The organism is Prochlorococcus sp. MIT 0801, assembly GCF_000757865.1.
Classification (GTDB): Bacteria; Cyanobacteriota; Cyanobacteriia; order PCC-6307; family Cyanobiaceae; genus Prochlorococcus_B.
The window spans coordinates 1585002-1640581 of record NZ_CP007754.1 but is presented as its reverse complement, the minus strand read 5'-3'; the positions used below and the strand labels follow the sequence as shown (position 1 = coordinate 1640581).

Below are 55580 nucleotides of genomic sequence, written 5' to 3'. Positions count from 1 at the left end.
AATAAATAAATTTTCATGTCTCCATAAAGAATCCAATGTTGTGGTGACCCCACCTTCTACTGAATTTTCAATTGGTACAACGGCGGCTTCACAAAGATTGTTTGCAAGATTATCCACCACAGACCTTAAACCTTTACATGGCGAGAACTCTGGAGAGTCAAGTTGCTCAAGCTCTGCTAGAGCTTTAGCAGCCTTCTCAGCGTATGTTCCTTTAGGCCCTAAGTAGGCCACTCGAGTTGACATTAGATAAAAAAAAAGGGGTAAAAACCGATAAGATCAAACTGAGCAAGTTTTTGATAATGGCTCTTGCCTTTACAGCACGACAAAAAATTGATCTAGTTGTTCAAGATAATCAGGAGAAACTACCTGATTATCTCTTACAACAGGAAAGAGTTGTAGGGGCAATGCTAGATCCTAAAAAATTGACTCCTTTGGGGCCAGGAAGCTTTAAATACGAAGTCACAAGTTTTAAGGTTTTTCAACTTCAGATAAATCCAGTCGTATCAATAGGTGTGGAAAATTCTGAGAAAAAAATTAGAATGTATGTAACCGATAGCCACTTAGATGGTTTGGGATTAGTTGATGATTTTGATTTGAACTTAGATGCAGTTTTGGAGGCAAAACCATCAGGTCTTGAAGGCGAAGCTCTTTTGGGTGTAACAGTCAGTCAGCCTCAGCTATTAAGATTAATTCCTCCCAAAATGCTTGAGTCAACTGGGCAATCAATATTAAATGGTATTTTGTTAGGAATTAAGGCAAGGGTACAGAAGCAGTTAATTGTTGATTTTAATAATTGGTGTAAAGAAAATTAGTTAAAAAATAAATATCAACCTATTTCCAATCGTGAGATAAAACTTTTTCGGTGGAGTTTTGTTGCACCTGCTTTGATTAAGTTTGTTCTATGGATCTCAGTTCCATACCCCTTGTTTTTTTCTAGTCCATAGGAATTGTATTTGCGAGCTAGTCGTTTAATCAATTCATCCCTGGCTTCTTTTGCGAGTACACTTGCAGCAGCAATTGAAGCGAAATAACTCTCACCTCGAACTTGTGTCTTTTGTTTCCCTGGCCACAAGCGAATGGGTAAAATTCCGTCTACAAGAATTAAGTCTGGTGGAGATGCAAATTTTTCTAATGCTCTTAGCATTGCTTTCTCAGTAGCATTTCGGATGCCGATATCGTCTATTTCTCTTGCTGAAGCTTGGCCAATGGTCCAAGCTATTGAGTTTGTTTTTATCAGAGGTACTAAGTTATGTCTTTGTCGATGGCTTAATTTTTTACTGTCTTTCAAACCTTGATTTAAGAGCTTTGTTTCATTCTCTTGGCTTAAAATAACTGCTGCCGCGAAAACAGGGCCAAATAAACAACCTTTCCCTACTTCATCAACTCCAGCGATAAGAGATTTTTTGTCTCGCATATTTAAGAGGCGGAAGACCTTCTTCTTTTTCGTCTTGGATCCTCACTAACTTCTTTTGACTCGGTTGAAGTTGATTCATCCTTTTCGCTTAATGAATTATAATTAATATTTATTAATTCATTCGTTTCTTGACCTATATCTACATTGATATTTTCTTCTTGAATACTCTCTTTTTCGTCAGAATTTGTTGATTTTTGTTCAATATTATTTTTGTTTTTGAGACGAATAATATCCTTATTATTATTTTGATGGTTGCCAATCGGATTATTAACGATTTTTTGTTGATTATCCTCAGGTATTTGATTTTTTTCTTCTCTTGATTCCTCTTCCCCGGGCCTGATTATATTAACCTTATAGTTTTCAGATAATGGAGGTTTCTCTAAGAGTAAAATAGGATCTAACCCCATTAGGCTGTATAGATTCTCTTCGTTCTGATTCATCTTTACATTTATTATTGTTGTTTCTTTTCTTTTATTATTCTCTTTAGGAATATCTTCTGTGATTGTATCCATAGAGATAGGTTTTGAGTTGTCTGTAGATAATTTATGTTCTTCATTGATTAAGTTTGTTTCTATATCTATTACTTTATTTAGTCGCTTTTTTTTGACATTATTTTCTTCTAAAGCTTGTATATCTTCGCCCGAGATTAAAGTTGAATTGATTACGCCAATTTCAGATGGGCTGCTTGGATTTATGTCCTGAATAGTAATGTTTGGAATATAACTTTGCCCTTGAGAATTAGGAGAAGTCTTTCCAAATAATTCATATATATTTTGACCTTGTCGTTTTCTAGTTAGCTCAACTAGTCCAAGTTCTGTAAGTGAAGCTATTTGTGGCCGAGCCGAGTCTCCATTAATAGCAGATGTGAAATGTTCTAATAATTGAAGTTGATCTCTTTTTGTATCCATATCAATAAAATCAATAATAATAACCCCGCCAATATTCCTTAATTTTAATTGTCTTGCTATCTCAATAGCTGCTTCACAATTAGTCCATAATACTGTCTCCCTGGAATTTGCAGATCGTGTAAATGAGCCTGAGTTGACATCAATTACTGTCAAAGCCTCTGTTGGCTCTATTATTATATATCCACCAGAAGGTAGATCTACTCTGGGTTTTAGTGCATTATTAATTGAAGATATGACTTTATATTTTTCCAATATATTTTCCGAATCGCTATGTAATTCTATTGTTAATTCTTTGCTATCCTTGCCAAGGAAGCTTTCGACTCGACCAATTGCTTCAGTATTATCTACAACAATCTGAGTAATATTTTGACCTGTATGATCTCTAAGGATTCTATGAATAAAATCTTCATCTCTATTTAAAAGAATTGGCGGAGTGCAACTCTCTGATGCTTGTTGAATAAGCTCCCATTGTTTAAGAAGATTTTCAAGATCATCAATTAAAAATTCCTCAGAAATATCTTCTGCTTCTGTCCTTATTAAAAGTCCAGTACTTGGAGGTTTAACTAGTACTCCCAATGCTCTAAGTCGATTTCTTTCACTTTCAGTGCTTATTCTTCTCGAAATATTTACACCTTGTCCATAAGGTTGAAGTACTAAATATCTACCAGGAAGAGCTATGTTCCCAGTTAATCTAGGTCCTTTTGACCCAGTGGGCTCTTTCATTACCTGAACCAAAACCTTTTGCCTCGGTTCGAGCAATTCTGTTATTCCTGCAGTTGCTTTTTTTAATCTAAGCGGACCTAAATCATTTACATGAATAAATCCATTTTTTTCACTTTCACCAATATTGACAAAAGCAGCGTCTATCCCTGGAAGAACATTTTCAACGGTTCCTAAGAAAATATCTCCGATTTGGTAGCTACCTTGAGCCACGATTAATTCATCTATTCTCTCATCAGTGAGCAGAGCGGCAATTCGCAAATGCTCAGCAATGACAATTTGCTGGGGCATATACAATGTTGAGCTTTTTAAGCTATGAAAAAATTGATTAGCAGAAAAACTGCAAATAGAACTTTTGGAAATTTTTAACGTCTAACAAACTTAAAGAGATTTTTGAATACTGTTCGGAATGGGAATTAAATATGATCCGGTTGAAATCGCTGGGGTTGCCAACGTTTAATCTAGGTGTCCCTTTAAGAAAAAATGACGTTAATTAAGAACATAGGGGCTTAAACCCTTTTCTTAGTTCTCAATCCATATTAACACAGAATCACTTTTGGTTAATTGTTTTGAGTTTGAGGTCCTATCAAAGAATCAGTTCTTAATTATGGAATCAGCAATGTTTGCAGATTTAACGGTGTTTAAGGGATTATCCTTAAAAAAAACTTGAAGATTTTTTAAGTGGTACAAGTTAATGCTGATTACCTGAAATTAAAAGCAGGCTATCTTTTTCCAGAAATTTCTCGGAGAATTAAAGAATTTAGTTCTAAGAATCCCAATGCTGATTTGATACGCCTTGGAATCGGTGATGTTACTGAACCTCTACCTTTGGCTTGTCGTGAAGCAATGAAAGCGGCTATTGAGGAAATGGGAACAGAAGATGGCTTTAGAGGCTATGGTCCAGAGCAGGGGTATCAATGGCTTCGCGAGATCATCTCTGAGAATGATTATATATCTCGTGGTTGTGAGATTTCAGCGGAAGAAATCTTTGTTTCAGATGGCTCTAAATGCGATAGTAGTAATATTTTAGATATTCTTGGCAAGGAAAATAAAATAGCCGTAACTGATCCTGTTTATCCTGTATACGTTGACACTAATGTGATGACCGGTAGGACTGGAGGAGTCAATTCACTAGGAGAATATGAAGGTTTAAGTTACATCCCAATTAATTCAGAGAATGGATTTGAGGCATCCATTCCAAAAGAAAAATTTGATTTGATTTATCTTTGTTTTCCTAATAATCCCACTGGTGCAGTAGCAACTAGAGAACAGTTGGTTTCTTGGGTGAAATATGCAAAAGAAAATAATTCTTTGATTCTTTTTGATGCTGCATACGAGGCTTTCATTAAAGATGAATCGATTCCTCATTCGATTTTTGAAATTGAGGGATCTAGAGATTGTGCAATTGAGTTTCGTTCTTTTTCAAAAAATGCAGGCTTCACAGGAACAAGATGTGCCTTTACAGTTATTCCCAAGTCTTTAAAAGGTCAAGCAGGTATAGAAACAGTTGATTTGTGGTCCTTATGGAATAGGCGACAAAGCACTAAATTTAACGGTGTAAGCTATGTTGTCCAGAGAGGGGCTGAAGCTGTTTACTCAAAAGAGGGAAAAAAACAAATCAGAAAATTAGTAAGTTTTTATATGGATAATGCCGAAATAATTAAAGCAAATTTGACTTCTGCAGGATTTGAAGTTTTTGGGGCCATAAATGCCCCTTATGCATGGATAAAAACACCGAAAAATATGAGCTCATGGGATTTCTTCGATTTCTTACTTGAAAAAGCAAATGTTGTTGGCACACCTGGGAGTGGATTTGGGGCCGCGGGAGAGGGCTATTTTAGATTGTCTGCCTTCAATACCAGAGAAAATGTCGAAAAAGCCATGCAAAGGATCGTAAAACTTAAATGAGTAATCTCATGGTAAGTTCCTTGTTGAAAAGTGCTATTCATCTTGGCAGTTTAATTATGGTTGATTCTGCAAATCAAACCGATGGAGATACTGCTGTTATCGATCGGGAAGTTCAGCGAGTTAGAAAAATATCTCCTAAATATAAGGTTTTACTTCATAATGATCCAGTTAATACTATGGATTATGTAGTTGAGACATTAAGACAGGTAGTTCCACAATTAAGTGAACAGGATGCTTTGAATATTATGTTGGAAACGCATAATAATGGTGTTGGACTTGTTATTACTTGTGACTTAGAACCTGCTGAATTTTACTCTGAATCTTTAAAGGCAAAAGGCTTGACAAGTACAATAGAATTAGAAAGCTGAAATTATCAATTAAAAGCTTTTGGAATAGATGGTTGCATCAAGAGATGCAATGGATACCAACGTTTACTCTGTTTTTATTTTTATATCCAGCCGGATGGATTTGTAGTCGTTTTTTTTATCTTTTTGATCGAGATATTAGTTCCAACAATTTAAGTATTATAGGTACCGTAATATCATTCATATTGTTTCTAGCTGTTCTACCAAGTTGGGGACGTATTAGATGGAAAACTAATAATTTATGGCTATCAATTGGTTTGGATACTAATAATAAATTTACAGCATTAAAAAAATTTTTTAGTGGATTTATATTTTCAGTATTTCTAATATTTATTTTAGTTGTATTTTGTTTTATATGCGGCTGGATTGATAGATTTGACTATATAAAATTTACTGAATTTTTAAACGCAATATTATTGATAGTTGGCATTGTTTTTGCTGAAGAGATAGTTTTTCGAGGTTGGTTAATGGAGGAAATGACCCTTTTGTTTGGTTGGAGAAAAGGAGTTATTTTGCAATCTGCAATTTTTAGTCTTGCCCATTACAGATCTGATATTGGTTTACTAGCCTTAATTCCTTTCTTGAGTGGCTTATTTCTTTTTGGAATAGTTTTAACTTTAAGACGAACGATGGATAGAGGATTGTTATGGGGGTGTATAGGTTTGCATGGTGGATTGGTTGGTCTTTGGTATCTATTTGATTCAGGAATGGTTGTTTTTTCCATTGAGACTCCATATTTTTTATTGGGACCAAGCAGGAATATGGTGAATCCAATTGGGAGCGTTATTGGAATAACAATTTTATTAACTATTTTGTTGTTTCAACGAAGGCTTTTCGCAAGAACGGGACGATTTTTAACCTCCACAGTTAATGCATCGTTTAAAGATGATATTCCATAATCTCTCTCTAATAAATTCATAACTGTTCTACCAAAATCACTTGGATTTGTATCAAAAGCCTCCAAGCAAATCCTTCCAAATTCCTTGCCCATAGGCTCTGGATTCCAAAGGAGTTTCCTCGCAGTCCAAGGCATTAAACTCATAGGGTTATACCCAGGTTTTAATAAACCTTTTTTCAGGCCATACTCTTCTAGTAACGTATGAGGTTGAAGTCCAATAAAAAATATAGAAGGCTCAACAATATCAGCCCCAAAAATTTTCTCTAATTCTCTATGGTAAGCAACTGTTTGTCTTATTGTTTCTGGACGTTCGTCTATAACATTGAATGAATAATTAACCGAGACCTGAGCTTTAAAACCTGCTTTTGCTAGAAGTTCGCAATTTTTCAGTACTGTTTTTAAGTTGTACCCCATTCTCATTTTTCTGACAAGTTCTTGGGATCCAGAAGTAATGCCAATTTCGAAATAACTCATACCTGTTCTAACCATTAATTCAGCTAATTCTTCATCTAAATTGTCAGCTCTTATGTAAGCGGCCCAATGAATATCATGTAATCCCTCATCATAGATAGCTTGAAGAATGTCTTTAGCATTTTGAATGTGTCCTCTTGATGGTATGAATTGAGCATCTGTAAACCAAAAGCCACGAACTCCAAGGTTGTATAGTTGTTTGATTTCTTTAATTACCTCACTGACTGGATTTATTCTTACTTTTTTACCTTCAATAACAGTGTAAATACAATAACAACAGTTGTGAGGGCAACCTCTTTTAGTTTGAACTCCAATATAAAAATCTCCTCCATCTAAATACCATTTAAATTCAGGCCAGATAGATTGAATATAGGCATAATTACATGCGGTTTTGATTAAAATATTTGGTTTCTCATGAATTAGTTTTTCTCTAGGAGACTCACCAACTACAAAACATCTTTCATCAATAATTGAGTCATTTCTGATTAATTTTTCTATTAATAATTCTCCTTCCCCTAGTGATATAATAGTACCTTTAGGGAGTGACTTTTTTAATTGATTATAAAAAACACTAACTGCACCACCACCAATAATGACATTAGCATTTGGATTGTATTTCTTTGCATATTTTAACCCCTTTTTTACTAATCTTTGGTTTCTCCATATTTCTCCATAATGACTTTTTAATAGTTGAAAACCACCTAAAGCACCTCGAATTTTTTTGAGGGGATTGCGTGCATAAAAAACTTCAAAAGAATTTTGTAGGGGATTCCCTCCTCTTCCATCTACAGGGGCATAAATTTGTATATCTCTCCAGGAAAAAACTAACAGCGTAGGTTGGAAATTTTTAATACTATTTATTAGTATTCTTTCTACATCTAAAATGGGTAATGAAGCTAAATCTAGAATTAATTGTTGAATCTTTGGAAAACATTTATGAACATGATCAGCTAAATAAATTGGTCCAATTGGAAAAATAGGGTTACAAGGCAGTCTGATGTACAAGATCTTAACCTCTGATTTAGATCCATTCAGTTTTAGTTCAGAAGTCAAATTTGCTTTCATCAGGACATCTATTGACAACAAAAATAATCATTTAGAGATAAACACTAACAATATGTTGACCTTTTTGATTGAAAATTAGACTAATAGTTAAAAGGAAAAAAAATCAATTCTATTCCAAATCTTTTCAAAACTTAGTTGCAGAGGCCTTTTTCATGTTTTTTGAAAGGAGGAATCTAATAATTCAATTAAAAGTCAAAGTTTTTCGAGAGGCTTTTTAAATTGAGATTGACCAATTCGTTTAAAAAAACAAAAAATAGATCAGACTGACAATATAGATTTAATGCTTGGATCATGAATCCTCCGATGACTTTGATCATATACATTTTAAGTGGAACTGCTTTCGGAGGTTTGATGCTGTTAAGCGGCATTCCTGCAGCGCCTCTCCTGGGCTCGATTTTGGCAGCAGGATGCTTAAGCATAAGTGGTCAATTAGAACCTGCACAATGGCCTATGGGTACAAAAACTTTACTTGGTATTGGTGTAGGGACTGTTATTGGTACTGGTATCAATAGAGATACTCTTACAGAGTTACAAGCTCTTTGGAAGCCAGCTATATTGATTACTATCACTTTGATTTTAACTGGTCTAGCTGTCGGATTTTTAGTAGTTCGCATATTTGGACTTGATCCTTTAATAGCCTTGCTAGGATCTGCTCCTGGAGGAACTCTTGGCATGAGCCTAGTTGGTGCAGAACTTGGAGTAGGAGCTGCAGTAGCAGCAATTCATGCATTTAGATTAATAGCGGTTTTATTAATCACTCCAGCTGTTGTTAAGTATTTAGCTCCTATCGTTAATGCAAATTAAAAATAAATTAGTCAATTTAAAAAGAATTACTCGATAAACTTATTAAATTTATAAGATTTTCCAAACTGAGTTTTGGGGTATTGTTGGTCCTTTGTATTTATCAATTGGTTCTGTAGTCATTATGCGCCACTCAGGAACACGACACTTTACGTATGCTGGGTTTTGAATAAGAACACCTGGATTCTCATCTTTTTTGCAAGTAAAACCACCCTTCCAGCACCCCCCTTCTTTGAGTGAACCTTTAAACCAAACCCAACAGTTTTCTCTTTCCATTTGATCAGGTTAATAAGATTCTTGAAATTTGAGTTTTGAACTCATTCTATTTTTATCTTCTTCTGCTTCTGCGCCTTTGTTGCAGTTTACGTTTATATTTTTCGACAGGTGTTTCATGATGACGCAGGCGCTTTAACTCTCCAAAGATGCCGGCTTTGGAAACTTGACGTTTAAAACGGCGAAGTGCTGATTCAATGCCTTCGTTTTCTCCAACAGTAACTTGAGTCAAAAAAATAAAAAAATGGTATGTATATTTTACAGGACGATAAAGCATATTTTTGTTTTAGCCTTTTTGGGGGTAAAAAGATCTAGTATATTTTTTGAATTTTCCAAATAGCTTTCTTCAAGTTTTGCTTATTAGCCAAATCATTGAGGTTTTTCCCTTTTCGGACCATTCACTATTACTTCATAGGTCCGTTATCCAATGACTATTTACATAGGGAATCTCTCGTTTGATGCAGAAGTTGAAGATATTGTTGGTGTGTTTAGCAGCTATGGTGAAGTCACTAATTGTAAGCTGCCATTAGAAAGGGAGACTGGGAGAAAAAGAGGTTTCGCTTTTGTTGATATGGGCGACGATGCTCAAGAACAAAAAGCAATCGATGATCTTCAAGATGTGGAATGGATGGGCAGAGCTATTAGGGTTACAAAAGCTAGACCCAAAAATAATTAATTATTTTTGGAAAGTTTTTAGGCACCATCTAAATTCTGCCCCCCCTCTTGATTAATGGTTGTTGAGAATTTTAATTAATTTTAGATTTCAGTCTATTAGAGATTAAACCATTTCCTCATATTGATGCTGTAATGATTAGAAGTTAAGAGCGATGCTTTTTTAATGCTTTACTCAACAATCCCTTTCTCTACAATCACATTTGGTGGATTTAATCCTTTAGCTGCAATTGCTGGTTTAGTGATCTTTTTTCAGATCTCTCAAATTTATTATTATGGATTGCCTGAGAATGAACCATCAGTTGAGCTTTCTGAAACAGGATCTTATAAGTACCTTCAAAAACAATTTATTGGTGTTCAGCTAGTTACTGCTCTTATTGCTGCTTCAGTAATGCTTGCAGGACCTGATAAGATATTTTTTCCTTTTAAATATTTTTAAGCTCCAAACAATTAAAATTGACTTTATTTAAAAAAGCAGCTCATTGAGCTGCTTTTTTAATGTATTAAAAAATAAACTTCAAATAAAAACTGATTTTTAAAATAATTCAAGATAGTAAATATTCTTTTTGGACTATTTCGTTTTGGAATCATCACTTTGTTCAACATGGACATCAATCCATAAATTAGATGTTTTAAATAGTATATATAGCTTATTCATTATGGAATCAAATCAGAATAATACTGATAATTCAGAAGAAATAGTTGATAGACAACAAAAGGTTATTTCAATTGAAAACCTTAATTACTTGTATCCCAATGGACATCGTATGACTCATCAAATGAGATGGTTCAAAGGTAGTCGTGATAGGTGTTTAAGTTCTGATATCGTGGCATAAATAAAATAATAGGATTGACTTATGTATCTACGAAAAAATACAAATGAGAAAAACTAAAAAAAATCATCAAACTACTCCTGATCCTTATGAAGATATGATTAGATTAAAGAAACTCGATCCTTATGAAGGTTTAATTAAATCAAACAATTTTTTAAAAGAAAATAATAAATAAATTTAATAAAATTAGTTTTTCTTTTTAACTTTAATATTGAAATTAGCTTTTATATTTATCCATTAAAAAACCTCCTATTTTATTAGGAGGCTTTTTATTAGGATTTAGCTTTAAAAGTTTAGAAGCTAAATACAGTTTCAACAACAACACCAGAGTCATCATCACCAGTATTGTCTTCTACAGTGAAGAAACCAGGAGTGATTGTGACGCTGTCGTTCACTGCATAAGTGTAAGAGACTTCAAAGCCTGTTACATCCTTATCGCTACCACCGTCAACATCAGTTTCATTGTAAGCAGCACTTAGTGTTCCAGGACCAACTTCATAGTCGATACCGATGAATAGATCGGTTTCGTCTTTAGCTGTTCCTTCTGGATCTTTTGTGTCGTAAGCAATGCTGATAGTTGCTGGGATTGACTCAGGGGTGTAGTAGATACCACCACCAAATGTGTCATATCCAGTAGTTCCAGCTTCGCCGTCGTTAGAAGCGATCACTAGACCACCGCCAAATCCGTCGCCGTTATAGCCAAGAGTGAATGTTGAAACATCATCACCATTGTCAGCACCGATTCCAACAGTTGAATCGTTACCACCAACAGAAACGAAACTTACAGAAGCAACAACACCGTTGTCATTAGAGTAAGCAACACCAAGTCCAGGACCAGTTTCGCTACCAGCTAGAGAATAAGGCATGCTGCCTAGTCTGAAAGCATCTGAGTAAGCAGAAGTTGTTGCCGCAACAACATCATCTTGGTCAACCAAAGGACCAGCAGTTACTGAAAGATCGCCAACTGGGAATGCATAGTAGAGAGAGTGCAATGTAATAGCACCGGTGCCACTAGTTGCGCTGTCCATGCTTGCCAAAGGTCCACTAGCATTTCCGGTTTCCATGCCCATATAAAGCATGTCTTCGCCAGTGAAACTGGAAGTTACGTCCAGGCCATATGCGTATTGCATATAAAGCTCTTCTTCCTTGTCAGTTGTTCCGCCGTCGGCAACAGAACCAACAGTGAAATAAGCACCACCAGAAAGAGTTGTAGTTGATGAAAATGCAGTATCTGCATTAGCCGCTATTGGAGCCATAAGGCCCAATGCAGCAGGAGCTACCAGCAAACGCTGAAAAAGTTTCATTGTGTCCTCACACAAATTAAAAACACTTTATATTTATCTTAAGTAACTAAATTGGGCGTATTGCTTGTAACATAGTTAGGAATTATTTTGTATTTTTGAATACGTTATGGAATTATTCTAAGTTATTGTTTTGATTGAATATTTTTTGATTAAGGATAGTCTTGATTTGTTTTGAACTATCTCACTGGAACTTGTGCTCCCATGACTGTAATAACTATTCATTGTCTATAGATCTAGCTTCTGCTCCTAATGCAGATACAACACATCCTGATATCAAGGGAGAAATATTGGATAATTTATTAAGGAGAATTCTTTCTTCTAGCGTAACTAATTGATTGCTTTCTATTCGATTTAGTATATTTTTTATTCTTGTTCTTGTTTCTGAGGAGATCATGAATTTTTACATTTTTTATAACTAATTGCTCTTAATGGGGGCGTTCGCGTTGGACATATTAAGAAAAAGTTTATATTTTCACCTATATGTTTTGTATAAAAAATTACAAATACTTTTTTATTTATTTGTTTTAATTTCAACAAATAATTGTGGGTTATGGTCGATTTTTCTTACAGAAACATTGCTTCTAGCATGGTTATACTTAAGTGCATTGGACCGGATAGATTTTTTCTAGAACGAGCTATTTTCCCTCAAGAAGTATTCTCATCTATGGCACCAGAAGGTTCTCAGTTGGAAATTTGGGGCATAGAGTCATATGGACCAAATTTAGAACAACGCCTTCGAATAACGGCTTCTAACAATGAAGATTCGCTAGTGGCTTAAGATCTTTTGAAATTTCATATTAATTAAAGCAATAGATATCTTTGCGCAAGTGGTAGTGATTCAGCTGGTTCACAAGTCAAAAGCTCTCCATTTGCAAAAACTTCATATGTTTGGGGGTCTACTTCGATTTTGGGTCTTGCATCATTTAGTTTCATTGATTGTTTAGATATTTTTCTTGTGTCTTTAACGGGAGCATAGGAGCGTTCCAATTTGAGTCGTTCAGGGACACCAGCGTCTATTGCGCTCTCGCTTAAGAAAGTCAGGCATGTAGGATTTATCGCCTTTCCAAAGGAAGAAAACATTGGACGACCATGGACTGGTTGTGGAGTCGGAATGGAGGCATTTGCATCTCCCATCTGAGCCCATGCGATACATCCTCCTTTAACTACTAAGTCAGGTTTAATTCCAAAAAAGCCAGGCTTCCAAAGTACTAAGTCTGCTAGTTTTCCAACTTCTACCGAGCCAACATGACCACTGATTCCATGAGCTATCGCTGGATTAATAGTTACCTTTGAGATATATCTTTTCAGGCGATGATTATCATTTCTTTGATTATCCTCTGGTAAAGCTCCTCTTTGAACTTTCATTTTATGAGCAGTTTGAAAAGTCCGGCTAATCACCTCCCCGACTCTACCCATAGCCTGGGAGTCACTAGCAATAATAGAAAAGGCTCCTAAATCGTGGAGTATGTCTTCAGCGGCAATAGTTTCCCGACGTATTCTTGACTCAGCAAAAGCAACATCCTCTGGAATTTTGGGATCCAAATGATGACAAACCATCAACATGTCTAAATGTTCTTCAAGAGTATTTAGAGTGAAAGGCCTAGTTGGATTTGTACTACTGGGAATCACATTTGATTCTCCACAAATTTTGATAATGTCGGGAGCGTGACCCCCTCCAGCTCCTTCGGTATGGAATGTATGAATTGTTCTCCCTTTTATTGCCTGAATTGTATCTTCAACAAAACCAGCTTCGTTTAGGGTATCTGTATGAATACAAACTTGAACGTCTAGTTGATCTGCAACACTTAAGCAGGAATCAATACAGGCCGGTGTCGTTCCCCAGTCTTCATGAAGTTTTAACCCACAAGCACCTGCTCTTATTTGTTCATCTAGTGCTGCTTTGTTAGTTGCATTGCCTTTCCCAAAGAATCCCAGATTAACAGGAAATCCCTCTGCAGATTGCAGCATTCTTGAGATGTGAAATTCTCCTGGTGTACATGTTGTTGCATTAGTACCAGTTGCTGGACCTGTCCCTCCTCCGAGCATTGTCGTGACCCCACTAGCTAAAGCAGTTTCTATTTGTTGTGGACAGATAAAATGAATATGACTATCAATTGCTCCAGCAGTAATAATGTTTCCTTCTCCTGCGATTGCTTCTGTACTGGCTCCAACAATAATGTTGACACCTGCTTGAGTATCAGGATTACCAGCTTTCCCTATACCTGAAATCTTCCCGTCTTTAATGCCAATATCAGCTTTAACAATTCCCCACCAATCTAAAATTAGTGCATTGGTGATAACTGTATCTACTACTCCATTGTCTCTACTTTGTTGTGATTGTCCCATCCCATCACGAATAACCTTGCCTCCACCAAATTTAACTTCGTCTCCATAGTGAGTATGATCCTGTTCAACTTCGAGTATTAAGTCTGTATCTGCAAGTCTAATGCGATCGCCTTTAGTAGGACCATAAGTCTCTGCATAGGCTTGGCGAGAAATTTTGAAAGGCATTTTATTGTTGAAGTGAATCGTTTATAAGTCCGTTAAACCCAAAAATTTTACGGTCTCCTGCATAAGGAACAAGATTAACTTCTCTTTGGTCACCTGGCTCAAATCTGATAGCAGTACCAGCTGGGATGTCTAATCTTTTGCCGAGAGCTTCTTGACGATTAAATTCTAGACCTTTATTTGACTCAAAGAAATGATAATGAGAGCCAATTTGTATTGGTCTATCTGAAGTGTTCGCCACTTTTAGAGTTGTGATTTCTCTTCCTTTGTTGAGTTCAATAAAACCATCTTCGGGAATGAGTTCTCCAGGGATTAAATAAGACATGATTGTAGTTAGCTAATTGGATTGTGAAGTGTTACCAGCTTCGTTCCATCGGGAAAAACAGCTTCTATTTGAACTTCATGGATGAGTTCGGGCACACCCTCCATGACTTGTTCTTTTGTTAGCCATGTAGTTCCCTCGTTCATTAAGGTTGAGACACTCTTGCCATCTCTAGCACCCTCTAGTACTTGAAAACTAAGCCAAGCAACAGCCTCAGGATGATTTAATTTCAAACCTCTATTTAATCTTCGCTCTGCTAAAAGAGCTGCGGTAACTACAAGTAATTTGTCTTTTTCTTGAGGACTTAAGTACATTTTTGAATAGTTAGAATTTTATTTTACTAGCAAAGAAATGCTGAAAAGTTCATGATGGACATTTTGTATCTGTTGATGGATTTTCTTGCATTGGCCAAATCCTCATGTATTCAGGCAAGCTTAATTTTCTTAAAATTCTAGTAAGACTCCAAATCCTATAAAACCAAAATCGAGCTGATTGTGTTGACATGCCTGTGTATCTTGCTGATATGCCATTTTCAAGAAGGCTGCAAGTCATAAAACCCTCAAGTCCAGCTCTTTGTTGTCGGCAGTTGACTAATAAATCAGACAAATCCTTTTGCTTGATTTCTTTAGGTGTTATCCAAGTTAAAGATCCAAATACTGGTCTCTGCTCTAAGCCATGAATTGACTTTAGAGCTTCTCCAGATAGTTCTAATCGATCACTAAATTCATAATGTTTCCTTTGAGAATTCTTCCTGAAGACTTTCAAAGATGATCTCCACACTCCATTACCAAGTTCTTCTCCTGCAGCAGTCCTTCCCAAGCGAACCAAATCAACACACAAAAAGCTTGATGAAGGATCAAGATTAACAGTCATATTTTGTTCGAAAAGACCTCCCTGATAGACAATTAACTCTTGAGGGATCCACTCAAAGTCAGAATTTTTTTCAATTTGAAAAAAACATTTTTGATTTGCCCATCTCCCTTGTGGATTTAGTTTTGACCTGCCTCTACTTCCATAAACTTTCTGAGCTGCTACCGAAGAACATATAGCACTGCTATCTTCTTCAGCGTTTATATTTATTGTGAGTTGATCACCTCCAACGATTCCACCAGCACTATGGAGAATTGGTATTTCACATCTCCCATCTTTTTTATCATTGAATACTCTCATTAATTTTAATGGAGCAGTGCATTTTGCTTGATGAATTGTTTTAACAATATCTTTGTTATTTGATTTTGGCCTCTTGTACAGCCTTAGATCACAAGTTCCATGCCATTGAGATGTCATTGAAAAGCTTTATGGTTTTTGTTCAGTTGGTTTTGAGAAAATAATAAATGTCTGATCTGGTAGACATAATCTATAAAATTGAAATCTATAAAGAATTGAAGCTTGTCTCACGAATTAATCTATCTTACCAAGAGAATTAGTGCTCAAGTGATAGGACATGGCCTTTTACTTCCCTTGTCTGCAAAAGAGAGGACTCAGCTTCGTGGTAAGCGATCAACTGTTGATGGAACTGATGTGATTTTAAATTTGCCTAGAGGAGGAGGTCGGTTGATTCCTGGAGAGGTATTGAAAAGTGAGAATTCACAAGTCTTTGTAATCATAGAGGCCGCTGATGAAGATGTAATAAGAATTAGCTCAGAAAATAGATTGAAATTGTTAAAAGCTGCTTATCATTTAGGTAATAGACATGTTGAAATTGAGTTATATGAGAAAGAGTTATATTTACTTAATGATGTGATTATGAAAAAGATGTTAGAAGGCCAAGGCTTTGAAATAGAAAATTTCCAAAGAGCTTTTTCTCCCGAGTTAGGTGCTTATGAGTAGGAGGTTTGATTAATTCCGTTTATGAAACTTGAGCTTTTACAATTAATGAGCCCATCATTACCAGTTGGCGCTTTTAGTTACTCCGAAGGATTGGAGTGGCTTGTTCAAAACAATAAAGTATATGATGAGACAACACTGTTCAATTGGATTGAAAATGAACTTTCTCGAGGTCAGATAACAATTGAGGCAAGCTCAATTGCTCACATAATGAGAGATTTAGTTAATTGGAAAGATCATAAAGATGTTCAATTTAAGTATGTTATTGAAGAGTGGAATTCTTGGTTGAGTTCACTTAGAGATTCTCCAGAGGTTAGATCTCAACAAATACAAATGGGCGAATCTCTATTGCAGCTTCTCATTGATCTAGAGCATCCTCTTCCTGATTATGAAAAGAAATTTATATGGCCGATAGCTTGGGCTTGGGCTGGAGTATGCTGGGATATATCTCAAATTGATTTGGTGGAGGGTTTTTTATATAGTTGGGTAGCTAATCAATTAAGTGCGGCATTAAGACTATTGTCATTAGGGCCAACAAAAGCTCAACAGCTTCAAAAAAAATCCTTATTACTTATTAAGTCTCAATCAAGTTACTTGTTGCAACAGAATCCGAAAGAAATTTGGATTAGCGATGTTGGCGCCATTATGGCGCAACAATCGCATATAGAACTTTATTCAAGATTATTTAGAAGCTAATGGAAAGTAAATTGAGAGTCGGAATAGCTGGACCAGTAGGGTCTGGGAAAACGGCTATTATTCAGAGACTATGTGAAAACCTAAAAGATAAATTAGAAATTGCAGTAGTCACAAACGATATTTATACGCAAGAAGATGCAAAATTTTTAACTAATTCAAAGGCGTTAGAACCCGAACGTATTAAGGGAGTTGAAACGGGAGGATGCCCACATACAGCGATAAGGGAAGATTGTTCTATAAATCGCATTGCGGTTGAAGAGCTAGAGCATAAATTTACAACTTTAGATTTAGTATTTGTTGAGAGTGGTGGAGATAATCTTGCTGCAAGTTTTAGCCCTGAGTTGGTTGATATATGTATCTATATAATTGATGTCGCAGCCGGGGATAAGATACCCAGGAAAGGTGGACCAGGAATAACACGTTCAGATTTATTAGTAATCAATAAGATTGATCTTGCTGAAATGGTTGGAGCAAGCTTGAAAATAATGGAGAGAGATACTCTATTGATGAGAAAAAATCTTCCTTGGTGCTTTACTAATACCAAAACAGGGGATGGCATAAAAGTAATCGAAGAATTTTTGTGTAATCTGATACCTTCTAAAGGTTAGAAGGTATCAGATTACACAAAAACCTATCTTCGTTTACTGAAATAGCTAGAACTGTCTCATTGGTTACAAAAATAGGGGTGTTCAGTTGGATACTTTCCCTAAACCCCAAGGTGGGCAAACAACTAAATTTAGTTCGTATTTCATGAAGCTTTCAAAGCGCATTTTCGCAGGTTTGGCTACTGCCTCATTAGCAGTAACTGTGACTGCTTGTGGTGGATCAGATTCCTCAGGCAACTTTGATGACACCGTAACTGTTGGAATTCTCCATTCTCTTTCAGGGACAATGGCAATCTCTGAGTCAACTCTTGTTGATACAGAGAAAATGGCTATTGAGGAAATCAATGCAGCTGGCGGTGTAACAGTCGATGGTAAAAGCTATAAAATTGAATACATCGTCGAAGATGGAGCCTCAGATTGGCCTACCTTTGCTGAGAAATCTAAGAAGTTAATCGACCAAGATGGAGTACCAGTTGTCTTTGGTGGCTGGACATCTGCAAGTCGTAAGGCAATGCTTCCAGTTTATGAATCTAAAGATGCATTCCTTTATTACCCAATTCAATATGAAGCACAAGAGTGCTCCAATAATATTTTCTATACAGGAGCAACTCCTAATCAGCAGTCTGAGCCAGCTACGGATTTCATGTATAAGCGCTCACCAGCTGCTGGAGGGGATTTCTTCTTAGTTGGGTCTGATTATGTTTTCCCGAGAACTTCTAATACGATTACTAAAGCTCAAGTTAAACAACTTGGCGGTAAAGTTGTTGGAGAAGACTATCTTCCTTTAGGTAATACAGAAGTTGCTCCTATTATCTCAAAGATAAAAGTTGCTCTTCCTGATGGTGGAATCATCGTTAACACTTTGAATGGTGACCAAAACGTTGCTTTCTTCAAACAAATCCAGGATGCAGGAATCACTCCTTCTAATGGCTATTACGTAATGAACTACTCCATTGCGGAAGAAGAGATTAGTACGATTGGACCTGAGTTCCTTGAGGGGCATTATGGTGCTTGGAACTACATGATGTCTATTGATACTCCAGCCTCAAAGAAATTTGCTAAGAGCTTTAAGAAGAGATGGGGTAGCGACCGTGTTGTAGCTGATCCTCAAGAATCTGCTTACAATATGGTTTACCTTTGGAAGCAGGCAGTTGAAGATGCAGGTACATTTGATGACAATGCTGTTAGAGAAGCATTGGTTGGCCAGACATTCGATGCTCCACAAGGACCAGTAGAAGTTATGCCAAATCATCATCTATCTCAAACAGTGAGAATCGGTGAAATCAACTCTGAAGGTGGATTTACAATCCTTGAAGAAACTGGAGTAGTTGAGCCACAAGCATGGAACCAAAAACATCCAAGTTCAAAAGGTTATGCTTGTGATTGGACTGATCCTAAGAAAGGTGAAAAATATAGGATGTAATTCAATTTTTGACTTATAAATAGATTCTAATAAGGAGCCTTCGGGCTCCTTATTTCTTTAAAAAAACAACCAAGCTAGTGCAACTTTTTCTTGAAAGCCTCTTTAATGGCGTTGCTATTGGCTCAGTTTTGCTTGTCGCAGCACTGGGACTAGCAATTGTCTTCGGTTTAATGGGTGTCATCAATCTTGCTCATGGCGAATTGATGATGCTTGGTGCTTATTCAACATACATAACTCAATTAATTTTTAAACAAGTTTCTTTTTTAAAACCTTTTTATGATTCGTATGTCATAGTAGCTATTTTTATTGCTTTTTTAGTTAGTGGAACAGTTGGGATTCTTTTAGAACGAACAGTTATTAGACGTCTCTATGGAAGTCCTCTTGAAACACTTTTAGCTACATGGGGAGTTAGCCTAATACTTCAACAATTTGTTAGAAGTGTTCCTCTGGCTTATGGAAGTGGTTTGGTTGTAGCACTTTTCTTTGGATTGTTTTCGCCATTATTTATTTCTGATGACTTACTTTCTGGCGCAAAAGGTAAATTAATAAGGGCATGTACCTGGGGCTTTTCTGCCTTGCTAGGTGTCACAACAGGAGGTATTTTATCTTCTTTAGTAAGTAAACTCAGTCGCGCAAGTGCAAGAAATGTTGATGTTACTGCCCCTTCTTGGATGAGAGGTGGAATAGATTTTGTTGGAATTACTTTTCCTAAAACACGTTTATTAATAATCCTTATCACCGTAATATCTGTTTTAGTAGTGATTTTCTTTCTTGATAAAACAGCGTGGGGAATGAGAATTAGAGCAGTAACTCAAAATAGACCTATGAGTGATTGTTTAGGTATATCAACAGAAACAGTAGATATTATTACTTTTGGAATTGGCTCTGGTCTTGCTGGTGTCGCTGGTGTTGCCGTTTCACTTCTTGGTTCAGTAGGCCCAAATGTTGGCGGAAATTATATTGTTGGATGTTTTATGGTTGTCGTTCTTGGTGGAGTAGGTAATTTGCTAGGCACAATTCTTGCTTCTTTCTCTATAGGAATTATGACTGATTTAATTGGAGCAGGGAGACTCCTTACCATTTGGCCAGATATGCCTTCACCTCTGGCATCAACAATAGATTTTTTTGCGACAACAAGTATGGCTAGAGTGATGATATTTGCACTAATAGTCATATTCTTGCAATTCCGACCAACTGGGATGTTCCCTCAAAAAGGAAGAATGGTGGAGTCTTAACTTATGAGTATTTTTTCTACAAAAAAAAGTTGGATTCACTTAACTATTTGGGTGATAATCATTGCATTAATTATTGCTGCTCCTACATTACTTCCTGTTTTTAGATTAAATCTCTTAGGTAGATATCTATCTCTTGCAATAGTGGCTCTAGGAGTTGATTTGATTTGGGGATTTACAGGAATGTTGAGCTTAGGCCAAGGAATTTTCTTTGCTCTTGGTGGATATTGCGCTGCAATGTTCCTCCAATTGAATAGTTCAGGACAATTTCCAAATGGTATCCCCGAGTTTTTTGGTTTATATGGAGTCGAAAAACTTCCATTTTTCTGGGAACCTTTTAAAAGTTCAATTTTTACTCTTATTTCCATTTGGTTGCTTCCAGCAATAATTGCTGGTCTTCTAGGTTATTTAGTTTTTAGAAATAGAATTAAAGGTGTTTATTTTTCAATCCTTACACAAGCGGCTCTTTTGGTTTTTTTCAATTTCTTTAATGGTCAACAGAAATTGATAAATGGAACAAATGGTTTAAAAACAGACGTAACTCAACTTTTTGGACAAATGGTAGGTTCTGAAATAATGCAAAGATGGTTCTTTTGGATATCAGCTATTTTAGTAATATTTGCATGGGTTTTTGCGAGGTGGATTGTTCGAGATAGATTTGGAAATATCCTTATCGGAATTAGAGATGATGAAGCTCGAGTTCGTTTCACTGGATATAATCCAGTAATTTTTAAAACAATAATTTTCTCAATAGCAGGAGGCTTAGCTGGAATTTCAGGGGCTTTGTACACAGTTCAATCTGGAATAGTTTCTCCTCAATTTATGACTGTCCCGTTCTCTATCGAAATGGTCGTTTGGGTTGCGGTTGGGGGTAGAGGAACTTTGCTAGGCGCAATTCTTGGAGCTGTTTTTATCAATTATGCAAAAAGTTTAGTGAGTGAAGCATTACCAGCAAGCTGGATGTTTATTCAAGGTGGATTATTTATTCTTGTTGTAACAGCTCTTCCAGAAGGGGTACTTGGATGGATCCGAAAAGGAGGTCTAAAGAAATTACTCTTTTTAATTGGAATTACTAAAAAACTGGAGACATATCCAAGTCTTGAAGTTAATGAACAAGGTGAGGTGAAATCATGAGTTCTCCATTGCTAGAGCTAAAAAAAATCTCAGTTAGCTTTGAAGGATTTCTTGCACTTAGAGATCTTGATCTGGTTTTGAATAAAGGCGATCTTAGAGCAGTTATTGGTCCCAATGGCGCTGGTAAAACTACATTTTTAGATGTAATTACTGGCAAAGTATTACCGACAAAAGGTGATGTGATTTTTAAAGAAAAATCGTTGCTTGGTCAAAAGGAGTTTCGTATAGCGCGTAAAGGGATCGGAAGAAAATTTCAAAGTCCTAGGATATTTGAAAATCTATCTGTTCGAGAAAATCTAGCTCTATCAGTTAGCAGGCCTAAAACTCCTTTTTCATTATTGATTGATAATTTAAAGGTTAAGCAATTAGATCAAATGCAACATTTGATGAGCATTGTGAACCTTCAATCAAAAGCCAATATCAGGGCAGGAGCTCTCTCTCATGGTCAAAAACAATGGCTTGAGATCGCTATGCTAGTTGGACAAGACCCTGACCTGTTACTAGTTGATGAACCTGTGGCTGGCTTGACTGATGAAGAAACAGATTTAACTGCTGATCTTCTTAAATCTCTAGCGGGTGATCATACTGTTTTAGTTATTGATCATGATATGGAATTTATTCGTAGACTTGATTGCCCTGTGAGTGTTTTACACCAAGGACATGTATTGAAGGAAGGCTCTATGAGCGAAATACAAAAAGATCCTTTGGTGATAGAGGTTTATCTAGGACAATCTGAGGAGGAAGAATAATGACTATGCTACAGATAAAAGGCTTGAATACATATTATGGCGAGAGTCATATCCTTCGAGATGTTGATATGAATATCAATCAAGGTGAGATGATTTGTCTTATAGGTCGAAATGGAGTAGGTAAAACAACTTTGCTTAAATCCTTAATAGGTTTATTAACTCCACGGCGTGGAGAGATTATTTTTAATGGAGATTTAGTAAATAGAAAGCTACCTCATCAAAGAGCTCGTTCAGGAATTGGATATGTTCCTCAAGGACGAGAAATAATACCTTATTTAACTGTCGAGGAAAATCTTCAACTTGGACTGGAAGCTTTGCCTGGAGGTTTAGCAAAACATAAAAAGATTGATGAACTTGTATATGAACTATTCCCTGTCTTAAAACAATTTCTAGATCGTAAAGGGGGTGACTTAAGCGGTGGACAACAGCAACAACTTGCCATTGCGCGAGCACTACTGGGAAAACCAAAGTTGCTTTTACTTGATGAACCAACTGAAGGAATACAACCGAATATCGTTCAAGATATTGAGTCAGCAGTCAAAAGGATTATTAGTGAGACTGGTGTTGGAGTTTTATTAGTAGAGCAACATCTGCATTTTGTGAGGCAAGCTGATCGTTATTATGCAATGCAACGTGGAGGAATAGTGGCAAATGGCCCAACTAGTGAATTAAGTAAAGCGGTGGTAGAGAAATTCCTTAGTGTTTAAGTCTATTTTGTTTGAGAGAAAGCAGTCTCTTTCTCTATTCTGTCTTGGCAAGTAGAGCAAAGAATATGGCCTTTCTTTTTCCAAAAAGTCTTTGTTGACCTTTCGATATTTTGTCCACAGCCAAGGCATTTAAAGAGTGGACTCATTTATTACTTAATATTTTTTGTATGATTAATTATCATACTATTTTAGTCTGTCATAAAAGATACAATATCTTTTGGGTAGTAGTCTTTTTTTTATAAATAAAATTGAATAATTTAATTAACCTGAAAAAAGCATTTTTGGATACTTGTTCGATTTATTTACTTTGTTATAACCTGACTAGCTTGTTTTTAGTTCATGTCTTTCGAGAGACTAAGCAAAACTGAAATAGTTCATGGCAGGATTGCAATGACAACTGTATTATTTGTTTTATTCCTAGAAATAGTATTTAAAATAAATATTTCTTAGATACTATATCTATTTAATTAATTTTTTTAAGGAATACTCAAGTTAAGCTACTTTCAGGAATAGAGAATCTTTTATTCGCTTAATTTCTCCATCTTTCCATAACCAGATAATAGGTTCTTTAGACTTTGCTATTTGTAGATCAATTCTATTTTCAATACTTATAGGATTAAATTCTGTTTTCGCCTCAAATTGTTTATCTCTGATTGCCTGATTGATAACAATACTTCCATCCTTTCCAGATATTGATCTATGAAAAGTACCTATAGGTATTTGTAGTGCACCCATGAATCTATTGAGATAAATTATATGATGAGGTTCATCCCAAAGAGGATTTAATAGCGTGAAAATCCTATCTCCCTCAAGTACCAGATTATTATCTGTTTGATGATAGTGTACATAATATTGCTCGAAGCTATTTAAATCAGGTGGTGAAGTTGCTCCTCCTCTATGAATAACAACGTCACTACCATTTGAATCTTGAACACTGGCATCTAAAAAAGTTACTTCAGGAGTCTCTCGAAAAATATTAACCGGTACAAAATTGAGTTTCATTAAAAATTTTATTTGTACCGAATATTACGTGAATAAATGTATCTAACTGTATTAATTGATTCACTTTGATCGAATTAATTATCTTTGAGGCAAGAGTAATAGTATTTAAATATACTAAAAGCCATCAAATATGATTTGTTTTATTTAGCTCACAAAGCAATTAATGATACACAAGATTATAAAAAATATTTATAAATTTAACCATAATAAGCTATTAGGTTATGACTAAATCAGGCATTAAAAATAAAAAACTCTTGGTTGACTTGATGGTCAAAACCTTTAAATCTCTTCCCGAAACAGCGATCACTTTTTCGAACATAAAAAAAAATTAAACGCATAACCTACGATACCTTTTTGAGATACTTTGCGAGCGGATTATTTTTATTATCTCATGGTCTTCTGGTTTTAGATCATCTAGGAATAGGAGCAGCTCTTCATGGCCTTGGTGAAGTATTTTTTGCTCCTTGGGCTATTAAACAGAAAGCATGGGACTTGGTTTTTATAGCTTTTTTGTTTGGCGCCTTTGATCTTTGGGGAACTTTGAAATTAGGATTTAATTAGTAAATTTATTAAATTAATAACTTTTTTCTTTAAAAATAGAGGGAGGTCAAAACCCTTCCCAGTAGTTGTGACCTCCCTACAGAAAACTTTGGAACGGGTTTTCTGATAAAACAGTTATAGTTAATTTACTTAAATAAGTTAAGACATAATTGATACAGAATTAAAAATCTATAAAAAATTAAAGTAAGTTTTGAATTTATTTGCTTAAAGCTTAATTAGTATAAATTTTTTTTCGTTTAACTTTCTTTAACTCATGCATACCTTCTATTTGTTGGTAAACAGATTGAAGTTGGTTGCAAATGTGCTCAGTATTCTCTACTTTGTCTAATCTAAGTAGCATCTTCTCTATTTGCTCTTTGCAGTCTAGGAAGACATGGCAATCTATCGTCCCCGGCTCATATTGCATGTTAAATTTGAATAATGTTTACTTTTAAGGCATTAATTAAATTATATCTGTAGTGATTGATTCAATATGTTTGTAAGCTATTTCATTATTTAGTTTGTAAATAATAAAATTCAAATATATAATTAAAAACTATATTTAACTAATGGAAAGACTTTTTTTAATTCTTTCTCAACCCATTTCAGCTTTCATGGCTTCATGGATTCTCTTACTCATGATTTCATGACCACAATATTGCAAGTGCAATTCTTGAGAGCTTTTAGCAGATTTATTTTGAGAGTACTTAAGTCCTCTGTAAGTTAGTTCAGCCATTAGAAAAAATTGTCATTGTTCAAGTCCCCGTTCCATGGCTTGAATCTAACTGCGACTCGGATAGAGCTGAACGTTTGTAGATAATACACAATTCATTCTCAATCTGTTGAAGTTTCTTCAAAAATTATTATCAATTTAGATCAGAAACTTTTTGTCTTTTCAAGCATAAAGTCTGATTGGGTAAAAATTATTGCTTATGGACTCTATGGAGAGATGGAACAATCTTGTCTATATCTTGAAAAATAACTGTGTAAGAATATTTTTCTATTAATTAACTTGCCAGTCTGGAAATGTATGAGTCTCTTGAACCTGCATTTATCCAACCAGTTGCAATTGTTTTGGAATGAATTTTGTTAACTCTGCCTCTATGTATATGTGTCAATCCCGCAGGGAAAATAACTAATTTTCCTCTTTCAGCTGTCTCATGATGTTCCTGCCAGTGGAATTCTGTACCTCCAGATTCGACATCATTGCAATAGAGAATCCAAGCTAAAACTCTATGAACCGGTTCAGTTGCTTCTTCGCTAATCGTCCAGTCACAGTGCCATTTCTTAAATCCTTCTCCAGGGGCGTATCGTTGTATGTTGAAAATTGGATTGACAAATAGTGATTGTTCTGGGGAGCATTTACTTAAAAGAGGACGATCTTGGAGGTATTTTTGAAGCCCAGCATCGACTCCTCTTATAATGACCTCAGAGAGTGCAAATGCTTCTGGGTCAGTACGATCTATGGATACAAGGCTGATATCAGTTGAAATTTTTGCAGGTTCTGAATCATTATTTGATCCATTACTGAAGGCGATTCCATTGCGATGCAAGTCTGTGCGACGATCAAAAAATGACATCACACCATCAGCAACAGATTCAAAACCTTTATTCCTATAACTAGCTATTAAATTCATAGAATTTTTAAGGGTTTTTCGGGCTCTGGATACTTTAAATCCCTTGAAAGTACCATTTCAATAAAAATCCTATATGGACTTCTGCCCTCTTTTGGTTGGCTAGCGGTCTGTTTGATTTAGATGAAGTTGTTTTATTAAAAGGCTATAAATTAAGCTACAGCCTTATCTTTAAGAGATCTTAAGTATCTCTTCCTTTGACCGCTACCTTCAACTTCAAAATGCCAAGTAGGTTGTTTGTTGTCGGTTTTTTTTAAGTTAACGCCAGAATTGCTTGTGCTTAACTTCTTCTTAATCTGTGTATTCATGGGCTTATTAAAGCACATTCTCTAATTTTTTATGGTTCGGTCGTTACTTTCTCTTCTTGTAAATGGATACTAAAAAAGAGGCCCAGTTGAACCTCTCTTTGAAATTTAAAACAATTTTGACCTTAACCTATGCAATTCCTCGGTTCTTATAAGGGTCATCTCTGAAAGGCTGTGCCTCAAAACTTGGAGGTGAGTTATCTTTATAAGGATGAAATAGAGCATTTCCCATTGAAATGAGTAATTCTTGAAGCCAAAGAATTGTTTTTTTCATTGATTCCTCTGGGGGACATAACCATATATATAAGTTACGTGGAATATTTATACATCAGTAAAAACTCCTCTTGTTGGATTTTTAATTTTCTAGGCAATAGCAATCGAGCAGCTCTCGCGAATCTATTGGAAATAAGAAATTTTGATCTTATCCGATTCCTTGAGGTGAGGTTTTCGTCCGAACCTTAAACTCCCAAACCGTAATTCCTCCGTTTGCATTTATTGCAGCCAAGGCAGTGTCATCAGGATGCCAAGCGATTTGGCTTACAAGGTCACCTGCAAATGCACCACCAACTGGATCACCCTGACCATCTTTTTGGAGAAACCAAGAAAAAACTGAACCATCTCTCGCGCCAGAAGCTAAAAGCATCCCGCTATGTGAGAAAGAAAGGCATGAAATGGGTTCCGTATGAAGCATTAACTCTCCTGGTACAGTGCCCTCAGGACCATCGCCTTGAAAACTCCAAACCGTCACTCGATCACTACCCCCAGTAGCAAGGACTGTGCCGGTTTGATCAAAAGCTAGGTGGCTTGGTTTACCTGGGTAGCCTGTCATCTCTGAATCTTGATCAGTTGAACGACGCCAGAAATGAACAGAATTATCTTGGCTGCCGCATGCCACTATGTCACCATCTGGACTAAGCACCATAGATACTAGTGAGCCTCTCCATTCCAACTTTTGATTGATCTTGTCGTTTACGACATCAAAAAAAGTTACTTGGCCATAGCATGCTGTTGCTAATTCATTTGAATTAGACCAAGCAATCGCGCTGACAGTGCTGGGATGCTCCTCTGATCGCCAATGTTCTTGACCTTGATCATCAAAAACATAGACGTATTTAGTAAAAACTACAGCTAAAAATTTTCCGTCTGGGGACCACTTGATGTGCTCAACCCAACCTTTCCCAAGTTCTATAGTTTTAGTTGACGTACCCTCTTGGCTTTCCCATATATTTACATGTCCATCTTGGCCAGCAGTTGCAAAAGTCTTTCCATTTGGATGTATAGACATTGCGAGTAAGCCGCCTTTATGTATGTCTTTTATTTGCCAAATGAGCTTTCCAGATATTCCCTCAAATGCATAAAGCCCACCAGCGACGTCACCTACTAAAAAAGTTTTACCTTGTAGTGCCCAGCCGCAGACAATCGCGTAGTCGCTAGCTTGAGCAGACCAACTTTCATGAAGCATTCCCTTTGGACTAAATGCTTCTATACCAGACATTTATCAAACTCCTTTCTCATTTCTACTTCATCAAGATTTCTACCGATAAAGACGAGTTGGTTACGGCGAGGTTCATTGCCCCATTCTTTATCAGGTTGTGCTGTGAAGAGCATGTGTACTCCTTGAAAAACTATTCGCTTAGATTCACCCGCATAACTAATGAAACCTTTAGTGCGAAATATATCCACACCTTTCTCAGACAAAAGTCGACTTAGCCATCTATTGAGTTTTTCTGGATCTACGTTACCGTCTCGCTCGATAGCGAATGAACCTACTTCGTCATCATGTTCGTGTTCAGCTACCCAAACCCTCTCAGCTATTGGAGAAATTGTAGAGATGTTCTGATCATTATCTATATGGTCTGTAGAAGGAGTATTTACTTTCGTTAATTTCATATTAAATTCTTCAGCTGTATGTTGCGTGAATAGACCTATATCCCTTGCCTTATCAACATCTATGAAGAAGGACTTAGTCCCTTCGGATTGAAGTTGAAGGCTCACATGCTTGCCGATTGGAACCAAATCCCCTGGATTTATAAGTTGTTCTTGTTCTGCGTAGAGTCTCACGCATGATTCAGCACCTGTGTTAAGAGCTGTCTCGTCTTTACCTTGATCTAATAACTGGACGAGAGACATTGTGGGGTCTGGACCTTCTTCGAGCGTAAGTTCATAGCGACCTTTTTCAAGTGAAAAAACACCTGTCCACTCAAATGGGTATTCTGGTTCAAGAAAAGTTGGACGACGCTGAAGTACTTGATCTAAATCAAAAGCACTTAGATTTAGCACAGTATCAATTGAGACGTCTGCTTGTTTACTGCGTATGACACGAGCCATACGATTCATATCGCGTAGCCGTGATTCTAAGTTGTCGAGTGATTCATCTGAAACTAGATCGGTTTTATTTAGGACAAGGACGTCAGCAAAGGCAACTTGCTCCGAACTCTCATCACTTCGACCAAGTTGTTGCTCTATATGGGCTGCATCAACAAGTGTGACTATTCCATCAAGTGAAAACTCCTCACGGATTTCATCGTCCATAAAGAATGTCTGAGCGACAGGACCAGGATCAGCAAGGCCAGTAGTTTCAACTAATACATAGTCAAATTTGTCTCGCCTCTTCATGAGGTTTCCAAGTACACGAATAAGATCACCCCGAACGGTGCAGCAAATGCAACCATTCGACATCTCGAAGACCTCTTCATCAGCATTGATGACTAATCCTTGATCAATACCAACTTCACCATATTCATTTTCAATAACAGCTATTTTTTTACCGTGTTCTTCGCTCAAGATTCGATTAAGTAGAGTAGTTTTTCCAGATCCTAGGAAACCAGTCAATATGGTAACCGGTACTTTTTGCTTAATGCTCATTTCTTTAACTAATAATGTGAACAATGAGAGTTGTCAAAAGAAATATCAGTTAGCCAATTCTCTTGTATTCCCAATAAATCTAGGGACTTTGATTCAAAATCATCTAGCTCAAAATAATTGTATGGAACTTTTAATCTTACTGTATTTTTTCCATTTTCTTTCTTAAGCGAATGATTTGAAAATTGAAGTTCTTTTAAATTGTCATCGAAGTCAGTTGAGATAGTAAGTTTTAAGATTTTATCTCTATCCCATGGCGCTTTATCCATAAAACTTGCCTGATCTTCCCAGTGTTGTCTATAGGCGTTAAACCCTTTAGTTGGAAACATTTTTGTGTCAATACTGTCTGCATTTTATCAATGTAGACAGGATTGTATTTGTAAAAGTTAAGGGTTAGTTAAATCATTCCATTTACTCTCAAGTTCATCACCCTCTTTCTCGTCACATTCTCCACCAAGTGAATCCACAATTGTACATGTGTTGTGTACTGCTACTGAAACAGTATTCCCCTCTAGCATTAGACCATCAACAAAGATCTGATTTCTTGCAATAGGGGTGGAAGTTTGTCTGCTCAGATTTTTCAATAGCTTGGAAGGAGGCTTTTGCTCAGCGAATAATACGTTCACGTTTTCTTCTTTCAACTCAGCTATTACCGTTGAAATAGTCTCTGGTCTAAGGCTGGAAGAATCACCAAGGAAATCTAATAGACTCAAAGTCTTCAAGCCAAATGCATCTCCGTAATATTCCATCGCTTTGTGCTTAGAAACGATTGTCCTTCGATCAGTAGGAATTGTGGCAACTTGTTTTTGAGTCCATAAATCGAGATCTTCCAAAATAGAATTAACGGCTTCAGTCCTCTCTTTTAAAACTTTTTTTGTTTCTCTGTCAAAGAAGGAAATTTTCTTATTGATATTTTTAGAAATGACATTTCCCATCTTGATGATGTTATGAGGGTCATGCCAGATATGAGGATCTAGCCCACCATGGTCATGGTGATGATGGTGATCGCCTTCATCTGGGACTTGAGCAATCGGTTCAACATCGTCGCCTGAAATATCCTTAAAGAAATGTTCGTCGGCTTCAAATTCAAAAGGCATATGCTCAGTAAAGAATGCATATTTACCAGCTTTTTTGATTTCTACAGTAAATGTTGTGGTATCTCTCTTTTCATTGAATGAAAGAAAATAAGCTTTTTCCTGCGCAACAAGTTTGTCATTATTGCGTTTGGTTTCTGAATTCTTAGAACCTAATAATTCTTTAGCAAGCTCTTCTGATGCTTCAATATCACCAGAGTTGAGAATAACCATTTTCATTGCAGGATCAGCATAGTCTCCATCAACTTTGGCAAAAGACCATTTGTATGTTCCTGCTGAAAGATCAAAAACACCAGCCCATTCAAAATCTCCTTCTCCGTGGCTATCGCTATGATCATCATGGTCATCATGATCGTCATGTTTAGCAGCTGAATGATCATCGTGGTCATCATCCTTAGAAGCTGAATGATCATCGTGATCGTCATGATGATCGTCTATTTCTATTGCACTTACGCCGACAACAACAGTTAAAGGATTATCTAACCATTTTTTCATTGCAGGGGTCATCTCTGAACCAAGAGTAAATACTTGGTTTGCACTCTTTAGTGTTTGAGCTTGCCTTGGAGTGATTTTGACATCATGAACATCTTGTTTTCTATCAATTAAGCAGGTTACAGGTGTTGAAGGTGGTGCAATCGCAGAAACGACATCGCAGACTAATGGCTCTACGGCAACAATTGGTTTTGAATTTGCCTGTGCACTTTGATTAATTCCAGAAAATAAAAATGCTCCAGCAACAAGAGAACTTTTGAGAAATGTTTTATTGATTATGGGTTTAGCCTTTTTGGACTGATTAGAAAAATTCGACATCAAGAATATTTAGCGTATCTAAAACGATAATCATTTTCATTTGGTCTTGGCAAGTATATTATGTTTCTTGTCAGCAAATCCTCTAATTGATGTCTAGTTTGATTGCTGAAAATGTGACATATTCCTATTCGAGTAAAATCAAACCTGCTTTAAGCAAGGTTTCTCTTAAGCTTGAGCAAGGTACTTTGACTGCTCTTGTTGGTCCCAATGGTGCTGGTAAGTCCACATTATTAAGCTTGCTGCAAGGAAGTAGTAAGCCGGATCAAGGAGAAATTACTGTTGACGGAAAACCACTTAGAAATAATCGATCTCAAGTGGCTTTAATGCCTCAGAGGGGGAAGCTTAATTGGAATTTTCCAATTACTGTTGAAGGATTAGTTTCTTTAGGTCGAGTCAATCATTCGAAATCAACTTGTTGTGAATTAGAAGCGGCTCTTCAACGTGTTGGAATATCTCATTTAGCAAAAAGGCGACTTGATTCTTTATCCGGTGGTCAGCAACAAAGAGCATTACTCGCAAAAACCTTGATGAATCCTGCCGAAATATTTCTACTTGATGAACCTTGTGCCGCATTTGATCCCCCCGCAAAGGAAGATTTCCTATTAATCATCCGTCAGTTAGCTGATTCTGGATTGACAGTGTTCGTCAGTAGTCACGATTGGGGAACATCATTAAATGCTTATGACAAGGTTGTTGTTCTAGATAAGATTATTTTGGCTTCTGGTAACCCTGAAGAGGTGCAGGAAAAACTTAGTTCAATTAATTATCTGAGATGGAAAATATAGTTGTGTATTGATATTTATGCAATTCGATCAAGCATTCAATCCTTGGGAACAATTTTGGCAGAGGCCAAAGTATTCAAGAGTATGAAACAACAGCTCAAATTTTTTAGAGGCTTTCTGGGGTATGTGCATTGTTTTGACGGGGCATCCCTGCAATCGAGTAGTTTCCCCGCAGCTTACGCAAGTTAAATGATGAATATCTCTTTCAACTGGGGCATAAAGGACCTCGCCGTTAGGGAGGTGTCTCGAGCGGATCAAACCTTGCTTTACTAACACTTGCAAGTTCCTATATACAGTCGTCAGACCCATTGCCTTTTGACCATTATGAAATTTTCTATGCAGTTCTTGTCCACTCAACTCATCAGGACATCTCTTGAGTTCATTGAGAAGTTGTTGCTGTCTCTTAGTTATGTCAGGCTTGCTTGTATTCATTAGCAAGATCTTAATTTGATCTGTCTAACTGACCATACTAAATCATTTGCTTAATGTCTTTTATCAATACAAATTGGTGGATCATTCCTCTTCTGATAACTTCTTTTTCAGGAGTGCTTTGCCCTGCCATGGGAACTGTATTGATAACTCATAAAAGGCTTCTTCAAGTAAATTTAATTTCACACTGTGTTTTGCCAGGACTTGCCTTGGCTATGGCGCTTGGGATTGACCCATCTATTGGAGGTGTCTTAAGCGGATTAGTGGGAGCTATTGCAGCAGAGAGTTTGACAAATAAAAAAAATCAAAATTATGAAGCTGTAATGAATACAATTCTTGCTGGTTCGATGGGACTTGGTGTTTTGCTTATACCTCTACTTGGAATCAGGATTGATTTGGAGGCTGTTTTGTTTGGAGATTTATTAACTTCAAATTTGAGCGATTTGTTAAGAACTTTGATTGCGTTCTCGGCATTCATTTGCTTAATGCTTTTTGGTTACGACAAGCTTGTTCATATTGGTTTAGACCCAGAAGGAGCTGCTTCAAGTGGCGTTAATGTGTCTTTTTTAAATTTAGCTCTGGGATTTACCACTGCACTTGTCATTGTGAGCTCAATGTCAGCAGTTGGGGTCATCCTTGTGATTGCGTTACTCTCAACACCAACTTTGTTGGGTTTACAGAAAGCTAGATCTCTGAGGGTTGCTATGGTTCGATCTTCCATATTTGGATTAGCTTTATCGATCATTGGTTTTTCGCTTGCTATGGTTATGAATTTGCCTCCTGGCCCTCTTATTAGTGTTCTTTGTGTAATTTCATTGATTTTGCTACCAAACAATAGATAGATTTATTTTTACTCTTAATTGCTTCTAAGAGTTGCTTTGTGGATGGATGAAAAGAGATAGTTTCTTAAAGATCAAGAAATCTAAAAATGGTAACGATATGTTTTTGAATTCAATAAAATATTAATTACTTGGATATTTTCCACCCTTTCATTGATTAACTCATGAAGAGAACGCAACTCAATGTAAGTATTGACCCAAAACTTTTAGAAAAGATTAAAGAGAGTGCGAGGATTTCGGGAAAATCATTGGTTAGTTATGTCTCTGATTGTTTTGTTAATCAAATAGATAATATACCTGTTGAATCGATAGATTCTCGATTTCACACGATTGAACAAAGACTGCAATCAATAGAGAAGAAACTTGACTTTCCTAATTATGCAAGCCATGTCACACCATCTTTTACACCTCATGAATTGCAGAATTTCAATGAATTCATTAAAGCTGTTTTCAGCAAAGAGTTAAAAAGGAAGGGATATAGATCAATGAAAGAAGCATGGAATGATTTTATAAACCATATAAATTGTTTTGAACAATGGAATGAGACATGTTCTTTTAGGCTTAAAGAGTCTCTTTTTATTGAACATGCTGATCCTTTAACAAGCGAAGAAATTAATCACCTCAAAGAAGGAGACGTATGTCCTCAACCAATTCGAACAGGAATTATTAATTGGATCAACAATTCAGATAAAGGAGAATGTTGTTGCTCCGATAAAGAGTTCCCTTCACAGGAGCAAATTTGCGAAAAGGGTTCAAAGTTAGTTGAAGATATATATTCTTAGACCAATTAAGATCACTTTTTGAAAGTTAATTAAATCCTGATTTGTTACAAAACAGGGGGATGAATTTATTCTTTTTTAGATATATTGCCAAGAACTTTATACCACAACTTTAAATTCTTAATTACTTCAAGATTAGTTAGGGTTTATATGGATTGCACAAGGCATCCATAATTTACCCATCTTATGGACACCATTGCATCCGATCTTTTTGGCTTCGATCTCTGCCTGAGCTTTGGTTGGATATGCATATATATTTTTTGAAGACGAAGAATTAGAACGATTGATTGACTCCTGAAGAGCATTGTTTTCTGGACTCCATACCTTTAGACCCATGGTTGTTATTCCGGCAGAAAATATTCCCATACCGATTATTGATGCATTCAATACTCCCATGGCTACAGCGCCAATAGAAACGACACCCATGGGAACAATTCCAATGCTAACAATCCCCATGGGAACAATTCCAATGGAAATGAATCCAAGTGGTGCTATGCCAAATGCAATTTTTTTTGGTTTGCTTCCACAATGCGAAGGACCTTCGATCTCTTTTTGATTAGTACTATTGTTGGTTGTCATTTATTGTTCGAAAATCTAGTGATGATGGTGATGTTCATTTCTTGAGTTGTTATTCTCTTTATCTTCATGAGCAGAATGACTTTTACAAGGCATCCATTTGTCACCCATTTTATGAGCTCCAGTGCAATTGAAATCCTTGGCTGCTTTTTCGGCTTCTATTTTTGTCTCAAAAAGAGAGGGAGTACCTTGTGTTTGACTATTATCTGAACATCCTATTAGTGAAAATGATAAAGAAAGAATAATTGTGGAGAGAATAGGCTTAAGTTTGTCCATTTATCTAGTTTTAGCTAGTAAATCTAGTCTTTAGCTTAATCAAGCCTAGAACTTTGTCATTGAGTATTTCAGAAAAATTAGAACAGAAAAGTAATTAAATCATCCAACTATCCTTTATTTCTTCTTTGTGAGACTATATTTTGATGGAAATTGATTTTCAGCTTTTTTCTGGCAAAGACTAAAAAAAATTCTTTGTATCTAAAGACACATATTTAATGCCTTTAACAAGCCTGAGAAGTTATCTTCATGACACATGAATAGTTTTGCTAGTTTTGCTAGTTTTGCTAGTTCTTTAGACCTATGAGGCTCTTTGCTCAATTACTTTCAATCCCTACTGCCTTAGGTTTCATGGCTCCAATGGCTGTTGAAGCAGGAAGTGAAAAGAACAAAGGTCATCATGATCACCATGGTGGTCACATGAATATGGGAGATTCATATCCTTCAACTATGTTTATGGGAAAAACAACTTTTGTTTTGGGTGGAATAGATGGCGTAAGTGATTCTGGAATGGGTGGAATGGGTGGAATGGGTGGAATGGGTGGAATGTCTACTTCTGAGGACAAGGATGGGACAGTTTTTCACTACGATACAAAGTTAATGTTTATGACCAGTTTCACAGGTCAAGACATGCTTAAAACTGCTGTTCGGATAGGTAATTTTGGCATGATGGAACCCTTCGGAATGATGGGTGAGGCAAGATTAGATACTGCTTTTAGTAGTAGTGATTCGTTGGAACTTCACAAGGCTTATTATCAGTTTCCTTGGGAGATGATATTCAAGTAACTTTTGGTCCCAAGCTTCGTCAAGATGATTTACTTGGTGTGTGGCCAAGTGATTACCCAAGCGATGGAGTTTTATTTGTACTAAACCAGGCAGGGGCCAATGATACTTATTCCAAAAAAATGGGAGCGGGTGCTGGTATTACTTGGTCTCATGACAAATTAGTTGCTTCTGCTCTCTTCGTTTCAGAAGACGCATCAAATTCTTCGATTGGTTTTTTAACTGATGAAGGTAAAGATCACATAACGACTCAGTTGGCATGGGTTGATGATAAATTTACTCTTGCAGCGGCCTATACCCAAGCGGATAACGGGAATACTGATAATTCTCCTGATGTGAATGATTACTCGTCTTATGGAATTAGTGGTAGCTATCAATTCGGAGACGACTACAGCTTGAGTGCTGGTATTGGTTGGAAGAATCCTGAAAACGAGGATAATCCTGATACTGCAATGAATAAGGTGGAGGATGGCAATACATGGTCTGTTGGCTTCCTATGGAATGATGCGTTTATTGAGGGAAATAAGTTTGGATTTGGTATTGGAACAGCCGAAACTCATAGAGATGACAGTGGTTATGATGATCCTTTGGCTTGGGAAGCTTTTTATGATTTTACGGTGAACGATAGCGTCACAGTTACTCCAGCTATTTTTGTTATTGAACAAGATGGTAAAGAGGACGTTAATGGAGCTTTGGTGAAAACCACTTTCGAGTTCTGATGCTAATGTTTGCTTATACTTTGATTAAGCTAATTGCGTAGATAATATAAAAGATATTATCTCTATAGTGGAGATCTAATGTCTGAAGAGTGACAATAATGACTATTTATATTTAAAGATCTATTATCAAGATTAATAAGGGTTCAATTCAACTATGAATAAGGCTTCTAAATATATTTTGATTATAGTTTTTGCTTTTCTTATTCAGATTTGTTCTCAGCCAGTATTTGCATGTGTTGAGGGTTTGACGTGGGGAATGGACCTTCAAAAGATAGAGAGCCATCTTGGTATATCTTTCAGTCCCATCAAAGAAGAAATAACCCGGAATCTTTTCGAGGTTAAAGATATTCAGATCAGTGGATTACCTGTAGAGGTTCTTCGAGTTCGAATTGAAAATGAGGACGGATTAAAGCAACTGGCTTATGAAATAGACAATGAAAACATGACTGAAGTCTTGGCAGGATTAAGGTATCGCTTTGGTCCTCCAGTTGGTACAAGTGTTAATGTTGAAGGTGGCTCTCCTCAGCAACAATGGATTTGGCATACGGGAGAAGATGTGATTGTGGCAGTTAAAAGTGAGCATCGTCCATTTGTGCTTTCTTATCGACCATCACTTTTAGATCCCTCTTTTCTATAACAGAAGTTTTTAAAAATTTAATTACCCAAATCCCCTTGCAGTTGATTTAGGCTGATCAAGAACATTAAGAAAGTGAGTTTTATCACTTCCAACATCATAAAGAGTGTAATAAGCGCCAGCACCAATTCCTATAACTCCTCTCTTAGGCATTCTCTGTTCTTGCTTACGATTACCACCTAAATCTTTGACGTATGAGTTAACTACAGCGTCAGTCAATTCAAGATGAAATTGTTGAGCACTTCTTGCTGTAAACAATCTATTCACACCAAGTCGAGTAAGACGGTCCAAAAGGATAAGAGGAGGTGTGTCCTTTGTTAGAGAATCTCCAACGTCTTTAGAACTTCCATGAATCAATCCGCAATCCAATTCGACAAATCCAAATTCAAGAGAAGCCAACCAATTTAAATAATACGGATCAACCGCATTTACAAGAGCTTTAACTACGCTTTCTCCTTCATTTAGTCTTAAAGCATCTGCCTTTTGTTCTCCACGATAACCCCGTTCTGCAAGTAGCTGATCTTCCCACCAACCATAAATACATTGGGGCTTGAAATCGCCAGGGAGAGGATTGATTAGACGGTCGATCAATGCATCGCAATTTCTTGCTGCTCCTACCATGTCACCCAAAACAAATAATTTTATATCTCCTTGAATTTTTTTTAAATTCTTTTGAATAAGTGCATAAGTCTCAAGGTCGCCCTTTAAACCACTTATTAATGCCCAGCGTTCAATCATCTTTCACACACATGACTAGCATCCTCGGCCAGTTCTGCAAATTCAAAGCCATGACTCAGGCGCCATGCAAATATATGAGGTAGCCCAACTTCTATGATAGCTTTGCAGGTTCGATTAATATCATATGAAACTTCTTTTATATCAATATTGTTTGTTTCATCGTCGTAAATCACATAGGTAGCATTAATCCCTCCATGACGCGGTTCGCCAACAGACCCTGCATTGACTATCCTTCTCATAGGTAAATTCATTTCTTTATTTTCTAATTTATTCTTAGGACTGTTTTTAAGACTTACTCGAATTGTTCCATTTCCTAATTCACGAAGATAAGGTAAGTGTGTATGACCACAAAATAAAGTTTCAGCTCCAGCCATTTCTACTCTTTCTAACGCTGCAAATGCATCCATATCTGGAAGGAGATATTCATGTTGACTATTAGGGCTGCCATGAACAAAAAGCAATTTATTTCTACGTATAGATTTTGGAAGGCTAGCTAGAAAACTCTTATTTTTATTCGACAACTTTGTAGTAGTCCATTTGTGAGCTTCGTGTCCACGTCTTTCGGCAAGTTGGGAGGGATAGCTACAATCACAGGCATCAAGTCCATCGACAACATCTTCGTCCCAACAACCCTGACAGGTGGCAATATTACGCTCTCTTATTAACTCCACAACCTCATTTGGATGCGGTCCATAGCCCACCAAGTCACCAAGGCAAGTAATGATATCAATTCCTTGACGATCGATGTCGTTAAGTACAGCCTCTACAGCAGGGAGGTTGGCATGTAAACATGAGATAACTGCTTGTTTCATAAGTAAACTTTATTAAGTTGCTGCTAATTGTTGATTGCCAAGAGAAGCTTGATGGAACTGCAATACAGCATCATTTACAAGACAAAGATTGACAGTAGATTTAATGCTTACAAAATCAAGATTTCTTCCTTGAATAATTAGTTGCGATATTCGCTGAGGTCTCCCTTTGGGTGGCGCAAAATTATTTAGTTGCAAAAACTGCGAACCATTTCGACTAACAATCCAGTTGAACAACATAAATCGTCCATCAATGATATTCATCAGGGCTTTTGCTCGATATACATCTCCATATGCACCATTAACTAATTCAAACCAAAAAGTATTTAGGCTTGGCGGATCCCAAACAGTTTCATTGAGGTTGATACTTAAGGATTCGATCTTTTCAAAGTTTAATGTGTCAACAATTGGCAATTCATTGTCACGGCCAAAATGGAGATATTTATCAGGTATAAGTTTTAAATTCTCAAGCTGGTTAATAACACGTCGATCAATGCCAGCCAATCCAGATTCCTTAGGAAGATAAAACTGTGGAAGCTCAATGAATAACAACAAACCATCTTGATCAGTACAGAGTTGATCAGAGGATTTAGATAAATCTATTAGCTGTGGTATTTGATCTTTAAGAAATACATAATCAATCTCATTAGAGTTTGCCTGTTCCAAAGAGTTCTCTGAGAATCCTGAAAGGCGAAGAAAACCACAAGAACTATTATGTTTTTTTAATCTATCAAGGATCCAACTGGTTTTACCACAACCTGGAGGACCTGAAATTAACCAGACCTGACGCATTCAAAAGATATGGAATAACGTAAAAGAATATACATCCATTTTGAAAATGATTTCCATTTTCATTTGCATGTTAAAACATTCAAGCTGAAGTCTTAGTAGGATTACCTTATATTTTGCTCCTCCGGTTGGGCACAATGATTATGTTAAAGATAGATCATTTCATCAATAATTGATTAGACATACAGTTGATAATGTAACTGTCTGAGTTGATAGCTATTAAAGCAATTTTGCTTACTTATCCTCCCTTGTTATTAGAACACTTTTTTCGCTATTAGAGATTTATTCAAAAGTTGAAGTAACCACGCAAAATGCCACTTGATTTAGTAATTTTTACCGAAATTGGATTGTTGCTTAACAAGTTCAAAGAACTCCTGCTTCAAACTTGCATCATGGCGAAAATCACCCCTAACGATTGAGTTGATCATGCTGGTTTCAGGCTCTTTGACTCCTCGCCATTTCATACAATAATGTTGTGCTTTAACAAGGATTGCAAGACCTTTGGGTTCACATAATCTCTCTATTTCATCAGCAAGAATCATGACAGCTTCTTCTTGAATATGTGGCCTAGAAAAGACCCAATCAGCTACTCTTGCAAACTTCGATATTCCAATAACTTTTTCTCCAGGTTTTATTCCTATCCAGCAATCTCCAAGAATTGGAACAAAGTGATGAGAACATGCTGATCGAACAGTGATTGGTCCAAGTGTATAGATCTCATCTAAATTTCTATCGTTAGGAAAATTAGTAACCTTAGGTTGAGGGTGATATCTGCCTTTAAATACTTCATTTAGATACATTCTGGAAACTCGTTCTGCAGTTTCTTGAGTGTTGTGGTCATTATCAACATCAATCAATAAAGTTTTCAGCAAATCTCTAACTCTGGTTGCAACTTCTCTCTCAAGAGTTTCTAGTTCTCCAGGCTGAATGAAATCAGAAATATTATCATTTGCATGGAATCTAGCTCCATTGGCTTTTATACGTTCACGAATTATTTCTGAGACTAATTTGCAAGAAATTTTATCTTTTAAATTATCCTTAACATTCTCATTAGGAGCAGTAGAAGTCATAACCTTTATTTGTAAGGGTAAAAACCGATGACATACATTTACAGCGCTAAGACCCTAACATATCGAGATGACTTTCGTTATGAACAGAATAACTAGACGCTTTTACTAGAATCATTGGACACAGTTGATTTTTGAGAAAGGATCTTAGTCTTCTATAAGTTTTTATAAAAGAAGAAAAATTTTAATAAAAACTTTAATTAAGGTCACCTTCTCTGAAGCAAATTCCTTCTAAAGCCCTTTAATAACTATATGCCGATGAGTGGAATTGAACCACCGACCTACTGGTTACGAATCAGTTGCTCTACCCCTGAGCTACACCGGCACTAGAATAAAGTTATCATCTTTGAATTTATTTTTGAGTAATTCTAATAAGCCTGATTCCAATTTGGATCCAAATTTAAAAGCTCGACTGTTGAAGGAGACTAAAAATCCTTATCGGGGATTAAGAAGAACTGTCTGGATTGCACTCTTCGGGTCAGCGGCCCTAGGCTTGTTTATTATGGTTACCAACGTAATTGCGGGAGATAATGTATCCATTAATGACCTTGCAATCCAAACTTCAGCATTAGTAATTATCGGCTTTTTGTTATTTAAAGACAGAAGCAAAGAAGATGCAGATAAGTAATCTAGCTTTAATTAATGAGATATATTAGAGGTGAGTTTGGATTGATTAGCTAAATTAAGTTGTTAACTTTCTTCTTTGGGTTACAAGCTTGAATGCTTCAATTTGATCACCTTCTTCCCAGTTTGCAAAGCGATCACAACCTATTCCACATTCGAACCCTGTTGATACATCCTTGACGTCATCTTTATTCCTTTTCAATGAGTCTAGATCGCCTTCGAAAACTACTTGTTTTCCTCTTTTAACTCTGGCTCGGCAATTACGTTGTATCTTTCCATTTATTACGTAGCAACCAGCAACGGCACTTTTACCAATGGAGAATATTGCTCTAACCTCAGCCACCCCAAGAGCTTCTTCTATCATTTCTGGTTCTAGAAGACCCTCCATCGCTAATTGGATATCTTCTAAAAGCTTATAAATAACCTCGTAGTCTCTTACGTCAACGCCATTTGCATCAGCGGCTCGTTTGGCGCCTGATGCCATTGAAGTATTGAATCCAACTATTACAGCACCAGAGGCCGCTGCTAAGTCAACATCAGTCTCTGTGATTTCACCTGGAGCTGAGAGCAATACTCTGACTTGGACTTCGTCTTTAGGAAGCTGCTCTAGAGAACCAAGTATTGCTTCTAAGCTTCCTTGAACATCAGCTTTGAGGATAATATTTAATTCTTTAAGTTCACCCTCACTTGCTTGCCCAGACATCGACGAAAGTGAAACTCGTCTTGAAGCCATTTGCTGAGCAAGTCGCGCTGCACGAGCATCGTTTGCTCGTTCTCCAACCACTGCTCTCGCGGCTTTTTCATCTGGATAAACTTCGAACTCATCACCAGCTGTTGGTACTTCGCTAAAGCCAAGGGCTTCGACTGGAAAAGATGGACCTGCTTCTTTAATCCTGGATCCATTTTCATCCACCATCGCTCTTACTTTTCCAAGTATTGGCCCAGCTGCGACTACATCTCCTGATTTGAGGGTACCATTTTGAACTAATAATGTTGCAACAGGCCCTTTTGCTTTGTCTAAGTGGGCTTCGATAACGGTACCTTTAGCCAATCTGTCTGGGTTTGCTTGTAAATCCTCTACTTCAGTTACGAGCAAAACCATCTCTAAAAGTTTATCGATGTTTTCGCCTTTAATTGCACTAACGGGAACCATTACCACGTCTCCTCCCCATTCTTCTGACAATAAATCCTGCTCTGATAACTCTTGTTTTACACGATCGGGAGAAGATCCTTCTTTATCAATTTTGTTTATTGCTACGACAATGGGGACTTTTGCTGCTCTTGCATGGCTAATAGCTTCTAGGGTTTGAGGCCTAACCCCATCATCAGCAGCTACAACTAAAATCGCTACATCTGTGACCCTAGTGCCTCTAGCTCTCATCGCTGTAAAAGCTTCATGCCCAGGGGTGTCCAGAAAAGTTAGTTTTTTAGTTGATCCATCATGTTCAGTCTCAATTTGATAAGCACCGATGTGTTGAGTAATTCCTCCAGCTTCCCCTGCTGCAACTCTTGCTTTTCTAATAGCGTCTAGTAAAGATGTTTTTCCATGATCAACGTGCCCCATCACTGTAACGACGGGAGGTCTTCTAATTAAGTATTTTAAATCTCCCTCCTCAATCATTTCAACTGTCTTCTTCGCTGCTTCTTCAACATCATCTTGAAGAACTGGTACTCCGAATTCCTCAGCAACTGTCTCGATTGTCGCTAGATCTAGTGATTGAGTAACGGTTGCAGTAATTCCTTTGAAAAATAATGATTTAATGATTTCGGAACTTTCAACACTCAACATGTCAGCAAGCTCTTGAACTGTGAGATTGTCTTCTGGGACAACAATCATTTCCGGTCTTACAAGTTTTGCTTCTCTAGCTGCTCTTAATTCCATCGCACGTCTTCTTTGCCTTTGGCGAGTTGTTTCTTTTTTACGTTTTTTTAGAGCAGTTAAAGGCTTCCCATTGTTTCTCTTTCCAGCCTTGGGCTTTGATGGTCGAGCCAAGCTCTCTGAGAGAACAACTGCTTGTTGTTCCCCTGCGAATCCACCTCTTTCTGCAGTTAGTGCATCATCATTTTCTCCAATAATATGGACTTTTTGACGCTGTTTTTGAGGAGATTTATTTCTTAAAGCATCAAGCTTTGCACTGTCATCCCAATCAGGTCTTCCTGTCCTTCTTGGTGCTGCAGCGGTACCACCAGGTCTATAAGTTGGCTTTTTAGGAGCTGCTGGAGTTGGCCTGTTTACCGGTGGCCTTGCTCCAGTTGAGTTTTCTCTTTTAGGCCTAGGGCTAGTTGGAGAATCAGTTTTTCTTTGTGGAGCCTTTGGTCTGGCTTGTGGCTTTTGCAGTTGCATCAATTCACTAGGTGCAACTGGTTTCCTCATACCAGATGGAACGCCTGGTCGATTATTAGCACGGTTTGGCCCACCAATGGACCTGGTAGGAACTCCAGGTCTGTTTTGTATAGCCCCTCGAGCTGGAGCCCCAGTACGCACTGGCGCTCCAGCTCGATTATTAGCACCTGGACGGTTTTGACCTTGAGTAGGTCGATTTGCTACTCCACCTCGATTGAGACCTTGACGATTTGGCGAACCTGGTCGACCTGCCCCTCCCATTCTGTTATTAGGACTAGGTCGATTTGATAATCCTTGACGATTTGCAGAGGTTGGTTTTTTTGGCGCGCCTGGCCTTAATGGCATTACGGGCTTAGTTCTTACTTCGTTCGTCTGAGGTTTATTTACAGGCTTTTCTCTTCGTATTGGTGCACCTACAAGTTCAAGAGTATTTTCTTTGGTTGGAGGCTGAGTTGTCCTCGACGGTGGATTCTGTTTGTTTTGACTTTTACTTCTTTGGATATTCCCTTGACCAACTTTCTGAGGAGAAATATCATCCTGATTCGTTCTTGTTTTTGTTTTTTGGATATTAGGTTGTAAGTTTTTTTTATCTTGAATATTTATTTTTGGTCTGCTTGGTGGTGCTAATGTTCTCTTTGGTTCCTGACGATTAATTTGCTGTGGTTGACCAATTGGTTTTTTAGTTAATTCAGATCTTTTTGGTTGGTTGATGAATTGTTCATCTTTTTTTTGTTCGGGATGTGGAATCTTTCGCTCAGTTTGAGTTAAAGGCTTGGAAATAGTTGGTTTTACTTCTTCTCTAGGCTTTGGAGGTAATGGTTTATTTGGTTTAGGGGGTGCGGTTATTTGTTGTTGTGCAGGAAATTTATTTTTTAAAGTTTTTTGGTTATTTGCTTGTGAAGCTCCTTGGTTTGTAACTAAAATTTGACTTGGCTTTAAAGGGGTATTTAACTTTACCTGTGAAAGTTCTGATTGATCGGGGGTATTTTTAGATTCGTTCTTCTGATTCTTTTGAGTTTTGACAGGACTTTTTTTAACAGAAAGAATTTGTTTGTCTAATTTCTTACTGGCTTTAATAGTGGTTTTTTCAGTATTGCTAGTTTTTAGAAAATCTTTGATTTGATTTGCCTCAAGACTGCTTATCGAGCTGCTGTGGCTCTTTGCTGCTATTGCAAGTTTTCGAGCTGCGTCTAGCACATCTTTATTGTCAAGGTTTAAATCCTTGGACAATTCATAAATTCTGATTTTACCGCTGCTGGTCATTAATTAATGTTGTGCTTGAACTTTAGATTTGGTTTTTGAGTTGACTGAGTTCTCTTAATGAACATCATGCCTCAGTATCTGAATAAATGCAGGTATTGAGTTGTTTTTGGAGCATATTGAAAACGCTTGAGTGTACATCACATCTCAAAGCTTTTTGTAATCTTTTACGCTTCAAAGCTTCTTCAAAACATGACTCAGTTGGACAGAGATAGGCTGATCTTCCCATCCCGCCTGAGAAAACTACTCCATTCTGAAAATCTCTAGTAACTTTTAAAAAATACTTGCGATCAAGAACTTTTTTGCAAGCTACACACCTTCGCAGAATGGGGTTTTGACTCACCGGGTTCCTTCCTCTTCTGTAATTATTTTATCTTCAGAAGCAACCCCTTCTTCGATTGTTTCTTCAATATCACTTTCTTCAGATTCAGATTCTGTTTCATTATTATCGATGTCTGACAACTGCTCATCTTGAAACTCTTCTTCGTCTTCTGGAAGGGGGTAAAGCTCTCTTAAACGTGCATCTTCTTCAGCTCTAGCTGCTTGTTCTGCTTCTAATCTCTTCTCAGCTTCTCTCTGTAAAGATTCTTCTTCTTCTCTTTGAGAAATTAATTCTGCAACCTCGGAATCTTCAGTGGCTTGATCATATTCTTGTGAATTTTTGATATCTATTTTCCATCCTGTGAGCCTTGCAGCAAGTCTTACATTTTGCCCTTCTCTTCCGATTGCGAGGCTAAGTTGATCTGGTGGAACCAAGACATGAGCATGCTGACCTTCAGGATCAACAAGTCTAACTACTTCAACTCTTGCAGGACTTAATGAGTTACAGATGTATTGAACAGGGTCTGAAGACCAACGAATTACATCTATTTTTTCTCCACGAAGTTCATTTACCACTTGTTGAATGCGAGCCCCTCTAGCACCAATGCATGCTCCAACAGGGTCCACCTCTCTTTCGATACTGTCAACAGCTACTTTTGTTCTGGGACCTACTGCTCTTGAAGGTGGATTTGCTTCACGAGCAACAGCAACAATACGTACTGAACCTTCTTGAATTTCAGGAACTTCATTCTCAAATAAATATACAACCAATCCGGCGTTTGACCTGCTGACAAAAAGTTGAGGCCCTCTCCTAGGAATTTCACTAACTTCTTTGAGAAATACTTTAAATGTTGCGTTTGCTCGATAATTATCATTTGGCAATTGATCTCGTCTTGGAAGCTCTGCTTCTACTTCTGGTCTACCTAAACCAGAGCTAACTGCCATAATAACTGACTGCCTTTCAAATCTAATGACCCTGGCAGTTAGAACTGGATCTTCTAGGTCAGCAAACTCCTCTTGAATCATTCTTCTCTGCTGATCTCTCAATTTTTGAGCTAAAACTTGCTTGGTTGTAGATGCAGCCATTCTTCCAAAATCTTCTTTCTCTGGAGTCACATCTAGTACAACGGTATCGCCAACTTGAGCGTCATCAGCAACTTGCTTAACCTCAACAATTGCTATTTGATGATCATCACTCTCAACCTCCTCAACTATTATTTTACTTGCTAAAACTCTGTAACCCTCCTCTTCTAGATCCAATCCAACATCAAAGTTACTAAAATAATCTTCTTCAAAAGGATCTTCACTGATACCTAAATAAAGAGTTCTTCGATATCGTTCATAACCTTTTAAAAGTGCTTCTCTCAAAGCAGCTTCGACGACTTGTGATGGAAGCTTTTTTTCCTCACTAATGTCTTCAATTAAGTTATTTAAGCCTGGGAGTAGAACAAGAGCCATCGATGATGGGATGTAGAGATGAGAATGATTGGGTTAGATAATTACTATCTAGATTTTAACCGGAGGGTGTTGTGAGTCGGACTTGGATAACGTCTTCAACCGGAATTCGTTGAGTTTTCCCCTTTTGATTTATATGAAGTTGATTATCTGTCCTTTTTAGAAGCAAACCGTTTGTTTGTTGTTCAATTTTTTTTAAATCCTGATAAGTAACTTCAATAGGAAAACCTTTGAATGTTTTAAAATCTTTTTCATCTGTTAAAAAATCACCAATTCCCTCGCTGCTGATTTCAAGATTAAAAGGTTGATCAATTATTGAAGAACCTTGGATAGCTTCATCAATATGTTGACTAAGCATAGAACAGTCATCAATAGAGACTTTCTTGTCAGGATTTTTGTGTCGGATATTTAGCTGAATTGATAAGGGGTTTAGATGAGTTAACATCTTAAAATCAGTTACATCAAAGCCATAATTAGTCGCTGATTTCGCTGTAAGAACCTTCAATTCTGAAACGGTTTGATTAGACAAAAGGCAGTGTCGAAGTCGGGCAGGAAGCCCGAGCGGTTTAAGTTTTGACCCGCCCCTATTCAAAGAGGTACCGTCAGGCTTCTAAATATTACTAGATAGAGGTTTCGGTTACCTCTAAAATCAACTTCTTTTTATTTTGCATTGTTCTACTTTATTCTTTGTTTAAGAAAATTCTAGTTATGGTGAGTTTTAGAAAGTTAGAAATCATTAGGATATTTAAGAGTAAATTGTTCCTTTTCTCAGTCCTTTTTTGCTTTTTGTTGGGGCCAAAATCAGTATTTGCTTTAGAAGATTTTCAAGCAAGTGAATCTCATAGTTTTGTTGCTAACGTTGCCAGTATGGTGTCCCCATCGGTTGTAAGGATTGATATTGAAAGAGAGATTCCAACAGATGAATTTGAATCTGATTTGTTAGACCCATTGTTAAGAGATCTTTTAGGCGATTTGGGGACTTTCCCAAAAAAAGAAAGGGGGCAAGGTTCAGGAGTGATAATTGATAGTTCTGGATTAATTCTTACCAACGCTCATGTAGTGGAAAAAGTTGATCGTGTGATAATCACTCTTCAAAATGGAAATCAAGTGGATGGAACAGTTGTTGGAACCGATCAAGTTACTGACTTAGCTTTGGTCAAAATCAAAGAATTTCCTGGCCTAGTCAGCGCAAAATTGGGAGATTCGGAAGATATTCATGTTGGAGACTGGGCAATTGCTCTTGGGACACCTTATGGACTTGAAAGCACTGTCACGCTTGGCATTGTCAGCAGTCTTCATAGAGACATTAATACTCTTGGCTTTTCTGACAAGAGATTGGATTTAATTCAAACTGACGCTGCAATTAATCCAGGTAATTCTGGCGGACCATTAATAAGTTCAAATGGAGAAGTTATTGGAATAAATACTTTGGTCAGATCAGGCCCAGGGGCTGGACTGGGATTCGCAATTCCAATCAATCTTGCATCAAAAGTTACTAATCAATTGCTCGCTAATGGAGAAGTTATTCATCCTTATCTGGGTGCCCAGTTGGTTTTATTAAATGAAAGAATAGCAAAAGAGCATAATCAAGATCCAAACGCATTGATTTTTTTGCCTGAGCGATCAGGAGCACTTGTGCAATCTGTTATCCCTCAAAGTCCAGCAGAGGAGGGAGGCTTAAGACGTGGTGATCTTGTTATTAATGCAGGTGGAACTGAAATTAATGATCCTGGGTCTTTACTTATGGAAGTTGAGAATGCTCAAATAGGGAAGCCATTCGAATTGGAAGTCGTTCGAAATAATAAAGAGATTAATCTTTCTATTAAGCCCGCTCCATTACCTGGAATCAGCTAAAAAACTTGCTACTGTCTTTCGAAAAGGTACGACTAAATGGATCTCCAAAATCAAATGAAACAAGCAGTTGCTCTAGCTGCTGTAGATCAAATTGAAAACGGGATGATTCTTGGCCTTGGCTCTGGTTCTACAGCAGCTTTAATGATTGAAGCATTGGCTGTGAAAATAAAATCAGGAGAAATAAAAGATGTTGTTGGAGTCACTACATCTTTTCAGGGTGAAGTTCTTGCTTCGGAATTAGGCATACCACTGAAATCTCTTTCCTCGGTTTCAGAAATTGACCTTGCAATTGATGGCGCAGATGAAGTGGATCCCAAATTTCAATTAATTAAAGGGGGAGGAGCTTGTCATGTTCAGGAAAAACTAGTGGCTGCTTTGGCCAGAAAATTTATAGTTGTGGTTGACTCCACAAAACTTGTTGACAAATTAAACCTTGATTTCAAATTGCCAGTAGAGGTTCTTCCTTCTGCTTGGAAACAAGTCCAAAAAACATTAGAAGATCTTGGAGGAGAAGGGTATCTAAGAATGGCCCAGAAGAAAGCTGGACCTATAGTTACTGATCAGGGAAACTTGATACTTGATTTATCTTTTAGTAATGGTATTGACCAACCTGAACTATTGGAGAGTCAAATTAACAACATTCCAGGTGTTCTTGAAAATGGACTTTTTGTTAACCTGACAGATCAAGTATTAGTTGGGAAAGTAGAAAATGACGCAGTGGGTGTTGAATCACTTAACAAGATTTAGAATCTCTAATTCGTATCGATTCTGCGTGACTATGCAATCCCTCGCTATTAGCTAAATGCACAACTGCATTTTTATTTTCATTAAAAGCTTCTCTTGAAAAATCAATAATTGAAGTATTTTTCATAAAAGTTTCTACTCCAAGAGCACCAGCAAACCTTGCAGTCCCTGAGGTAGGAAGAGTGTGATTTGGCCCCCCAAGATAATCTCCAATAGCTTCTGGGCTCCATGGTCCCATGAATATTGCTCCAGCATTATTGATGCTTTTAGATAATTCTTTTGGGTCCTCTACAAGTAATTCAAGATGTTCTGGAGCAAATGTATTGCTTAATTTTGCGCAAGTCTCTAAACTATCACAAATGACTATTAAACCCCACTTAGAGATTGATTCTTGGCATATTTTTAATCTTGGATGATTAATTAATTGGCGTTCAATTTCTGAAGGTAATTTTTCTGCTAATTCTTTATTAGTAGTGATTAGTATTGCCGAAGCTAAAGGGTCATGTTCAGATTGAGCTAACATATCAGAAGCAACATGTTCCAATTTGGCTGATTGGTCAGCGATTATTAGGATCTCACTTGGACCAGCCAGTGAATCAATTCCTACCTTTCCATAAACTTTTTTCTTTGCCAAAGTTACATAAATATTACCTGGTCCAGTAATTACATCTACTTTTGGAATTGATTGAGTCCCACTAGCAAGCGCTCCAATGGCCTGAGCGCCTCCAATACGAAAAACTTTGTTTATTCCAGTAATATGAGCCGCAGCTAGAACGGTTTGGTTTAAGTCCCCTTTTGAGTTAGCTGGCGAGACCATGATGATTTGATTTACTCCTGCAACAAAAGCAGGAATCGCATTCATTAAAACAGTGCTTGGATAGGCGGCCCTTCCGCCAGGAATATATATTCCCGCTTTTTCAACAGGACTCCATCTCCGTCCTAATGATTCACCATGGGGACCAGTATAACTGATATTTCTTGGTAATTGAAGACTATGAAATTTTTCAATTCTTTTTTTTGCCAATAAAAGTGAATCTTGTAAATCCTTGGGAGTCTCTTCCCAAGCTTTCAGTATTAATTTTGATGGAACTTGAAATTTTTCAGCTAGAAATCCATCAAAGCGAGAGGTGTATTCTTTAAGAGCTTCATCCCCTCTTTCACTAATGTTTTTAAGAATATCGTCAACTACTTTTATTGCTTTATCTTGAACTTTGCCAGATGTTCTATCAGTAATTATCTTGAGCTCAAGCTGAGCCTGATCAATATTATTAGCCGTTTTTATAGTCAATCTTTTTGAAGGGGTCTCTTGAATCTCATCTTTATTAATTATTTGTGTCATGAACTTTTGGCTATTGGTTCAATTTGATTATCTTATGCCGTAATTTTGATTTATGTAGATCTTCTTCATGGTCTTGAGGTAGTGTGGATTAACATAAGACTAAAACATTAAGCCTCCGTGGCAAATACCAACTCAGCTAAAAAGCGAATTCAAATTGCGGAACGCAACCGCCTTGAAAACAAAAATTACAAATCTACAGTGCGCACGTTAATGAAGCGATGCTTTGTGGCTTGTGGAATATTTGAAAAAGAGCCTGGCGATGAATCCAAAGCAGATCTTCAAAAAACATTTAATTTAGCCTTTAGCAAAATCGATAAAGCTGTTAAAAAAGGTGTTTTGCATAAAAACACTGGAGCTAATCAGAAATCCAGACTTAGCGTTGCGCTTAAGAAAGTTTTGAAAGAAGTTGTTTGAGAATAAATAATCTAAGATTTATTATCGTAATAACATTTTTTTTTCATCTTGAGCGATTCCAAAAGTTCAATAATTGATAGCCACTGTCATATCGTATTTTCTAACTTCAATGAAGATAGAGAAAAAGTTGCCGAAAGATGGAGAAAACAAGGAGTTAAAGCCTTATTACACGCCTGTGTAGAGCCCTCTGAAATCCCTGCTATTAGATCAATGGCTGATCAATTTCAGGAAATGAGATATTCCGTAGGAGTACATCCTTTAGATGTACATCATTGGGGACCAGATACCGCAAGTGTTTTAAAAAAAGCAGCTCTTGATGACAGTCGAGTTGTTGCAATAGGAGAATTGGGACTTGATCTTTTCAAGGCAGAGAACTTGAGCGAGCAACTTTCAGTTTTAATGCCGCAATTAAACTTAGCTTTTGAATTAGATTTGCCAGTCATTGTTCATTGCAGAGATGCCTCAAAAGCAATGTTAGAAGTTTTTTCTAAGCTTTCTAAAGCTGACCGCTGTCCAAAAGGTGTAATGCATTGTTGGAGCGGCAATGTTAAAGAGATGAGAGAGTTCCTTGATCTTGGCTTTTACATAAGTTTCAGTGGAAATGTAACTTTCAAAAACGCTTTTGATATTCATGAATGCGCCAAAGAAGTTCCGCAAAGTAGATTTCTAGTAGAAACAGATAGTCCTTTCTTGTCACCTGTCCCTCATAGAGGAAAAAGGAATGAGCCGTCTTTCGTAAAGCATGTGGTAGATAAAATATCAGAGATTAGGGGTGAAAGCTTTTCTGAAATTGCTGAAAAGACCACTCAAAACGCAAGGGAATTGTTTGCGTTGCCTTAAATATCATTGTTTCCTGTAGTTTAATAACTGATTTAAGTGTAAGATTAACTATTGTCTTGATTAGGCGTGTTATTTGCGCTTAAACCTTTAAGGTTCTACCTTTTGAGTCAGTTGTTCGTTGATTAAGTAAATTCAATTACAAAACTCGGTCTTCCAGTGGATTGTTTTTTGTTTTTTTCTTACTAAAGATCATTTTTCGACCTAAAGGACAAGACATAAACCCCGTCCTCTACATATAAACCCAGGTTCTCGAATGAGCAGAAGCGCGATTCAGGTGGCCAAAGCAGCTACATATCTGCCTGATCTGGTTGAGGTGCAAAGATCAAGTTTTAAGTGGTTTTTGGATAAAGGCTTGATAGAAGAATTGGACAATTTCTCTCCCATTACGGACTATACAGGCAAACTTGAGTTGCATTTTATAGGGGCAGAATATAAGCTTAAGCGTCCTAGACATGATGTAGAGGAAGCAAAAAGAAGAGATGCAACATTTGCTTCACAAATGTATGTCACCTGTCGTTTAGTTAATAAAGAAACCGGAGAGATTAAAGAACAAGAAGTTTTTATAGGTGAATTACCTTTAATGACTGAACGTGGAACTTTTATTATTAATGGCGCTGAAAGAGTAATAGTTAATCAAATAGTTCGAAGTCCAGGAGTTTATTTCAAAGATGAGCAAGATAAAAATGGTAGAAGAACTTACAATGCAAGCGTTATTCCTAATCGTGGAGCATGGTTAAAGTTTGAAACAGATAAAAACGATTTGCTGCATGTTCGCGTAGATAAAACACGAAAAATCAATGCTCATGTCTTAATGAGGGCAATGGGTTTATCAGATAATGATGTCATAGATAAATTAAGACATCCTGAATTTTATAAAAAGTCAATAGATGCAGCAAATGAGGAAGGTATAAGTTCAGAAGACCAAGCATTGCTAGAGCTTTATAAAAAGTTAAGGCCAGGCGAGCCACCTTCTGTAAGTGGTGGTCAACAGCTACTTCAGACAAGATTTTTTGATCCAAAAAGATATGATTTAGGAAGAGTTGGTAGATATAAAATAAATAAGAAATTACGCTTAACTATTCCTGACAATATAAGAACACTTACAAACGAAGATGTTCTTTCTACTTTAGATTATTTAATCAATTTAGAATTAGATGTTGGTGGAGCAACTTTAGATGATATTGATCATTTGGGTAATAGAAGAGTTAGGTCAGTCGGTGAACTTCTACAAAATCAAGTTCGAGTTGGTTTGAATAGACTTGAAAGGATAATTAAAGAGAGGATGACCGTTGGGGAAACAGATTCACTAACACCTGCGCAATTGGTAAATCCAAAACCTTTAGTGGCAGCAATAAAAGAATTTTTTGGTTCAAGTCAATTAAGCCAATTTATGGATCAAACCAATCCATTAGCTGAATTAACGCATAAAAGACGTATCTCTGCTCTGGGGCCAGGAGGTTTAACTCGTGAAAGAGCTGGCTTTGCCGTTCGGGATATTCATCCATCTCACTACGGAAGACTTTGCCCGATTGAAACACCTGAAGGACCAAATGCAGGTTTGATTAATTCGTTAGCAACTCACGCACGAGTAAATGAATACGGTTTTATTGAGACACCATTTTGGAAGGTAGAAAATGGTCGATTAATCAAGGAAGGTGACCCTATTTATCTTTCTGCAGATTTAGAAGATGAATGTAGGGTTGCTCCAGGTGATGTGGCTACAAACGAAGATGGAAAAATAATGGCAGAACTTGTTCCAGTTAGGTACCGACAAGATTTTGAAACGGTTTCTCCTGAACAAGTTGATTATGTCCAATTATCTCCTGTACAGGTTATTTCTGTAGCGGCATCCTTAATACCATTTTTGGAACACGATGATGCTAATAGAGCTTTAATGGGTTCAAATATGCAAAGACAAGCAGTTCCTCTTTTGCGTCCAGAAAGGCCTTTGGTTGGGACTGGTTTAGAGACTCAAGTTGCTAGAGACTCTGGAATGGTTCCAATTTCAAAAGTAAATGGATCTGTGACTTATGTTGACGCGAATGCAATTGTCGTTACTGATGACGAAGGAAATGATCACACTCATTACTTGCAAAAATATCAGAGATCTAATCAAGATACTTGTTTAAACCATAGGCCTATAGTTTTTAATGGTGACCCAGTGATTGTGGGGCAAGTTTTGGCTGATGGTTCGGCATGTGAGGGAGGGGAAATAGCTCTTGGTCAAAATGTATTAATTGCATACATGCCATGGGAAGGTTACAACTATGAAGATGCAATTCTTGTTAGTGAAAGGTTAGTTAAAGATGATCTATATACTTCTGTCCATATAGAAAAATACGAAATAGAAGCTCGTCAAACCAAGCTAGGTCCAGAAGAAATAACAAGAGAAATCCCAAATGTCTCAGAAGAAAGTCTTGGGAATTTGGATGAAATGGGAATAATACGAATAGGGGCTTTCGTTGAGAGTGGTGACATACTTGTTGGAAAAGTAACCCCTAAAGGAGAATCAGATCAGCCGCCTGAGGAAAAACTTTTAAGAGCTATTTTTGGAGAAAAAGCTAGAGATGTAAGAGATAACTCTCTACGAGTTCCCTCAACTGAAAGAGGACGAGTAGTTGATGTGAGAATTTATACAAGAGAGCAAGGTGATGAGCTGCCACCTGGCGCAAATATGGTTGTAAGAGTCTATGTGGCGCAACGCAGAAAAATCCAAGTTGGCGATAAAATGGCAGGCAGGCATGGCAACAAGGGCATTATAAGCAGAATACTGCCAAGAGAAGATATGCCTTATCTTCCTGATGGCACACCTGTAGACATATGCCTCAATCCTCTTGGCGTCCCAAGCAGAATGAATGTTGGTCAAGTCTTTGAGCTCCTTATGGGTTGGGCTGCCTCGAACTTGGATTGCAGAGTTAAAATTGTCCCATTTGATGAGATGTATGGACCAGAAATGTCTAATCAGACTGTACAAGCCTATTTAAAAGAGGCTGCAAAGCAGCCAGGCAAATCATGGGTATATAACCCTAAGGACCCTGGCAAATTACTCCTTAAGGATGGTCGAACCGGTGAGCCTTTTGATCAACCAGTTGCCGTTGGCTACGCTCACTTCCTAAAACTTGTGCACCTAGTCGATGATAAAATTCATGCTCGATCTACAGGTCCATATTCTTTAGTTACTCAACAACCTCTTGGTGGAAAGGCTCAACAAGGTGGACAGAGGCTTGGGGAAATGGAGGTGTGGGCACTTGAAGCTTATGGGGCAGCATATACTTTGCAAGAACTGTTAACTGTAAAATCTGATGACATGCAAGGTCGGAATGAGGCTCTCAATTCGATTGTTAAAGGCAAGCCAATTCCAAGGCCTGGGACTCCAGAGTCTTTCAAAGTTTTAATGAGAGAACTTCAGTCCTTGGGATTAGATATTGGAGTTTATACAGATGATGGAAAAGAAGTTGATCTAATGCAAGATGTCAATCCTCGTAGAAGCACGCCAAGTAGACCTACTTATGAATCATTAGGGAAAGAATATGAGGAGTAATCGACTCAACCTAAACAAATCATTCAAACACACCAATCTCTCATGACTAATAGCAATCTACGTACGGAAAATCATTTTGATTATGTAAAAATAAAATTAGCCTCGCCTGAAAGAGTAATGGAGTGGGGACAAAGAACTTTGCCTAATGGTCAGGTCGTAGGGGAAGTAACTAAGCCAGAAACAATAAATTATCGAACACTTAAGCCTGAAATGGATGGATTGTTTTGTGAAAAGATTTTTGGTCCGTCAAAGGACTGGGAATGTCATTGTGGGAAATATAAGAGGGTTAGACATCGTGGAATTGTTTGTGAGAGGTGCGGTGTTGAAGTAACAGAAAGTCGGGTAAGGAGACATAGAATGGGATTTATTAAATTAGCGGCTCCAGTATCACATGTTTGGTATTTAAAAGGCATTCCTAGCTATGTAGCTATTTTGTTAGATATGCCTCTCAGAGATGTTGAGCAAATTGTTTACTTTAATTGTTATGTCGTGTTAGATATTGGAGATAGTAAAGATCTAAAATATAAGCAGCTACTTACAGAAGA

At 37.1% G+C, this 55580-nt stretch carries 67 protein-coding genes and 1 tRNA gene (2 of these 68 cut by a window edge); 33 read left to right on the top strand and 35 right to left on the bottom strand.

Annotation, left to right across the window (positions count from 1 at the left end):
• Window positions 1–243: the beginning of a prephenate dehydratase gene (gene pheA / locus EW15_RS08895; protein ID WP_038654254.1), read on the bottom strand. The gene continues 588 nt to the left of window position 1, outside the view; the window shows 243 of its 831 coding nt (coding positions 1–243); the start codon lies at window positions 241–243; its stop codon lies off the left edge, out of view.
• A gap of 56 nt (window positions 244–299) precedes the next feature.
• On the opposite strand from pheA, the gene EW15_RS08890 reads away from it, so the two are divergent.
• Complete coding sequence (locus EW15_RS08890; protein ID WP_038655484.1) at window positions 300–812, top strand: DUF1997 domain-containing protein; 513 nt, start codon at window positions 300–302, stop codon at window positions 810–812.
• A gap of 14 nt (window positions 813–826) precedes the next feature.
• Here the strand turns inward: EW15_RS08890 and EW15_RS08885 are convergent, their stop codons facing one another.
• Both EW15_RS08885 and EW15_RS08880 read right to left on the bottom strand, forming a co-directional pair.
• Window positions 827–1414 carry a ribonuclease HII gene (locus EW15_RS08885; RefSeq protein ID WP_038654252.1) on the bottom strand — a complete coding sequence of 196 codons (588 nt, stop codon included), beginning with the start codon at window positions 1412–1414 and terminating at the stop codon, window positions 827–829.
• A 2-nt stretch (window positions 1415–1416) separates the two neighbouring features.
• The gene (locus EW15_RS08880) at window positions 1417–3333 is read right to left on the bottom strand and encodes an Rne/Rng family ribonuclease (protein WP_038654250.1); all 1917 of its coding nucleotides are present in this window, start codon (window positions 3331–3333) and stop codon (window positions 1417–1419) included.
• 390 nt (window positions 3334–3723) lie between these two features.
• Between EW15_RS08880 and EW15_RS08875 the strand changes: the two genes are divergently transcribed.
• From EW15_RS08875 to EW15_RS08865, 3 genes are read left to right on the top strand one after another with little or no spacing between them, the layout of a single operon-like run.
• Window positions 3724–4950 (top strand): LL-diaminopimelate aminotransferase, encoded by a 1227-nt coding sequence (locus EW15_RS08875; RefSeq protein WP_038654248.1) that lies wholly within the window; start codon window positions 3724–3726, stop codon window positions 4948–4950.
• Window positions 4951–5006: 56 nt separating this feature from the next.
• Window positions 5007–5318 (top strand): ATP-dependent Clp protease adapter ClpS, encoded by a 312-nt coding sequence (gene clpS / locus EW15_RS08870; protein WP_156095791.1) that lies wholly within the window; start codon window positions 5007–5009, stop codon window positions 5316–5318.
• Between the two features lie 44 nt (window positions 5319–5362).
• Window positions 5363–6214: a CPBP family intramembrane glutamic endopeptidase gene (locus tag EW15_RS08865; protein ID WP_038654244.1), complete on the top strand. Its 852-nt coding sequence runs from the start codon at window positions 5363–5365 to the stop codon at window positions 6212–6214.
• Here the strand turns inward: EW15_RS08865 and EW15_RS08860 are convergent.
• The gene (locus EW15_RS08860) at window positions 6136–7749 is read right to left on the bottom strand and encodes a photosystem II high light acclimation radical SAM protein (protein ID WP_038654242.1); all 1614 of its coding nucleotides are present in this window, start codon (window positions 7747–7749) and stop codon (window positions 6136–6138) included. The genes EW15_RS08865 and EW15_RS08860 overlap by 79 nt on opposite strands.
• Before the next feature lie 291 nt (window positions 7750–8040).
• Between EW15_RS08860 and EW15_RS08855 the strand changes: the two genes are divergently transcribed.
• Window positions 8041–8553, top strand: a complete 513-nt coding sequence (locus tag EW15_RS08855) for an AbrB family transcriptional regulator (RefSeq protein ID WP_038654240.1) — start codon at window positions 8041–8043, stop codon at window positions 8551–8553.
• 48 nt (window positions 8554–8601) lie between these two features.
• On the opposite strand, the gene EW15_RS08850 is transcribed toward EW15_RS08855, so the two are convergent.
• Together EW15_RS08850 and rpsU are read right to left on the bottom strand one after the other, a co-directional pair.
• On the bottom strand, window positions 8602–8826 hold the full coding sequence (locus EW15_RS08850; protein ID WP_038654238.1) for a hypothetical protein: 225 nt from the start codon (window positions 8824–8826) through the stop codon (window positions 8602–8604).
• Window positions 8827–8878: 52 nt separating this feature from the next.
• A complete protein-coding gene (gene rpsU / locus EW15_RS08845) occupies window positions 8879–9055 on the bottom strand; it encodes a 30S ribosomal protein S21 (protein WP_011295405.1) in 177 nt (58 codons plus the stop codon).
• A 195-nt stretch (window positions 9056–9250) separates the two neighbouring features.
• On the opposite strand from rpsU, the gene EW15_RS08840 reads away from it, so the two are divergent.
• The 4 genes from EW15_RS08840 (at window position 9251) to EW15_RS11645 (ending at window position 10503) form a co-directional block, all read left to right on the top strand.
• Window positions 9251–9499 carry an RNA-binding protein gene (locus tag EW15_RS08840; RefSeq protein WP_011295404.1) on the top strand — a complete coding sequence of 83 codons (249 nt, stop codon included), beginning with the start codon at window positions 9251–9253 and terminating at the stop codon, window positions 9497–9499.
• A 162-nt stretch (window positions 9500–9661) separates the two neighbouring features.
• Window positions 9662–9934, top strand: coding sequence for a hypothetical protein (locus EW15_RS08835; protein ID WP_038654236.1), 273 nt, complete (start codon window positions 9662–9664; stop codon window positions 9932–9934).
• Window positions 9935–10154: 220 nt separating this feature from the next.
• Window positions 10155–10331 (top strand): hypothetical protein, encoded by a 177-nt coding sequence (locus EW15_RS08830; RefSeq protein WP_156095780.1) that lies wholly within the window; start codon window positions 10155–10157, stop codon window positions 10329–10331.
• Window positions 10332–10374: 43 nt separating this feature from the next.
• On the top strand, window positions 10375–10503 hold the full coding sequence (locus EW15_RS11645) for a hypothetical protein (RefSeq protein WP_255327224.1): 129 nt from the start codon (window positions 10375–10377) through the stop codon (window positions 10501–10503).
• A 118-nt stretch (window positions 10504–10621) separates the two neighbouring features.
• Here the strand turns inward: EW15_RS11645 and EW15_RS08825 are convergent, their stop codons facing one another.
• Window positions 10622–11647, bottom strand: a complete 1026-nt coding sequence (locus tag EW15_RS08825) for a porin (RefSeq protein ID WP_225866561.1) — start codon at window positions 11645–11647, stop codon at window positions 10622–10624.
• 199 nt (window positions 11648–11846) lie between these two features.
• Entirely contained in the window at window positions 11847–12026 is a 180-nt protein-coding gene (locus EW15_RS08820) for a hypothetical protein (protein ID WP_038654230.1), read from the bottom strand.
• A 156-nt stretch (window positions 12027–12182) separates the two neighbouring features.
• Here EW15_RS08820 and EW15_RS08815 point away from each other — a divergent pair, with 156 nt between their 5' ends.
• Window positions 12183–12410 carry a DUF1830 domain-containing protein gene (locus tag EW15_RS08815; protein WP_038654228.1) on the top strand — a complete coding sequence of 76 codons (228 nt, stop codon included), beginning with the start codon at window positions 12183–12185 and terminating at the stop codon, window positions 12408–12410.
• A 23-nt stretch (window positions 12411–12433) separates the two neighbouring features.
• Here EW15_RS08815 and ureC read toward each other — a convergent pair whose 3' ends face one another.
• From ureC to EW15_RS08795, 4 genes are read right to left on the bottom strand one after another with little or no spacing between them, the layout of a single operon-like run.
• Entirely contained in the window at window positions 12434–14143 is a 1710-nt protein-coding gene (gene ureC / locus EW15_RS08810) for an urease subunit alpha (protein ID WP_038654226.1), read from the bottom strand.
• 1 nt (window position 14144) lies between these two features.
• Window positions 14145–14465 (bottom strand): urease subunit beta, encoded by a 321-nt coding sequence (locus EW15_RS08805; RefSeq protein ID WP_038654224.1) that lies wholly within the window; start codon window positions 14463–14465, stop codon window positions 14145–14147.
• Window positions 14466–14473: 8 nt separating this feature from the next.
• Entirely contained in the window at window positions 14474–14776 is a 303-nt protein-coding gene (locus tag EW15_RS08800; RefSeq protein WP_011295398.1) for an urease subunit gamma, read from the bottom strand.
• Window positions 14777–14825: 49 nt separating this feature from the next.
• On the bottom strand, window positions 14826–15749 hold the full coding sequence (locus EW15_RS08795; RefSeq protein ID WP_038654222.1) for an urease accessory protein UreD: 924 nt from the start codon (window positions 15747–15749) through the stop codon (window positions 14826–14828).
• Between the two features lie 102 nt (window positions 15750–15851).
• Here EW15_RS08795 and ureE point away from each other — a divergent pair, with 102 nt between their 5' ends.
• The 8 genes from ureE (at window position 15852) to urtE (ending at window position 22835) form a co-directional block, all read left to right on the top strand.
• A complete protein-coding gene (gene ureE, locus EW15_RS08790; protein WP_038654221.1) occupies window positions 15852–16292 on the top strand; it encodes an urease accessory protein UreE in 441 nt (146 codons plus the stop codon).
• A gap of 21 nt (window positions 16293–16313) precedes the next feature.
• The gene (locus EW15_RS08785) at window positions 16314–16985 is read left to right on the top strand and encodes an urease accessory protein UreF (protein WP_038654219.1); all 672 of its coding nucleotides are present in this window, start codon (window positions 16314–16316) and stop codon (window positions 16983–16985) included.
• Window positions 16985–17593 (top strand): urease accessory protein UreG, encoded by a 609-nt coding sequence (ureG, locus tag EW15_RS08780; RefSeq protein WP_038654218.1) that lies wholly within the window; start codon window positions 16985–16987, stop codon window positions 17591–17593. Before EW15_RS08785 ends, ureG begins: the two co-directional genes overlap by 1 nt.
• A 142-nt stretch (window positions 17594–17735) precedes the next feature.
• The gene (urtA, locus tag EW15_RS08775; protein WP_038654216.1) at window positions 17736–19013 is read left to right on the top strand and encodes an urea ABC transporter substrate-binding protein; all 1278 of its coding nucleotides are present in this window, start codon (window positions 17736–17738) and stop codon (window positions 19011–19013) included.
• 77 nt (window positions 19014–19090) lie between these two features.
• Complete coding sequence (urtB, locus tag EW15_RS08770) at window positions 19091–20248, top strand: urea ABC transporter permease subunit UrtB (protein ID WP_038654213.1); 1158 nt, start codon at window positions 19091–19093, stop codon at window positions 20246–20248.
• Between the two features lie 3 nt (window positions 20249–20251).
• Window positions 20252–21379, top strand: coding sequence for an urea ABC transporter permease subunit UrtC (gene urtC / locus EW15_RS08765; RefSeq protein ID WP_038654211.1), 1128 nt, complete (start codon window positions 20252–20254; stop codon window positions 21377–21379).
• On the top strand, window positions 21376–22128 hold the full coding sequence (gene urtD, locus EW15_RS08760) for an urea ABC transporter ATP-binding protein UrtD (protein ID WP_038654209.1): 753 nt from the start codon (window positions 21376–21378) through the stop codon (window positions 22126–22128). Before urtC ends, urtD begins: the two co-directional genes overlap by 4 nt.
• The gene (gene urtE / locus EW15_RS08755) at window positions 22128–22835 is read left to right on the top strand and encodes an urea ABC transporter ATP-binding subunit UrtE (RefSeq protein ID WP_038654207.1); all 708 of its coding nucleotides are present in this window, start codon (window positions 22128–22130) and stop codon (window positions 22833–22835) included. Before urtD ends, urtE begins: the two co-directional genes overlap by 1 nt.
• A gap of 2 nt (window positions 22836–22837) precedes the next feature.
• Here urtE and EW15_RS11395 read toward each other — a convergent pair whose 3' ends face one another.
• The gene (locus tag EW15_RS11395) at window positions 22838–22981 is read right to left on the bottom strand and encodes a hypothetical protein (RefSeq protein WP_197049678.1); all 144 of its coding nucleotides are present in this window, start codon (window positions 22979–22981) and stop codon (window positions 22838–22840) included.
• A gap of 193 nt (window positions 22982–23174) precedes the next feature.
• Between EW15_RS11395 and EW15_RS11705 the strand changes: the two genes are divergently transcribed.
• Window positions 23175–23285, top strand: coding sequence for a chlorophyll a/b-binding protein (locus tag EW15_RS11705; RefSeq protein ID WP_156095779.1), 111 nt, complete (start codon window positions 23175–23177; stop codon window positions 23283–23285).
• 42 nt (window positions 23286–23327) lie between these two features.
• Here EW15_RS11705 and EW15_RS08750 read toward each other — a convergent pair whose 3' ends face one another.
• Window positions 23328–23837: a hypothetical protein gene (locus EW15_RS08750; RefSeq protein WP_038654205.1), complete on the bottom strand. Its 510-nt coding sequence runs from the start codon at window positions 23835–23837 to the stop codon at window positions 23328–23330.
• 354 nt (window positions 23838–24191) lie between these two features.
• On the opposite strand from EW15_RS08750, the gene EW15_RS08745 reads away from it, so the two are divergent.
• Entirely contained in the window at window positions 24192–24398 is a 207-nt protein-coding gene (locus EW15_RS08745) for a hypothetical protein (RefSeq protein ID WP_011295386.1), read from the top strand.
• A gap of 574 nt (window positions 24399–24972) precedes the next feature.
• On the opposite strand, the gene EW15_RS10950 is transcribed toward EW15_RS08745, so the two are convergent.
• From EW15_RS10950 to EW15_RS08715, 8 genes are all read right to left on the bottom strand, one after another.
• The gene (locus tag EW15_RS10950; RefSeq protein WP_156095778.1) at window positions 24973–25113 is read right to left on the bottom strand and encodes a hypothetical protein; all 141 of its coding nucleotides are present in this window, start codon (window positions 25111–25113) and stop codon (window positions 24973–24975) included.
• A gap of 271 nt (window positions 25114–25384) precedes the next feature.
• The gene (locus EW15_RS08735; protein WP_038654200.1) at window positions 25385–26014 is read right to left on the bottom strand and encodes a 2OG-Fe(II) oxygenase; all 630 of its coding nucleotides are present in this window, start codon (window positions 26012–26014) and stop codon (window positions 25385–25387) included.
• Between the two features lie 149 nt (window positions 26015–26163).
• Window positions 26164–26319, bottom strand: coding sequence for a hypothetical protein (locus EW15_RS11390; protein ID WP_197049677.1), 156 nt, complete (start codon window positions 26317–26319; stop codon window positions 26164–26166).
• A 127-nt stretch (window positions 26320–26446) separates the two neighbouring features.
• On the bottom strand, window positions 26447–26590 hold the full coding sequence (locus EW15_RS11385; protein ID WP_011295192.1) for a hypothetical protein: 144 nt from the start codon (window positions 26588–26590) through the stop codon (window positions 26447–26449).
• Between the two features lie 147 nt (window positions 26591–26737).
• Entirely contained in the window at window positions 26738–27811 is a 1074-nt protein-coding gene (locus tag EW15_RS08730) for a WD40 repeat domain-containing protein (protein ID WP_038654198.1), read from the bottom strand.
• Window positions 27799–29181 carry a GTP-binding protein gene (locus tag EW15_RS08725; RefSeq protein ID WP_038655481.1) on the bottom strand — a complete coding sequence of 461 codons (1383 nt, stop codon included), beginning with the start codon at window positions 29179–29181 and terminating at the stop codon, window positions 27799–27801. Before EW15_RS08725 ends, EW15_RS08730 begins: the two co-directional genes overlap by 13 nt.
• An 8-nt stretch (window positions 29182–29189) precedes the next feature.
• A complete protein-coding gene (locus tag EW15_RS08720) occupies window positions 29190–29507 on the bottom strand; it encodes a hypothetical protein (protein WP_038654196.1) in 318 nt (105 codons plus the stop codon).
• A gap of 57 nt (window positions 29508–29564) precedes the next feature.
• Window positions 29565–31082 (bottom strand): metal ABC transporter solute-binding protein, Zn/Mn family, encoded by a 1518-nt coding sequence (locus EW15_RS08715; protein WP_038654194.1) that lies wholly within the window; start codon window positions 31080–31082, stop codon window positions 29565–29567.
• Between the two features lie 89 nt (window positions 31083–31171).
• On the opposite strand from EW15_RS08715, the gene EW15_RS08710 reads away from it, so the two are divergent.
• A complete protein-coding gene (locus tag EW15_RS08710) occupies window positions 31172–31867 on the top strand; it encodes an ABC transporter ATP-binding protein (protein ID WP_038654192.1) in 696 nt (231 codons plus the stop codon).
• A gap of 27 nt (window positions 31868–31894) precedes the next feature.
• On the opposite strand, the gene EW15_RS08705 is transcribed toward EW15_RS08710, so the two are convergent.
• A complete protein-coding gene (locus EW15_RS08705; RefSeq protein ID WP_038654190.1) occupies window positions 31895–32296 on the bottom strand; it encodes a Fur family transcriptional regulator in 402 nt (133 codons plus the stop codon).
• A gap of 53 nt (window positions 32297–32349) precedes the next feature.
• Between EW15_RS08705 and EW15_RS08700 the strand changes: the two genes are divergently transcribed.
• Together EW15_RS08700 and EW15_RS08695 are read left to right on the top strand one after the other, a co-directional pair.
• Window positions 32350–33135, top strand: coding sequence for a metal ABC transporter permease (locus tag EW15_RS08700; protein ID WP_038654188.1), 786 nt, complete (start codon window positions 32350–32352; stop codon window positions 33133–33135).
• Window positions 33136–33296: 161 nt separating this feature from the next.
• Entirely contained in the window at window positions 33297–33914 is a 618-nt protein-coding gene (locus tag EW15_RS08695; protein ID WP_038654186.1) for a hypothetical protein, read from the top strand.
• Between the two features lie 132 nt (window positions 33915–34046).
• Here EW15_RS08695 and EW15_RS08690 read toward each other — a convergent pair whose 3' ends face one another.
• Together EW15_RS08690 and EW15_RS08685 are read right to left on the bottom strand one after the other, a co-directional pair.
• Complete coding sequence (locus tag EW15_RS08690; protein WP_038654184.1) at window positions 34047–34490, bottom strand: GLTT repeat protein; 444 nt, start codon at window positions 34488–34490, stop codon at window positions 34047–34049.
• A gap of 15 nt (window positions 34491–34505) precedes the next feature.
• The gene (locus EW15_RS08685; protein ID WP_038654182.1) at window positions 34506–34763 is read right to left on the bottom strand and encodes a DUF3721 domain-containing protein; all 258 of its coding nucleotides are present in this window, start codon (window positions 34761–34763) and stop codon (window positions 34506–34508) included.
• Window positions 34764–35063: 300 nt separating this feature from the next.
• On the opposite strand from EW15_RS08685, the gene EW15_RS11510 reads away from it, so the two are divergent.
• From EW15_RS11510 to EW15_RS08675, 3 genes are all read left to right on the top strand, one after another.
• On the top strand, window positions 35064–35546 hold the full coding sequence (locus EW15_RS11510) for a hypothetical protein (protein WP_225866560.1): 483 nt from the start codon (window positions 35064–35066) through the stop codon (window positions 35544–35546).
• Complete coding sequence (locus tag EW15_RS11505) at window positions 35525–36262, top strand: hypothetical protein (protein ID WP_225866559.1); 738 nt, start codon at window positions 35525–35527, stop codon at window positions 36260–36262. The genes EW15_RS11510 and EW15_RS11505 overlap by 22 nt, the downstream gene beginning before the upstream one ends.
• 154 nt (window positions 36263–36416) lie before the next feature.
• Window positions 36417–36899, top strand: a complete 483-nt coding sequence (locus tag EW15_RS08675) for a hypothetical protein (protein ID WP_038654180.1) — start codon at window positions 36417–36419, stop codon at window positions 36897–36899.
• A gap of 21 nt (window positions 36900–36920) precedes the next feature.
• Here the strand turns inward: EW15_RS08675 and EW15_RS08670 are convergent, their stop codons facing one another.
• The 5 genes from EW15_RS08670 to EW15_RS08650 form a co-directional block, all read right to left on the bottom strand.
• Window positions 36921–37634 (bottom strand): phosphoesterase, encoded by a 714-nt coding sequence (locus EW15_RS08670; RefSeq protein ID WP_156095776.1) that lies wholly within the window; start codon window positions 37632–37634, stop codon window positions 36921–36923.
• The gene (locus EW15_RS08665) at window positions 37631–38446 is read right to left on the bottom strand and encodes a metallophosphoesterase (protein WP_038654178.1); all 816 of its coding nucleotides are present in this window, start codon (window positions 38444–38446) and stop codon (window positions 37631–37633) included. The genes EW15_RS08670 and EW15_RS08665 overlap by 4 nt, the downstream gene beginning before the upstream one ends.
• Window positions 38447–38458: 12 nt before the next feature.
• Window positions 38459–39235: an ATPase gene (locus tag EW15_RS08660; protein ID WP_038654176.1), complete on the bottom strand. Its 777-nt coding sequence runs from the start codon at window positions 39233–39235 to the stop codon at window positions 38459–38461.
• A 320-nt stretch (window positions 39236–39555) separates the two neighbouring features.
• On the bottom strand, window positions 39556–40302 hold the full coding sequence (folE, locus tag EW15_RS08655) for a GTP cyclohydrolase I (protein ID WP_038654174.1): 747 nt from the start codon (window positions 40300–40302) through the stop codon (window positions 39556–39558).
• 250 nt (window positions 40303–40552) lie between these two features.
• Window positions 40553–40624: transfer RNA gene (locus tag EW15_RS08650), tRNA-Thr, on the bottom strand.
• 33 nt (window positions 40625–40657) lie between these two features.
• On the opposite strand from EW15_RS08650, the gene EW15_RS10650 reads away from it, so the two are divergent.
• On the top strand, window positions 40658–40927 hold the full coding sequence (locus tag EW15_RS10650; protein WP_038655476.1) for a DUF3493 domain-containing protein: 270 nt from the start codon (window positions 40658–40660) through the stop codon (window positions 40925–40927).
• Between the two features lie 54 nt (window positions 40928–40981).
• Here the strand turns inward: EW15_RS10650 and infB are convergent, their stop codons facing one another.
• The 4 genes from infB to EW15_RS08625 all read right to left on the bottom strand — a co-directional run bounded on the left by infB (window position 40982) and on the right by EW15_RS08625 (window position 46832).
• A complete protein-coding gene (infB, locus tag EW15_RS08640; protein WP_038654172.1) occupies window positions 40982–44530 on the bottom strand; it encodes a translation initiation factor IF-2 in 3549 nt (1182 codons plus the stop codon).
• 64 nt (window positions 44531–44594) lie between these two features.
• Entirely contained in the window at window positions 44595–44870 is a 276-nt protein-coding gene (locus EW15_RS08635; protein WP_038654169.1) for a YlxR family protein, read from the bottom strand.
• A complete protein-coding gene (nusA, locus tag EW15_RS08630; RefSeq protein ID WP_038654167.1) occupies window positions 44867–46306 on the bottom strand; it encodes a transcription termination factor NusA in 1440 nt (479 codons plus the stop codon). The genes EW15_RS08635 and nusA overlap by 4 nt, the downstream gene beginning before the upstream one ends.
• 55 nt (window positions 46307–46361) lie before the next feature.
• Complete coding sequence (locus EW15_RS08625) at window positions 46362–46832, bottom strand: ribosome maturation factor RimP (protein ID WP_038655472.1); 471 nt, start codon at window positions 46830–46832, stop codon at window positions 46362–46364.
• A 179-nt stretch (window positions 46833–47011) separates the two neighbouring features.
• Between EW15_RS08625 and EW15_RS08620 the strand changes: the two genes are divergently transcribed.
• Together EW15_RS08620 and rpiA are read left to right on the top strand one after the other, a co-directional pair.
• Window positions 47012–48157 (top strand): trypsin-like peptidase domain-containing protein, encoded by a 1146-nt coding sequence (locus EW15_RS08620; protein ID WP_038654165.1) that lies wholly within the window; start codon window positions 47012–47014, stop codon window positions 48155–48157.
• Window positions 48158–48193: 36 nt separating this feature from the next.
• Window positions 48194–48904 (top strand): ribose-5-phosphate isomerase RpiA, encoded by a 711-nt coding sequence (gene rpiA / locus EW15_RS08615; protein WP_038654163.1) that lies wholly within the window; start codon window positions 48194–48196, stop codon window positions 48902–48904.
• Here the strand turns inward: rpiA and hisD are convergent.
• Complete coding sequence (gene hisD, locus EW15_RS08610) at window positions 48891–50240, bottom strand: histidinol dehydrogenase (protein WP_038654160.1); 1350 nt, start codon at window positions 50238–50240, stop codon at window positions 48891–48893. The genes rpiA and hisD overlap by 14 nt on opposite strands.
• A gap of 117 nt (window positions 50241–50357) precedes the next feature.
• Between hisD and rpsT the strand changes: the two genes are divergently transcribed.
• The 4 genes from rpsT to EW15_RS08590 form a co-directional block, all read left to right on the top strand.
• Window positions 50358–50654, top strand: a complete 297-nt coding sequence (gene rpsT, locus EW15_RS08605; protein ID WP_011295363.1) for a 30S ribosomal protein S20 — start codon at window positions 50358–50360, stop codon at window positions 50652–50654.
• A gap of 48 nt (window positions 50655–50702) precedes the next feature.
• On the top strand, window positions 50703–51494 hold the full coding sequence (locus EW15_RS08600; protein ID WP_038654158.1) for a TatD family hydrolase: 792 nt from the start codon (window positions 50703–50705) through the stop codon (window positions 51492–51494).
• A gap of 253 nt (window positions 51495–51747) precedes the next feature.
• On the top strand, window positions 51748–55035 hold the full coding sequence (gene rpoB, locus EW15_RS08595; RefSeq protein ID WP_038654156.1) for a DNA-directed RNA polymerase subunit beta: 3288 nt from the start codon (window positions 51748–51750) through the stop codon (window positions 55033–55035).
• 42 nt (window positions 55036–55077) lie between these two features.
• A protein-coding gene (locus tag EW15_RS08590; RefSeq protein WP_038654154.1) for a DNA-directed RNA polymerase subunit gamma crosses the window boundary here: on the top strand, window positions 55078–55580 show its start. 1405 nt of this gene lie beyond the right edge of the window; the window shows 503 of its 1908 coding nt (coding positions 1–503); it begins with the start codon at window positions 55078–55080; its stop codon lies off the right edge, out of view.

Bases quoted from the DNA above. Each gene is read 5' to 3' on its own strand.
- EW15_RS11395 (WP_197049678.1), bottom strand. From the start codon at position 22,981: ATGAGTCCACTCTTTAAATGCCTTGGCTGTGGACAAAATATCGAAAGG.
- EW15_RS08685 (WP_038654182.1), bottom strand. From the start codon at position 34,763: ATGGACAAACTTAAGCCTATTCTCTCCACAATTATTCTTTCTTTATCA.
- EW15_RS08795 (WP_038654222.1), bottom strand. From the start codon at position 15,749: ATGACATCTCAATGGCATGGAACTTGTGATCTAAGGCTGTACAAGAGG.
- ureC (WP_038654226.1), bottom strand. From the start codon at position 14,143: ATGCCTTTCAAAATTTCTCGCCAAGCCTATGCAGAGACTTATGGTCCT.
- urtE (WP_038654207.1), top strand. From the start codon at position 22,128: ATGACTATGCTACAGATAAAAGGCTTGAATACATATTATGGCGAGAGT.
- EW15_RS08830 (WP_156095780.1), top strand. From the start codon at position 10,155: ATGGAATCAAATCAGAATAATACTGATAATTCAGAAGAAATAGTTGAT.
- EW15_RS08720 (WP_038654196.1), bottom strand. From the start codon at position 29,507: ATGTTTCCAACTAAAGGGTTTAACGCCTATAGACAACACTGGGAAGAT.
- urtD (WP_038654209.1), top strand. From the start codon at position 21,376: ATGAGTTCTCCATTGCTAGAGCTAAAAAAAATCTCAGTTAGCTTTGAA.
- EW15_RS08750 (WP_038654205.1), bottom strand. From the start codon at position 23,837: ATGAAACTCAATTTTGTACCGGTTAATATTTTTCGAGAGACTCCTGAA.
- hisD (WP_038654160.1), bottom strand. From the start codon at position 50,240: ATGACACAAATAATTAATAAAGATGAGATTCAAGAGACCCCTTCAAAA.
- EW15_RS08715 (WP_038654194.1), bottom strand. From the start codon at position 31,082: ATGTCGAATTTTTCTAATCAGTCCAAAAAGGCTAAACCCATAATCAAT.
- EW15_RS08820 (WP_038654230.1), bottom strand. From the start codon at position 12,026: ATGATCTCCTCAGAAACAAGAACAAGAATAAAAAATATACTAAATCGA.
- EW15_RS08665 (WP_038654178.1), bottom strand. From the start codon at position 38,446: ATGAAACAAGCAGTTATCTCATGTTTACATGCCAACCTCCCTGCTGTA.
- EW15_RS08865 (WP_038654244.1), top strand. From the start codon at position 5,363: ATGCAATGGATACCAACGTTTACTCTGTTTTTATTTTTATATCCAGCC.
- EW15_RS11385 (WP_011295192.1), bottom strand. From the start codon at position 26,590: ATGAAAAAAACAATTCTTTGGCTTCAAGAATTACTCATTTCAATGGGA.
- EW15_RS11390 (WP_197049677.1), bottom strand. From the start codon at position 26,319: ATGAATACACAGATTAAGAAGAAGTTAAGCACAAGCAATTCTGGCGTT.
- EW15_RS11645 (WP_255327224.1), top strand. From the start codon at position 10,375: ATGAGAAAAACTAAAAAAAATCATCAAACTACTCCTGATCCTTATGAA.
- EW15_RS08730 (WP_038654198.1), bottom strand. From the start codon at position 27,811: ATGTCTGGTATAGAAGCATTTAGTCCAAAGGGAATGCTTCATGAAAGT.
- EW15_RS08700 (WP_038654188.1), top strand. From the start codon at position 32,350: ATGTCTTTTATCAATACAAATTGGTGGATCATTCCTCTTCTGATAACT.
- EW15_RS08660 (WP_038654176.1), bottom strand. From the start codon at position 39,235: ATGCGTCAGGTCTGGTTAATTTCAGGTCCTCCAGGTTGTGGTAAAACC.
- EW15_RS08695 (WP_038654186.1), top strand. From the start codon at position 33,297: ATGAAGAGAACGCAACTCAATGTAAGTATTGACCCAAAACTTTTAGAA.
- EW15_RS08860 (WP_038654242.1), bottom strand. From the start codon at position 7,749: ATGAAAGCAAATTTGACTTCTGAACTAAAACTGAATGGATCTAAATCA.
- EW15_RS08880 (WP_038654250.1), bottom strand. From the start codon at position 3,333: ATGCCCCAGCAAATTGTCATTGCTGAGCATTTGCGAATTGCCGCTCTG.
- EW15_RS08705 (WP_038654190.1), bottom strand. From the start codon at position 32,296: ATGAATACAAGCAAGCCTGACATAACTAAGAGACAGCAACAACTTCTC.
- EW15_RS08725 (WP_038655481.1), bottom strand. From the start codon at position 29,181: ATGAGCATTAAGCAAAAAGTACCGGTTACCATATTGACTGGTTTCCTA.
- EW15_RS11510 (WP_225866560.1), top strand. From the start codon at position 35,064: ATGAGGCTCTTTGCTCAATTACTTTCAATCCCTACTGCCTTAGGTTTC.
- urtA (WP_038654216.1), top strand. From the start codon at position 17,736: ATGAAGCTTTCAAAGCGCATTTTCGCAGGTTTGGCTACTGCCTCATTA.
- folE (WP_038654174.1), bottom strand. From the start codon at position 40,302: ATGACTTCTACTGCTCCTAATGAGAATGTTAAGGATAATTTAAAAGAT.
- nusA (WP_038654167.1), bottom strand. From the start codon at position 46,306: ATGGCTCTTGTTCTACTCCCAGGCTTAAATAACTTAATTGAAGACATT.
- EW15_RS08675 (WP_038654180.1), top strand. From the start codon at position 36,417: ATGAATAAGGCTTCTAAATATATTTTGATTATAGTTTTTGCTTTTCTT.
- EW15_RS08835 (WP_038654236.1), top strand. From the start codon at position 9,662: ATGCTTTACTCAACAATCCCTTTCTCTACAATCACATTTGGTGGATTT.
- EW15_RS08885 (WP_038654252.1), bottom strand. From the start codon at position 1,414: ATGCGAGACAAAAAATCTCTTATCGCTGGAGTTGATGAAGTAGGGAAA.
- infB (WP_038654172.1), bottom strand. From the start codon at position 44,530: ATGACCAGCAGCGGTAAAATCAGAATTTATGAATTGTCCAAGGATTTA.
- EW15_RS10950 (WP_156095778.1), bottom strand. From the start codon at position 25,113: ATGGCTGAACTAACTTACAGAGGACTTAAGTACTCTCAAAATAAATCT.
- ureG (WP_038654218.1), top strand. From the start codon at position 16,985: ATGGAAAGTAAATTGAGAGTCGGAATAGCTGGACCAGTAGGGTCTGGG.
- EW15_RS08805 (WP_038654224.1), bottom strand. From the start codon at position 14,465: ATGTCTTATTTAATCCCTGGAGAACTCATTCCCGAAGATGGTTTTATT.
- EW15_RS08785 (WP_038654219.1), top strand. From the start codon at position 16,314: ATGAAACTTGAGCTTTTACAATTAATGAGCCCATCATTACCAGTTGGC.
- EW15_RS08800 (WP_011295398.1), bottom strand. From the start codon at position 14,776: ATGTACTTAAGTCCTCAAGAAAAAGACAAATTACTTGTAGTTACCGCA.
- EW15_RS08890 (WP_038655484.1), top strand. From the start codon at position 300: ATGGCTCTTGCCTTTACAGCACGACAAAAAATTGATCTAGTTGTTCAA.
- rpiA (WP_038654163.1), top strand. From the start codon at position 48,194: ATGGATCTCCAAAATCAAATGAAACAAGCAGTTGCTCTAGCTGCTGTA.
- EW15_RS08620 (WP_038654165.1), top strand. From the start codon at position 47,012: ATGGTGAGTTTTAGAAAGTTAGAAATCATTAGGATATTTAAGAGTAAA.
- EW15_RS08670 (WP_156095776.1), bottom strand. From the start codon at position 37,634: ATGATTGAACGCTGGGCATTAATAAGTGGTTTAAAGGGCGACCTTGAG.
- urtC (WP_038654211.1), top strand. From the start codon at position 20,252: ATGAGTATTTTTTCTACAAAAAAAAGTTGGATTCACTTAACTATTTGG.
- rpoB (WP_038654156.1), top strand. From the start codon at position 51,748: ATGAGCAGAAGCGCGATTCAGGTGGCCAAAGCAGCTACATATCTGCCT.
- EW15_RS08840 (WP_011295404.1), top strand. From the start codon at position 9,251: ATGACTATTTACATAGGGAATCTCTCGTTTGATGCAGAAGTTGAAGAT.
- EW15_RS08710 (WP_038654192.1), top strand. From the start codon at position 31,172: ATGTCTAGTTTGATTGCTGAAAATGTGACATATTCCTATTCGAGTAAA.
- EW15_RS08850 (WP_038654238.1), bottom strand. From the start codon at position 8,826: ATGGAAAGAGAAAACTGTTGGGTTTGGTTTAAAGGTTCACTCAAAGAA.
- clpS (WP_156095791.1), top strand. From the start codon at position 5,007: ATGGTTGATTCTGCAAATCAAACCGATGGAGATACTGCTGTTATCGAT.
- EW15_RS08735 (WP_038654200.1), bottom strand. From the start codon at position 26,014: ATGAATTTAATAGCTAGTTATAGGAATAAAGGTTTTGAATCTGTTGCT.
- EW15_RS08855 (WP_038654240.1), top strand. From the start codon at position 8,041: ATGAATCCTCCGATGACTTTGATCATATACATTTTAAGTGGAACTGCT.
- EW15_RS08690 (WP_038654184.1), bottom strand. From the start codon at position 34,490: ATGACAACCAACAATAGTACTAATCAAAAAGAGATCGAAGGTCCTTCG.
- EW15_RS11705 (WP_156095779.1), top strand. From the start codon at position 23,175: ATGTCTTTCGAGAGACTAAGCAAAACTGAAATAGTTCATGGCAGGATT.
- EW15_RS08815 (WP_038654228.1), top strand. From the start codon at position 12,183: ATGGTCGATTTTTCTTACAGAAACATTGCTTCTAGCATGGTTATACTT.